51 protein-coding genes and 2 pseudogenes are annotated in these 56416 nt (G+C 73.4%); 28 read left to right on the top strand and 25 right to left on the bottom strand.

Annotation, left to right across the window (positions count from 1 at the left end; all coding sequences use genetic code 11):
• Positions 1-247: 247 nt before the first annotated feature.
• Together IE245_RS15200 and IE245_RS15195 are read left to right on the top strand one after the other, a co-directional pair.
• A complete protein-coding gene (locus tag IE245_RS15200) occupies positions 248-1870 on the top strand; it encodes a phytoene desaturase family protein (RefSeq protein ID WP_189947594.1) in 1623 nt (540 codons plus the stop codon).
• A gap of 58 nt (positions 1871-1928) precedes the next feature.
• A complete protein-coding gene (locus IE245_RS15195; RefSeq protein WP_229851298.1) occupies positions 1929-2372 on the top strand; it encodes a DUF6228 family protein in 444 nt (147 codons plus the stop codon).
• Positions 2373-2431: 59 nt separating this feature from the next.
• Here the strand turns inward: IE245_RS15195 and IE245_RS15190 are convergent, their stop codons facing one another.
• On the bottom strand, positions 2432-3010 hold the full coding sequence (locus IE245_RS15190; protein WP_189947592.1) for a TetR/AcrR family transcriptional regulator: 579 nt from the start codon (positions 3008-3010) through the stop codon (positions 2432-2434).
• Positions 3011-3101: 91 nt separating this feature from the next.
• Here IE245_RS15190 and IE245_RS15185 point away from each other — a divergent pair, with 91 nt between their 5' ends.
• Positions 3102-3548, top strand: a complete 447-nt coding sequence (locus IE245_RS15185) for an anthrone oxygenase family protein (protein ID WP_189947590.1) — start codon at positions 3102-3104, stop codon at positions 3546-3548.
• Between the two features lie 94 nt (positions 3549-3642).
• Here the strand turns inward: IE245_RS15185 and IE245_RS15180 are convergent, their stop codons facing one another.
• The 4 genes from IE245_RS15180 to IE245_RS15165 form a co-directional block, all read right to left on the bottom strand.
• Positions 3643-3987, bottom strand: a complete 345-nt coding sequence (locus IE245_RS15180) for a hypothetical protein (RefSeq protein ID WP_189947589.1) — start codon at positions 3985-3987, stop codon at positions 3643-3645.
• Between the two features lie 204 nt (positions 3988-4191).
• Positions 4192-5019 carry an alpha-ketoglutarate-dependent dioxygenase AlkB gene (locus tag IE245_RS15175; RefSeq protein ID WP_189947587.1) on the bottom strand — a complete coding sequence of 276 codons (828 nt, stop codon included), beginning with the start codon at positions 5017-5019 and terminating at the stop codon, positions 4192-4194.
• Positions 5003-6181 carry a hypothetical protein gene (locus IE245_RS15170; protein ID WP_229851297.1) on the bottom strand — a complete coding sequence of 393 codons (1179 nt, stop codon included), beginning with the start codon at positions 6179-6181 and terminating at the stop codon, positions 5003-5005. The genes IE245_RS15175 and IE245_RS15170 overlap by 17 nt, the downstream gene beginning before the upstream one ends.
• Before the next feature lie 131 nt (positions 6182-6312).
• Positions 6313-7023, bottom strand: coding sequence for an FG-GAP-like repeat-containing protein (locus IE245_RS15165; RefSeq protein WP_189947583.1), 711 nt, complete (start codon positions 7021-7023; stop codon positions 6313-6315).
• 219 nt (positions 7024-7242) lie between these two features.
• On the opposite strand from IE245_RS15165, the gene IE245_RS15160 reads away from it, so the two are divergent.
• The 7 genes from IE245_RS15160 to IE245_RS15130 all read left to right on the top strand — a co-directional run bounded on the left by IE245_RS15160 (position 7243) and on the right by IE245_RS15130 (position 17044).
• Positions 7243-7638 (top strand): FKBP-type peptidyl-prolyl cis-trans isomerase, encoded by a 396-nt coding sequence (locus IE245_RS15160; protein WP_189947581.1) that lies wholly within the window; start codon positions 7243-7245, stop codon positions 7636-7638.
• A gap of 711 nt (positions 7639-8349) precedes the next feature.
• The gene (locus IE245_RS15155) at positions 8350-9846 is read left to right on the top strand and encodes a xanthine dehydrogenase small subunit (RefSeq protein ID WP_189947579.1); all 1497 of its coding nucleotides are present in this window, start codon (positions 8350-8352) and stop codon (positions 9844-9846) included.
• Positions 9843-12317, top strand: coding sequence for a xanthine dehydrogenase molybdopterin binding subunit (gene xdhB / locus IE245_RS15150; protein ID WP_229851296.1), 2475 nt, complete (start codon positions 9843-9845; stop codon positions 12315-12317). The genes IE245_RS15155 and xdhB overlap by 4 nt, the downstream gene beginning before the upstream one ends.
• 1 nt (position 12318) lies before the next feature.
• Positions 12319-13134: a xanthine dehydrogenase accessory protein XdhC gene (gene xdhC / locus IE245_RS15145; RefSeq protein ID WP_189947882.1), complete on the top strand. Its 816-nt coding sequence runs from the start codon at positions 12319-12321 to the stop codon at positions 13132-13134.
• Positions 13135-13306: 172 nt separating this feature from the next.
• Positions 13307-13747, top strand: coding sequence for a VOC family protein (locus tag IE245_RS15140; protein ID WP_189947577.1), 441 nt, complete (start codon positions 13307-13309; stop codon positions 13745-13747).
• Positions 13748-14016: 269 nt separating this feature from the next.
• Entirely contained in the window at positions 14017-15366 is a 1350-nt protein-coding gene (locus IE245_RS15135; RefSeq protein WP_229851295.1) for a cytochrome P450, read from the top strand.
• Between the two features lie 160 nt (positions 15367-15526).
• On the top strand, positions 15527-17044 hold the full coding sequence (locus IE245_RS15130) for an extracellular catalytic domain type 2 short-chain-length polyhydroxyalkanoate depolymerase (protein ID WP_229851294.1): 1518 nt from the start codon (positions 15527-15529) through the stop codon (positions 17042-17044).
• An 81-nt stretch (positions 17045-17125) separates the two neighbouring features.
• Here IE245_RS15130 and IE245_RS15125 read toward each other — a convergent pair whose 3' ends face one another.
• Positions 17126-17434 (bottom strand): hypothetical protein, encoded by a 309-nt coding sequence (locus IE245_RS15125; protein WP_229851293.1) that lies wholly within the window; start codon positions 17432-17434, stop codon positions 17126-17128.
• A gap of 318 nt (positions 17435-17752) precedes the next feature.
• Here IE245_RS15125 and IE245_RS15120 point away from each other — a divergent pair, with 318 nt between their 5' ends.
• Together IE245_RS15120 and IE245_RS15115 are read left to right on the top strand one after the other, a co-directional pair.
• Positions 17753-18283, top strand: a complete 531-nt coding sequence (locus IE245_RS15120) for a GNAT family N-acetyltransferase (protein ID WP_189947571.1) — start codon at positions 17753-17755, stop codon at positions 18281-18283.
• Between the two features lie 387 nt (positions 18284-18670).
• Positions 18671-19243 (top strand): hypothetical protein, encoded by a 573-nt coding sequence (locus tag IE245_RS15115; RefSeq protein WP_189947569.1) that lies wholly within the window; start codon positions 18671-18673, stop codon positions 19241-19243.
• 344 nt (positions 19244-19587) lie between these two features.
• Here IE245_RS15115 and IE245_RS15110 read toward each other — a convergent pair whose 3' ends face one another.
• Entirely contained in the window at positions 19588-20508 is a 921-nt protein-coding gene (locus IE245_RS15110; RefSeq protein ID WP_189947567.1) for a LysR family transcriptional regulator, read from the bottom strand.
• 49 nt (positions 20509-20557) lie between these two features.
• Here IE245_RS15110 and IE245_RS15105 point away from each other — a divergent pair, with 49 nt between their 5' ends.
• Both IE245_RS15105 and IE245_RS15100 read left to right on the top strand, forming a co-directional pair.
• Positions 20558-21535, top strand: coding sequence for a nitrilase-related carbon-nitrogen hydrolase (locus IE245_RS15105; RefSeq protein WP_189947565.1), 978 nt, complete (start codon positions 20558-20560; stop codon positions 21533-21535).
• 168 nt (positions 21536-21703) lie between these two features.
• Positions 21704-23053 (top strand): bifunctional folylpolyglutamate synthase/dihydrofolate synthase, encoded by a 1350-nt coding sequence (locus tag IE245_RS15100; RefSeq protein ID WP_229851292.1) that lies wholly within the window; start codon positions 21704-21706, stop codon positions 23051-23053.
• A 24-nt stretch (positions 23054-23077) separates the two neighbouring features.
• On the opposite strand, the gene IE245_RS15095 is transcribed toward IE245_RS15100, so the two are convergent.
• The gene (locus IE245_RS15095; protein WP_229851291.1) at positions 23078-24367 is read right to left on the bottom strand and encodes an outer membrane protein assembly factor BamB family protein; all 1290 of its coding nucleotides are present in this window, start codon (positions 24365-24367) and stop codon (positions 23078-23080) included.
• Positions 24368-24548: 181 nt separating this feature from the next.
• Positions 24549-25166 carry a CGNR zinc finger domain-containing protein gene (locus IE245_RS15090; RefSeq protein WP_268256560.1) on the bottom strand — a complete coding sequence of 206 codons (618 nt, stop codon included), beginning with the start codon at positions 25164-25166 and terminating at the stop codon, positions 24549-24551.
• Between the two features lie 141 nt (positions 25167-25307).
• On the opposite strand from IE245_RS15090, the gene IE245_RS15085 reads away from it, so the two are divergent.
• Complete coding sequence (locus IE245_RS15085; RefSeq protein ID WP_189947559.1) at positions 25308-26561, top strand: MFS transporter; 1254 nt, start codon at positions 25308-25310, stop codon at positions 26559-26561.
• On the opposite strand, the gene IE245_RS15080 is transcribed toward IE245_RS15085, so the two are convergent.
• The 3 genes and pseudogenes from IE245_RS15080 to IE245_RS15070 form a co-directional block, all read right to left on the bottom strand.
• Positions 26550-27365, bottom strand: a complete 816-nt coding sequence (locus IE245_RS15080; RefSeq protein ID WP_189947557.1) for a hypothetical protein — start codon at positions 27363-27365, stop codon at positions 26550-26552. The two genes, IE245_RS15085 and IE245_RS15080, sit on opposite strands and share 12 nt — an antisense overlap.
• Positions 27366-27480: 115 nt before the next feature.
• Positions 27481-27954 (bottom strand): annotated as a pseudogene (locus IE245_RS15075) (hypothetical protein); the annotation flags it as partial.
• Positions 27955-28076: 122 nt separating this feature from the next.
• Positions 28077-29642, bottom strand: coding sequence for an alpha/beta hydrolase (locus tag IE245_RS15070; RefSeq protein WP_189947876.1), 1566 nt, complete (start codon positions 29640-29642; stop codon positions 28077-28079).
• Between the two features lie 691 nt (positions 29643-30333).
• Here IE245_RS15070 and IE245_RS15065 point away from each other — a divergent pair.
• The 3 genes from IE245_RS15065 to IE245_RS15055 all read left to right on the top strand — a co-directional run bounded on the left by IE245_RS15065 (position 30334) and on the right by IE245_RS15055 (position 33382).
• On the top strand, positions 30334-30708 hold the full coding sequence (locus IE245_RS15065; RefSeq protein WP_189947874.1) for an FKBP-type peptidyl-prolyl cis-trans isomerase: 375 nt from the start codon (positions 30334-30336) through the stop codon (positions 30706-30708).
• 1187 nt (positions 30709-31895) lie between these two features.
• On the top strand, positions 31896-32489 hold the full coding sequence (locus IE245_RS15060; RefSeq protein ID WP_189947553.1) for a TetR/AcrR family transcriptional regulator: 594 nt from the start codon (positions 31896-31898) through the stop codon (positions 32487-32489).
• The gene (locus IE245_RS15055) at positions 32486-33382 is read left to right on the top strand and encodes an alpha/beta fold hydrolase (RefSeq protein WP_189947551.1); all 897 of its coding nucleotides are present in this window, start codon (positions 32486-32488) and stop codon (positions 33380-33382) included. Before IE245_RS15060 ends, IE245_RS15055 begins: the two co-directional genes overlap by 4 nt.
• Positions 33383-33557: 175 nt before the next feature.
• On the opposite strand, the gene IE245_RS15050 is transcribed toward IE245_RS15055, so the two are convergent.
• Positions 33558-33992, bottom strand: a complete 435-nt coding sequence (locus tag IE245_RS15050) for a MarR family winged helix-turn-helix transcriptional regulator (RefSeq protein ID WP_229851290.1) — start codon at positions 33990-33992, stop codon at positions 33558-33560.
• Between the two features lie 118 nt (positions 33993-34110).
• On the opposite strand from IE245_RS15050, the gene IE245_RS15045 reads away from it, so the two are divergent.
• A complete protein-coding gene (locus tag IE245_RS15045) occupies positions 34111-35238 on the top strand; it encodes an NADH:flavin oxidoreductase (protein ID WP_189947549.1) in 1128 nt (375 codons plus the stop codon).
• 50 nt (positions 35239-35288) lie between these two features.
• Here IE245_RS15045 and IE245_RS15040 read toward each other — a convergent pair whose 3' ends face one another.
• Positions 35289-35909 (bottom strand): hypothetical protein, encoded by a 621-nt coding sequence (locus IE245_RS15040; protein ID WP_189947546.1) that lies wholly within the window; start codon positions 35907-35909, stop codon positions 35289-35291.
• A gap of 226 nt (positions 35910-36135) precedes the next feature.
• Between IE245_RS15040 and IE245_RS36925 the strand changes: the two genes are divergently transcribed.
• Positions 36136-37458, top strand: a complete 1323-nt coding sequence (locus IE245_RS36925; protein WP_229851289.1) for an RCC1 domain-containing protein — start codon at positions 36136-36138, stop codon at positions 37456-37458.
• An 898-nt stretch (positions 37459-38356) separates the two neighbouring features.
• Here IE245_RS36925 and IE245_RS15030 read toward each other — a convergent pair.
• A complete protein-coding gene (locus IE245_RS15030) occupies positions 38357-39286 on the bottom strand; it encodes a DUF2637 domain-containing protein (protein ID WP_189947544.1) in 930 nt (309 codons plus the stop codon).
• A 360-nt stretch (positions 39287-39646) separates the two neighbouring features.
• Between IE245_RS15030 and IE245_RS15025 the strand changes: the two genes are divergently transcribed.
• The 3 genes and pseudogenes from IE245_RS15025 to IE245_RS15015 all read left to right on the top strand — a co-directional run.
• On the top strand, positions 39647-39922 hold the full coding sequence (locus IE245_RS15025) for a hypothetical protein (RefSeq protein ID WP_189947542.1): 276 nt from the start codon (positions 39647-39649) through the stop codon (positions 39920-39922).
• Positions 39919-40389, top strand: coding sequence for an SsgA family sporulation/cell division regulator (locus tag IE245_RS15020; RefSeq protein ID WP_189947539.1), 471 nt, complete (start codon positions 39919-39921; stop codon positions 40387-40389). The genes IE245_RS15025 and IE245_RS15020 overlap by 4 nt, the downstream gene beginning before the upstream one ends.
• A gap of 34 nt (positions 40390-40423) precedes the next feature.
• Positions 40424-40660: pseudogene (locus IE245_RS15015) on the top strand (Tn3 family transposase); the annotation flags it as partial.
• A gap of 33 nt (positions 40661-40693) precedes the next feature.
• Here IE245_RS15015 and IE245_RS15010 read toward each other — a convergent pair.
• The 3 genes from IE245_RS15010 to IE245_RS15000 are packed head-to-tail and all read right to left on the bottom strand — an operon-like array spanning position 40694 to position 42955.
• On the bottom strand, positions 40694-41401 hold the full coding sequence (locus IE245_RS15010) for a B3/B4 domain-containing protein (RefSeq protein ID WP_189947537.1): 708 nt from the start codon (positions 41399-41401) through the stop codon (positions 40694-40696).
• A gap of 44 nt (positions 41402-41445) precedes the next feature.
• Positions 41446-42093: an FMN-binding negative transcriptional regulator gene (locus IE245_RS15005; RefSeq protein ID WP_189947535.1), complete on the bottom strand. Its 648-nt coding sequence runs from the start codon at positions 42091-42093 to the stop codon at positions 41446-41448.
• 25 nt (positions 42094-42118) lie between these two features.
• Positions 42119-42955: an EamA family transporter gene (locus IE245_RS15000; protein WP_189947533.1), complete on the bottom strand. Its 837-nt coding sequence runs from the start codon at positions 42953-42955 to the stop codon at positions 42119-42121.
• Between the two features lie 120 nt (positions 42956-43075).
• Here IE245_RS15000 and IE245_RS14995 point away from each other — a divergent pair, with 120 nt between their 5' ends.
• Positions 43076-43651 carry a helix-turn-helix domain-containing protein gene (locus tag IE245_RS14995; protein ID WP_189947531.1) on the top strand — a complete coding sequence of 192 codons (576 nt, stop codon included), beginning with the start codon at positions 43076-43078 and terminating at the stop codon, positions 43649-43651.
• A gap of 365 nt (positions 43652-44016) precedes the next feature.
• On the opposite strand, the gene IE245_RS14990 is transcribed toward IE245_RS14995, so the two are convergent.
• The 5 genes from IE245_RS14990 to IE245_RS14970 all read right to left on the bottom strand — a co-directional run bounded on the left by IE245_RS14990 (position 44017) and on the right by IE245_RS14970 (position 50830).
• Entirely contained in the window at positions 44017-44883 is an 867-nt protein-coding gene (locus IE245_RS14990) for a SigE family RNA polymerase sigma factor (RefSeq protein ID WP_189947529.1), read from the bottom strand.
• Positions 44884-45893: 1010 nt separating this feature from the next.
• Entirely contained in the window at positions 45894-47234 is a 1341-nt protein-coding gene (locus tag IE245_RS14985) for a phospholipase D-like domain-containing protein (RefSeq protein WP_189947527.1), read from the bottom strand.
• A 271-nt stretch (positions 47235-47505) separates the two neighbouring features.
• On the bottom strand, positions 47506-48465 hold the full coding sequence (locus tag IE245_RS14980) for a sigma-70 family RNA polymerase sigma factor (RefSeq protein ID WP_189947525.1): 960 nt from the start codon (positions 48463-48465) through the stop codon (positions 47506-47508).
• Between the two features lie 41 nt (positions 48466-48506).
• A complete protein-coding gene (locus IE245_RS14975; protein ID WP_189947523.1) occupies positions 48507-49493 on the bottom strand; it encodes a hypothetical protein in 987 nt (328 codons plus the stop codon).
• Between the two features lie 140 nt (positions 49494-49633).
• Positions 49634-50830 carry an NAD(P)/FAD-dependent oxidoreductase gene (locus IE245_RS14970; RefSeq protein ID WP_189947521.1) on the bottom strand — a complete coding sequence of 399 codons (1197 nt, stop codon included), beginning with the start codon at positions 50828-50830 and terminating at the stop codon, positions 49634-49636.
• Positions 50831-51213: 383 nt separating this feature from the next.
• Between IE245_RS14970 and IE245_RS14965 the strand changes: the two genes are divergently transcribed.
• Together IE245_RS14965 and IE245_RS14960 are read left to right on the top strand one after the other, a co-directional pair.
• The gene (locus IE245_RS14965; RefSeq protein ID WP_189947519.1) at positions 51214-51951 is read left to right on the top strand and encodes a dienelactone hydrolase family protein; all 738 of its coding nucleotides are present in this window, start codon (positions 51214-51216) and stop codon (positions 51949-51951) included.
• Positions 51952-52055: 104 nt separating this feature from the next.
• The gene (locus IE245_RS14960) at positions 52056-52487 is read left to right on the top strand and encodes a class I SAM-dependent methyltransferase (RefSeq protein WP_229851288.1); all 432 of its coding nucleotides are present in this window, start codon (positions 52056-52058) and stop codon (positions 52485-52487) included.
• Here IE245_RS14960 and IE245_RS14955 read toward each other — a convergent pair.
• Together IE245_RS14955 and IE245_RS14950 are read right to left on the bottom strand one after the other, a co-directional pair.
• Entirely contained in the window at positions 52419-53606 is a 1188-nt protein-coding gene (locus IE245_RS14955; protein WP_189947517.1) for a hypothetical protein, read from the bottom strand. The genes IE245_RS14960 and IE245_RS14955 overlap by 69 nt on opposite strands.
• Positions 53607-53823: 217 nt before the next feature.
• Positions 53824-54480, bottom strand: a complete 657-nt coding sequence (locus IE245_RS14950; protein WP_189947515.1) for a TetR/AcrR family transcriptional regulator — start codon at positions 54478-54480, stop codon at positions 53824-53826.
• Between the two features lie 184 nt (positions 54481-54664).
• On the opposite strand from IE245_RS14950, the gene IE245_RS14945 reads away from it, so the two are divergent.
• On the top strand, positions 54665-55783 hold the full coding sequence (locus tag IE245_RS14945; protein WP_189947513.1) for a serine hydrolase domain-containing protein: 1119 nt from the start codon (positions 54665-54667) through the stop codon (positions 55781-55783).
• A 173-nt stretch (positions 55784-55956) separates the two neighbouring features.
• Positions 55957-56346, top strand: coding sequence for a cupin domain-containing protein (locus IE245_RS14940; RefSeq protein WP_189947510.1), 390 nt, complete (start codon positions 55957-55959; stop codon positions 56344-56346).
• Positions 56347-56416: the final 70 nt, after the last annotated feature.

The following is a 56416-nucleotide window of genomic DNA, read 5'->3' as shown; positions in this document are numbered from 1 at the left end:
GTGCGCCGCGGCCTCCGCCGAGGCGTCCTGCCCCGCGTTCCGGCCCGCTCCGGCCACCTCCCGACTCCATCCGTCCAGGTGAGTTCACGGTCTCCACCGCAACCCCGCCCCCGCCGGAACGTTCCACCGGGTGTTCCCCGTTCCGCTCTCCTCACCCCCTGGAGCACCGCAGATGCGACCCCCGGTGTCGACTGGCGTCCCCCGCGACCGGAACCGGCGGCCCGGAGGGGCGGAGGGGGCGCGCGGCGTGCTGGTGGGGCGGGCACCCGCGCCGGGCGAGGTGGGGGACGCGTACGACGCGGTCGTCATCGGCTCCGGGGTCGGCGGGCTGACGGCGGCCGCCTGCCTCGCCCGGCAGGGGCGCAAGGTGGCGGTCTTCGAACAGCACTATACCGCCGGCGGCTACACCCACGCCTACCGGCGCCGCGGCTGGGAGTGGGACGTCGGCATCCACTACGTCGGGCAGCTCGCGCCGCGCGAGCCGGTCCGCGTCCTGTCCGACTACCTGACGGACGGCGCGCTGCGGTGGGCGCCGCTGGGGGACCCGTACGACGAGTACCGGCTGGCCGACGAGGTGCACCGGGCGCCCGTCGGGTTCGCCGCCTACCGGGCCGGCCTGATCGCCCGTTTCCCGGCCGAACGGTCGGGGATCGAGGCACTGTTCAAGCTCGTCGCCCGCTGCCGGGCGACGCTTCCCGTCCTCGCGCTCGGCCGCCTCTCGGGCCCGGTGGCGCGGCGCCTGACGGGCCTGCTGCGACCGGCGGCCGTCCCGCCCGAGGCGCTGCGGCCGGCCAGGGAGGTCGTCGCGGGCCTCGTCCGCGACGAACGGCTCCGGCAGGCGGTGCTGACCCCGGCCGTCCTGCTCCTCGCCGACTCCTCCTCCAAGCTGCCGTTCTTCCTGGTCGCGGTGCTGTTCGAGCACTTCAGGAACGGCGCCTGGTACCCCGTGGGCGGCAGCGCCGCCATCGGCCGGGCGATGGTCGCCCCCATCCGCGGCGCCGGGGGAGAGGTCTACGTCCGCACGCCGGTCGACCGGATCGAGCTGGACGGGACGCGGGCGGCGGGCGTGGTGCTGGCGGACGGCACCCGCGTACGCGCCCCGGTCGTGGTCAGCGCGGCGGGCGCCCACCACACGTACCGCACCCTGCTGCCGAGCCGGTCCGGCCCCGACGGGCGGGACGACCCGGTGCGGGGCATGCGCGAGGGCTTCCCCTTCGTGCTGCTCTTCCTCGGCCTCGACGGCGATCCGTCGGAACTGGGCCTGCCCCGGCACAACCTGATGGTCACCGACGGCGACTGCGACGCCTTCTTCGACGGTGCCGGCGGGCGCACCAGCGGCCTCTTCCTGTCCTTCTCCTCCGCCAAGGACCCGACCTGGACGGCCCGGCACCCCGGCCGGTCCACGGGAGAGATCCTCGCGTACGTCGATCCGGACCTCTTCGCCCCCTTCCGCGGCTCGCGCCGGCGCGACCGCGACCCCGCCTACCTCGCCCTGAAGTCCGAACTCACCGAACGCCTCCTCGACCGGCTGTACGTCCACCTGCCCCGCACCAGGGGCCGGGTGGCGTACCACGAACTCGGCACCCCGCTGACGGCCGAGCACTTCACCCGCTGGCCGGGCGGCAGCCTCTACGGCCTCGCCAAGGACGTCGCCGCCTTCGGCGACGGCACCCGCCCCGGTCTCGCGGACCGCCTGCGTCCGCGCACCGAGTTCGACGGGCTGTACCTCGCCGGCCAGGACGTCCTGGCCGGCGGCTTCCTCGGCGCGGCCACCGGCGGCCTCCTGGCCGCCCACGAAGCCCTCGACCGCCCCGGCCGCAGCCGCTTGTGGGGGGCGCTCCTGAGGAACGTCCTCCGCCCCACGGCGTAGCACCGCCGCGGACGAATCAGGATGACGGCCGGGGAGGGGGCGGGCTAGCGTTCCGTCCGTGACCGCGGCCGACGAGGACATCGACGACAGGCCCGGCGTGTCGATCCGCTGTCAGGAGAACGCGTCGGTGGGCGTGCGGCTCTGCGACCGGTTCGACTTCGACGCGGACTCGGTGCGCCACGCGGTCGAGCTGCGGGCCCCGGGGCTGACCGCCCGGGCCGACGGGGTCGTCGCCTGGAAGCGGGGCAGCGGTCTCGCGCCCTTCCTGGAGGCGCTCGCCGCCGACCACCGGGGATGGGACGGGGAGCGCACCTGGCAGACCGACGACCGGGATCTCGTCGTCTCGGCGGTGTTCCGGTCCGGCGGGCACGTCGGCTTGACCTGGACGCTCAGGCCGTGGCGGACGGCCGCCGGCGGATGGGGCGCGTCCGTGACCACGTGGGGGGAGGCCGGTGAGCAGATGGGCTCCCTGGCGGCGGACGTGCGCCATTTCCTCACGTGACGGCCGGCGTGCCCGAGTGCCCGCCCGGGCTGTTGCCGCTCCGCTCCGGCTCTCCGTCGTCAGAGCGAGGCGAGCCGGTCCACCAGGAGGTCCGTCCTCCGCTCGGCGTCCTCCGGCGGTAGCCGCCGCGCCTTGGTGAGGGTGGCGAGGCCGTGCAGGGACGCCCAGAACACCTCGGTGAACAGGCCCGGGTGGACACCGGCCCCGGCGACCTCTTCGAGGTTCTCCAGCAGGGCGGCGAAGGCGTCCTTCAAAGGCTGCGGGGTGGACTCCTGCGCGAAGGCCAGGCCGCCGTCGAGCTGGAACATGGCCTCGTAGACCGCCGGGTTGCGCAGGGCGAAGTCCAGATACGCGCGGGCCAGGGCGGCGGCCCGGCCGCGGGGCCCGTCGGCGGCGGAGGCCGCCGCCCGCATCGACACGGCCAGTTCGGCGGCGCCCTGGAGGGCGACGGCGCCGATGATCTCGCGCTTGCCACGGAAGTGGCTGTAGAGGACGGGCTGGCTGTACTCGATGCGCTCGGCGAGCCGGCGGGTGGTGACCGCGTCCCAGCCCTGCTGCTCGGCGAGTTCACGGGCCGTGGCCACGATGAGCCGCTCACGGTCCGCCCGCTCGCGCTGCTTGCGTTCCTGTACCGACATGCCCTGACCCTAGCACTGCTAGACAATCGAGCGACAGTAGGTCTAGTGTTGACCTGTCAGCTAGCAACGCTAGATGTCAGGAGGGGTGGTCATGCTCGACGCGCTGGAGGTCCTCACCACGGTGGTGGTCGGAGTGATGGTGGGGGTGGAGTTCTCCGTCGCCTTCGTCATGAACCCGATATTCAACGGACTCCCGGACGACAGCACCGTGCTCGCCCGGGCCCACGGAGGCCGGATGCTCGGCGCCGTGATGCCGGTCTGGTACCTCGGCTCGCTCGCCCTGGTGGCGGTCTGGGCCGTCGCCCGGCGGCACGACCCGGGCACCGGTCTCGTCGTCACCGCCGGCGCGCTGCTGCTCGTCAGCGTGATCATGTCGGTCGCGCTGCTCGTCCCGATCAACAACCGCGGCAAGACGTGGACGCCCGAGAACCGGCCCGCCGACTGGAAGCAGCAGGCAGGCCGCTGGGACCGGTACCACTACGTCCGCGTGGCGGTCATCATCGCCGCCTTCGCCCTGCTCGTCGCCGCCCTGAGCTGAGCCGGACACCGGGACCCGGCTCGTCGCCGCGCGGGGAGCGCGCGAGGACGGCGAGGGAGTCGGGTTCCGGGACCCAGGTCCCGGAACCCGTGGGTCAGGAGAAGACGACCGACCGCACCAGCAGCCGGTCCGAGGCGCCGCCGCCCGGGCGCAGGCTGTAGAAAGCGTCGCCCTCGCAGTTCGCCTCCAGGAAGACCACGGCCGTCGCGTCGGTGCGGTTCTTCGGCGCGTAGGCGGCCGAACCCGGCTCCGAGCCCGACCCCTGGATGTTGATGCAGGTGCCGCTCTCGGGGTTGTTCAAGAAGCCGACCGCCTCGTACCCCTCGGCCGTCCGGTACGTGTAGCGGAACTGTCCCTCGGCGGCGAAGGCCGAACCGGGGGCGGTGACGAGGAGGAGGGCGGCGCCGGCGGCCGAGGCCAGGGCGGAGCGAAGACGCATGGGGTTCCTTGTTCGCGATCGGACTCCGCCGAGAAGCGGAGAGGGCACTGCGAGCGCTGCCCCTCGCGACGGCGCGGCACTCCTGATGTCACCCGGACGGGTGCTGCGGAATCGTTTGCCCAGCTCAAGTGGCGGTGCGCGCCCCGAACCGGCGTGATCGCGTGCAGCCTCCGGCCCGCCGCCGAGGCCGCCTCGACCGGGCCGTCACGCCTGCCGGCGGAGGCGCGGCAGAACCCCGTCGCTCACGGGGCGGAGGCGTTCGGGCGGCAGCAGGTCGCTCTCGCTGACCGTGTACGCGAGGGCGGGGTAGGTGAAGTCGGTCTCTTCGTTCTCGCGGCGTCGCAGTCGGTAGAACGCGCGCCGCTGTTCTTCGTCGGCGGAGGTGAGGCGCGCGCCGTGGGGGAGGTACGGATGGCCGTCGCGGAAACGAAGGATCGTTTTGGACGTGCGGAACGTGACCCCCAGCCATACGTGGTCGTCGGTCCCCGTCGCCAGGGGCGCGTCGAGGACGATCCTGTGCCTGAAACGGCGATTCGACGCGACGGAGAACGCGACGACACTGTTGTGGGTGAGCGCGATCTCGTACGTCTCGCCGTCGTCCTCCTTCGACTCGAAGACCAGTTTTCTCGGTGGGCTCGCTTCGGGCGTTCGGTAGCAGGAGAAGACGGCGATGGAAGAGTCCTCGGCCAGGTCCAGGGCCTGGTCCGAATGGCTGCCCATTTTCCGGTAGGCGGCCGTGTAGCTCTCGATGAGCGCGTTGTCGAAGCGGGTCGGAATTCCGGCGCACGCCTGAATCCGCTGCGCCAGCCACTCGTGTACCGCGCGGAATCGTTGCGTCGGTCCGTCGTAGCGGGTGGTGGTGCGTACCAGAGGTACGCCGCCCGACTCGTCGACCTTGGTGAGCGTGGCGCCCCGCCGGCCCTTTCCCAGGTCTTCGAGGCGGGCCGAGGCGGACAGTTCCTCGAAGAGGTTCCCGTCGACCCGCAGGGTACGGAAGGTGATCTCGTCCGGGATCCTAGGGGCGGGGCGCAACGTAGTCTCCCGTGTTCATGCTGAACAGAAAATCGTGTCCGTAGTCGATGAAGGACGACGTCCTGTTCTCCTCGGCGTACAGCCGGCGGAGCTTGTCCATGCCCTCCTCCGTGGGGGGCTCCAACGGCACCAGGTCCCCGGCCGCTTTGAGGAACGTCCGACCGCCCTTGTGCACGGCTTCCGTGCCGGAGCAGCGCACCACGTATCCCAGGCGGGTCGGGAGCAGGGTCGCGTCCAGAGCCGACGGGCGGATCTCGTGGGTGTACAGGCGGTTGGTGGACAGCGGCATGAAGAACACCGAGCCCGGATGGAGGGTGAGGGTGAACCGCGACGGCAGCGCCGCCCCGTCGAGTCGGGCGTCCGGCTCCTTCAGGCGGAAGCGCAGTCTGGTCAGCCCGCTGATGCCCTTCACGCCCCGGTCGAAGGGGTCCTCGTCCAGGGGGCGCAGCTTGTCCAGGCCGTCGTAGAAGGTGCAGAAGGCCATGATGCCGTCGGCGGGCATGTCCTTGGTCTTGTCGGCATGCGCGGAGATCTTCGCCTTCGACTGCTTGCGCTCCGCCGTGGCAAGGGTGTTGTGGTAGATCTGGGCGAGGACGTGGTTGAGCGGCGCGTGGTTCCGGAAGACGGTGGCCGCCTCCCGGTTCAGGTCGTCGACGACGAGCGTGTCGGTCGGCCGGAACCCTTCCGTCGGTCCCGACAGATTGGTCGAGCAGCGGAGCAGCCGGAAGTGCAGGTCGTCACCGACCCGCGTGACGGGCGTCAGGTAGATCCCGCTGCGGTGAGCCGTTCCGGGCTTGGTGGACTCCGTCAGCGACTGGAACGCGTGCTCGGCCCGGATCCGCCCGAAGTGATCGGCGTCGGGGTCGAAGAAGCGGCGGTAGTGGACACCGACGCCGTGGACGCGGAGGGGGACCCGGCCGAGATCGATGGAGGTCCGGGGCGGGTGAGCGTCGTCGCGGTGGGCGTGCGACGGCTCCCGGACGACGAAGACGCGGGCAGCCGTACGCAGATGAGGGTCGTCGAGGCCGGAAGCGTCTCCCCAGAGATACACGGTCCTGCCGGTGAGGTCGTGCGTCCCGGAAGCCAACTCCTCCGGGGTGAGGACGGTCCCGAAGAAGTCCCTGACCACGTCGTGATCGCGGGACAGGGCGGAGGGCACCACGAGGACATGGCGCGCATCGTCGAGGCGCGCTTCCACCGACGCCGCCGAAGCCGGAGCCGAGGTCGATGCCGAGGTGGCAGCCGAAGTCGAAGCCGAAGGCGAGTTCATCGATCGTTCCCCGTCTTTCGTCGTCAGAAGGCGTAGGTGCTGGGGCGGAGTTCGGCGAACCGCACCGGCGCGCGCAGATTCCCGTCGCCGGTGCCCGGATAGACCTTCAGCCAGGGGTGACCCCAGTCGTTCGGGGCCGCGGTGTGGGCGACGACGTCGGGACGCCCGTCTCCCGTCACGTCGCCGAGGCCCAGCAGCTCCTTGTGGGCGTTCCAGCCGCCGGTGCCGATCAGCTTCCGGGGGTGGAAGGCGCCGCGACCGTTCCCCGGGTAGAGCCACAGCACGCCCGACCGGTCGCGGGCGTAGAGGTCCTCCCGGCCGCAGGAGGAGGACGCCGCTTCCTGCCCGACGTCGACGGAGCTCACGGCCAGGTCGAGGTTCCGGTACTCGCCCTCGTGGAAGGACGTCGAGCCGTAGAGGTTCCCCGTGCCTTCGGGTGCGAGACCGGGCTCCGGGTGCAGGCACACGCCCGGCAGCGGCTTCAGGTGATCCGGCTCGAAGACGAAGGGCCGGATGCGGTTGTCCCAGGAACCGAGCGACAGCATGGGCCCCGTGACGACGAGCATCTCGCCCCGGTGGCCCGGTTCGCTGAAGACGCACAGGCGCCCGTCCGGGCACCGGTCCGCACCGGTCGCCGCCGCGGCGGGAGCGGAGAGCGCGGTCGCGGACAGCCCGAGGGCGGCCGACAGCGCGAGCGCGCCGCGCAGCAGGCGCGCCGAGGGAGAAGGACGCACGGAACCCCCAAGTCGTGTGCGTACGACGGTGGGCGGATCGTACGTCACCGGCCGTCGCGCCGACGCGAGGGGTGCCGGCGGGGACGGCGCGACGAGGCGCGGCACGGCACGTACGGTGGCCCCGACGAGTACGACGACGATCGCCGCACCGCGCACGGCGGGGGACCGACCCGCCCGGCCCGTGCGGAGGTGTCCGGCAGCGAGAGTGATGAGGCCACGATGAGCGAACCGACGAAGCCCGGGGTCGAGGTTCCCGAGGGCGACGCCCCCACCGAGCTGACGGTGCGCGACCTCGTCGTCGGGGACGGCGCGGAGGCGAAGCCGGGCACGGTCGTCAGGGTCCACTACGTCGGGGTGACGTTCGAGACCGGGAAGGAGTTCGACGCCTCCTGGGACCGGGACGAGCCGTTCAAGTTCGCCGTGGGCGGCGGCAGGGTCATCAAGGGCTGGGACCGGGGCGTGCGGGGCATGAAGGTGGGCGGCCGGCGCGAGATCGTCGTCCCGCCCCGGCTCGGCTACGGCAAGCAGTCGCCCACCCCGCTGATCCCCCCGGGCTCGACCCTCGTCTTCGTCGTGGACCTCCTGTCGGTCGTGGCCCCCGGGGCCGGGCGGTAGGCGCGGGCGGCGGGGGTGCTGCGTCCCGGGCCCCGCGGTGGGCGGCTTCGGCCCCGGGGTGAGGGGGAGAAGCCCCTGGCCGAGGCGTCGTCTCCTTCGTGGTCGCGCGCGTGGGGCCGGACGGGGCGACGCTCGGCGTCGGCCACGACGCACGGCGCCCGCGCCTGACCGGACCGCCGACCGTGGCCCGCGCTCCGAACCCCGTCTGCGACGCCTCCGGCGGCTTGGCGCCTGCTCCTGCCCCGCTGATCGCCGGGGCCGCATGGCATGCGCCGGTCTCGGGGAGAGCGGCTCGGCGGACGTTTCTCCGGATGGTTCTTGACCGATGAAGCCGCGGGGCCCTAGTTTCGTGCGCACCGACTCGCGGGCACGGAAAGGGGGCGAGGGCGGATGTCGATCTTCTCCGACCTGAACCGCCTCGCTCACCGGGCTGCCTGGGTTCCGGGTCGCGTGGCGCACGGCTGCTGAAGCGGCCGCTTTTCCGGCGGGCCCGTCGTGGCGCCGCCGTTTTCCTTCTTTCCTCTCAGGTGCCGGCTCCTGCCGTGCGTCGTCGTGTGGGCATCCGACGCGCGCGCCCCGGGCCGGTTCTCTCCCCGCGCACCGATACAGAAGGCCTGACATGGTGAACCATTCCAGCCCCCGTTCCTCTTCCTGCCCCTGTCCCAGTCCTCGTCCCGTCCGTACGACCCTGCACCGAAGCGAGGAAACGTCGTGACCGAGGCGCGGATCACCGTGAACGGGCAGGAGGCGCCGATCGCTCCGGCCGCGGCCCACACCACGGTGCTGGACTTCCTGCGCGAGCGCGGCCTCACCGGGACCAAGGAAGGCTGCGCCGAGGGCGAGTGCGGTGCGTGCTCGGTGCTGGTGGCCCGGCCCGGCGTGCACAAGCCCACCGACTGGGTCGCGGTCAACGCCTGCCTGGTGCCGGTGGCGGCCCTCGACGGCCAGGAGGTCGTCACCGCCGAGGGGCTCGCCACCCCCGGTGCGCCCGGCACGCCCCCCACCCTGCACCCCGTGCAGGAGGAGCTGGCCGTGCGCGGCGGCTCCCAATGCGGCTACTGCACCCCGGGATTCGTCTGCAGCATGGCGTCGGAGTACTACCGGCCCGACCGCGTCGCCGGCCTCGATGCCGCCGACGACGCCGACGACGTCCTTGACGCCGATCACCGTCACGAGCACGGTCCCAACGGCTTCGACCTGCACGCCCTCAGCGGCAACCTCTGCCGCTGCACCGGCTACCGGCCGATCCGGGACGCCGCCTTCGCCGTCGGCGACCCCGCCGCGGACGACCCGCTGGCGCGGCGCCGCGACCAGGCGCCGCCCGAGCCGGTCGCGACCCGCTACACCCAGGACGGCGGTACGTTCCTGCGGCCGGGCAGCCTCGCCGAGGCGCTCCGCGTCCTGCGGGAACGCCCCGAGGCGGTGGTCCTCTCCGGCGGGACCGACTACGGCGTCGAGGTGAACATCCGCTCACGCCGAGAGAGTTGCGTCGTCGCCGTCGACCGCCTCCCCGAACTGCGCGGCCTGCGCCGCGAGTCCGACCACATCGAGATCGGCGCGGCCCTGACCCTCACCGAGATCGAGCGCCGACTCGACGGCGAAGTGCCGCTGCTCGGGGCGCTGTTCCCGCAGTTCGCCTCCCGCCTGATCCGCAACAGCGCCACCCTCGGCGGCAACCTCGGCACCGGTTCCCCCATCGGCGACAGCCCGCCGGTGCTGCTCGCCCTGGAGGCGTCACTGGTGCTCGCCGCCGCCGACGGGGAGCGGGTGGTCCCGCTCGCGGAGTACTTCACCGGCTACCGGCAGAGCGTGCGCCGCCCCGACGAGCTGATCCGCGCGGTGCGCATCCCGCTGCCGCAGGCGCCCGTCACCGCCTTCCACAAGATCGCCAAGCGCCGCTTCGACGACATCTCCAGCGTCGCCGTCGCCTTCGCGCTCGACATCGACGCCGAGGACGGCGCCGTCCGGAAGGCGCGGATCGGGCTCGGCGGCGTCGCCGCCACCCCGATCCGCGCCCTCGCCACCGAGGCGGCCCTGGAGGGCCGGCCGTGGACGGCGGAGACCGTCGAGGCCGCCGCGCGCGAGCTGCGCGGCGAGGGCACGCCGATGGACGACCACCGCGCCAGCGCCCTCTACCGCTCCGCGATGCTCGGCCAGAGCCTGCTGAAGCTGTACACCCGGACCACCACCGAGGCGGTGTCGTCATGAGTCATCTCTCCGAGCGTCCCGAGAAGGCCGTCGTCGGCGTCTCGATGCCGCACGAGAGCGCCCACCTGCACGTCACCGGCGCGGCGCTGTACACCGACGACCTGGTGCACCGCACCAAGGACGTGCTCCACGCCCACCCCGTGCAGGTCATGAAGGCCCACGGCCGGATCACCGCGCTGCGCACCGAGCCCGCGCTCGCCGTGCCCGGCGTCGTCCGGGTCCTGACCGGCGCCGACGTGCCCGGCGTCAACGACGCGGGCATGAAGCACGACGAGCCGCTCTTCCCCGACGAGGTCATGTTCCACGGCCACGCCGTGGCCTGGGTGCTCGGCGAGACCCTGGAGGCCGCCCGGCTCGGCGCCGCCGCCGTCGAGGTGGAGCTCGACGAGCGGCCCGCCCTGGTCACCCTGGAGGAGGCGATCGAGGCCGGGAGCTACCACGGAGCCCGGCCGCTGATGGAGACCGGCGACGTCGACGCCGGGTTCGCGGACTCCGCGCACGTGTTCAGCGGCGAGTTCCGCTTCTCCGGGCAGGAACACTTCTACCTGGAGACCCACGCGGCCCTGGCCCTGATCGACGAGAACGAGCAGGTGTTCGTCCAGAGCAGCACCCAGCACCCGTCGGAGACGCAGGAGATCGTCGCGCACGTGCTCGGCGTGCCCGCCCACGAGGTCACCGTGCAGTGCCTGCGCATGGGCGGCGGCTTCGGCGGCAAGGAGATGCAGCCGCACGGCTTCGCGGCCGTCGCCGCGCTCGGCGCCAAACTGACCGGACGGCCCGTCCGCTTCCGGCTCAACCGCACCCAGGACCTCACCATGTCCGGCAAGCGGCACGGCTTCCACGCCACCTGGCGGATCGGCTTCGACGCCGACGGCCGCATCCAGGCCCTCGACGCCACCCTGGTGGCGGACGGCGGCTGGAGCCTGGACCTGTCCGAGCCGGTGCTCGCCCGCGCCCTGTGCCACATCGACAACACCTACTGGATCCCGAACGCGCGCGTCGCCGGCCGCATCGCCCGGACCAACACCGTCTCGAACACCGCCTTCCGCGGCTTCGGCGGCCCCCAGGGCATGCTGGTGATCGAGGACATCCTGGGCCGCTGCGCCCCCCTGCTCGGCCTCGACCCGATGGAGCTGAGGGAACGCAACTTCTACCGGCCCGGCCAGGGGCAGACGACGCCGTACGGCCAGCCGGTCACCCAGGCCGAACGCATCGGCGCCGTCTGGCGGCAGGTCCAGGACGACGCCCACCTCGCCGACCGCAGGCGCGCGATCGACGCCTTCAACGCCACGCACCCGCACACCAAGCGGGCGCTCGCGGTCACCGGCATCAAGTTCGGCATCTCCTTCAACCTCACCGCCTTCAACCAGGGCGGCGCGCTGGTGCTGATCTACAAGGACGGCTCCGTCCTGATCAACCACGGCGGCACCGAGATGGGCCAGGGGCTGCACACCAAGATGATGCAGGTGGCCGCGACCACGCTCGGCATCCCGCTGCACCGGGTGCGGCTGGCCCCGACGCGTACCGACAAGGTGCCCAACACCTCCGCGACCGCGGCCAGCGCCGGCACCGACCTCAACGGCGGGGCCGTCAAGAACGCCTGCGAGCAGCTGCGCGAGCGCCTGCTCCAGGTGGCCGCCACCCAGCTGGGCGCCCCCGCCTCCGACGTACGCGTCGTCGACGGCGTCGCGCGCGCCCTCGGCAGCGACAAGGAGCTCGCCTGGGACGACCTGGTGCGCACCGCGTACTTCCAGCGCGTGCAGCTGTCGGCGGCCGGCTACTACCGGACCGAGGGCCTGCACTGGGACGCGAAGACCTTCCGGGGCTCCCCGTTCAAGTACTTCGCGCACGGTGCCGCCGCGACCGAGGTGGAGGTGGACGGCTTCACCGGCGCGTACCGGATCCGGCGCGTGGACATCGTCCACGACGTCGGCGACAGCCTCTCCCCGATGATCGACATCGGTCAGGTCGAGGGCGGCTTCGTGCAGGGCGCGGGCTGGCTGACCCTGGAGGACCTCCGCTGGGACACCGGCGACGGCCCGCACCGCGGCCGGCTGCTGACGCAGGCGGCGAGCACGTACAAGCTGCCCAGCTTCTCGGAGATGCCGGAGGAGTTCCACGTCAGGCTGATGGAGAACGCCACCGAGGAGGGCGCCGTGTACGGCTCCAAGGCCGTCGGCGAGCCCCCGCTCATGCTCGCCTTCTCCGTGCGCGAGGCGCTGCGGCAGGCCGCGGCGGCGTTCGGCCCGACCGGCGTCAGCGTCGAGCTCGCGAGCCCGGCGACCCCGGAAGCGGTGTACTGGGCCGTCGAAGCGGCCCGCGGCGGCGGGTCCGGTGCGGGCCGGAAGGACGCGGAGGGAACGAGAGGGAGGACCGGCACGACGGGCCCGACGGGAACCGCGGGAACAACGGGAACCACGGGCACGGGAATGGACGACGTGCCGGAAGCGAACGTCCCGAGCCATGCCTGACATGACCTGGATCGCCGCGGTCGCGCGGCTGCGGGGACGCCGGGAGGCCGGCGTCCTCGTGACCGTCGCGACCGTGCGCGGTCACGCTCCCCGCAAGGCCGGCGCGAAGCTCGTCGTGGGACGGACGGGGGTGTGGGGCTCGATCGGCGGCGGCAACATCGAGGCCGTCGCGATCGACCGGGCCCGGGAGCTGATCGACGTGCCCGGGGCGGAGGCCCAGCCGGAACTGATGGAGTTCGCCCTGAACGACAAGGTCACCGGCCGCCACGGCGTCCAGTGCTGCGGCGGCACGGTCTCGGTGTTCCTGGAACCCCTGCCCGTCCCGCCGGCGGTGGCGGTCTTCGGCGTCGGACACGTCGGCCTGGAACTGGCCCGCATCCTGGCCCGGCACGATCTCGACCTCCACCTGATCGACAGCCGCTCCGACATGCTCACCGCGGAACGCCTCGCCGTCCTCGACGACGCGGTGGCCCACCTCCACGTCCACCACGCCCCGCTCCTCCCCGAGGAGGTCCTCGAAGAACTCGCGCCCGGCACCCACGTCCTGATCGCCACGCACGACCACGCCGAGGACGCCGCGCTGTGCGACGCCGCGCTGCGCACGCCCGGCCTCGGCTCGATCGGACTGATCGGATCGGCCGCCAAATGGGCCCGTTTCCGGCAACGCCTGGCCAAGGAGGGCGGCCACGATCCCGCCACCATCGACCGGATCAAGACACCGATCGGCCTCCCCGGGATCACCGGCAAGGAACCCGCCACGATCGCGGTCAGCGTCGCGGCGGACCTCCTCCTGACGTTCCAGAAGACCGGCCCCTGAACGGGACGCCCTGCGCGGAGGTCCGCGAAACGCGGCCCGCTCGCGGGTGTCGGACGGAGCCCGCCGCCTCCGTCCCCGGTATACCGGTGGCTTCGAAGGCCTGAACGGCCGAGCGGCCCACGGCCCGGGGGCTGACGGTCCCGGGGCCTCGCGAGTCAGAGGGAGAAGCGCCATGACGCTCCACCGGATGGACAACGTCGGCATCGTCGTCGAGGACCTGGACGCCGCCGTCGCCTTCTTCACCGAACTGGGCATGACGCTCGACGGCAGGGCGCAGATCGAGGGCCTCTTCGCGGACCAGGCCGTAGGCCTCGACGGAGTCCGCAGCGAGATCGCGATGCTGCGGACCCCCGACGGCCACGGCAAACTGGAACTCGCGCAGTACCACACCCCGGAGGCGATCGCCGACGGCTCTCCCCACCCGCCGCCGAACACCCTGGGCCTGCACCGGGTCATGTTCGCCGTCGACGACATCGACGACACCCTCGCCCGCCTCCGTCGCCACGGCGCCGAACTCCTCGGCGAGGTGGCGCAGTACCGAGACGTCTACCGCCTCTGCTACCTCCGCGGCCCCTCGGGCATCATCCTCGCCCTGGCCCAACGGACGAACTGACGAACTGACGAACCGACGCCACGGCATCAAGGTCGGCTTTCCGATCTCCGCCACCCGCCGCACCCGCCGACGGACCGAGGATCCGTACACGCCGCGCCGCGTCATGACCGTGGTGCGCGTACGCGCGCGGCGGTGGCGAGGTGCCCGTGGCGCCGCCGTTCACGCCACGAGACACGTGGGGGGTGCGGTTTCGGCGACCGTCGGCTCACGGCGAGTGATGCCGCACACATGCGGCGGGGCCGCTGCCCGGGACGTGTTAGCTTCCGGCAGTGATATCCCCGGTCGCGGATGCCCGCGAAGTCGACGACGCAGTCAGGTCCGGTTCCTTCCCGTCGGACGGCCTGGCGGCCGGCGGCGCCGTGCACGCGGCCGAGTCCCTGGGGACGCTCGACCTGTTCGGCGACTCCTTCGTCCGTGATCCGTACCCGTGGCTCGACCGGCTGCGCGCCGAGGCGCCGGTGCACCGGGATCCCGGTACGGGACTGTGGCTGGTCAGCCGGCACGAGGACATCCGGCGCGTCCTGCTCGACACCGACCGGTTCCTGCCGGACAACGCCCAGAACGCGGTCACGCCACTGCCCGTCGCCGTCATGCGGGTCCTCGTCCGCGCCGGGTTCACGCTGCCGCCCGCGCTCGCCAACAACGGGACCCCGAGCCACGCGGGGCTGCGCCGGGTCGTCATGCGGTTCTTCGACGCGCGGAGCGTCGCCGCCACCGTCCCCATGATCGAGCGCGTCGCGGACGAACTGATCGACCGGCTGCCCGACGGGGCGACGGACACGGGCGACGACCTCGACCTGTTCGCCCCCTTCGCCCAGATCCTCCCGTGCCGGGTGCTGATGGAACTCCTCGGCATCCGCGGCATCGATCCCGCCACGCTGATCGCCTGGAGCGACGCCGCGCTGGAACTGTTCTGGGGGCGCCCCACGCTCGCCCGCCAGCTGGAGCTGGCGGAGCTCGCCGCGGAGTTCCACCGATGGCTCACCGCGACCGTCCGCGACGACGACGCGCCGCCCGGCTCCTTCCTCCGCGCCCTCGCCGACCACCGGCTGCCCGACGGTGCCCCTCTGGACACGGCCACCGCCGTCGCCGCCTGCTTCTTCGTCTTCGTCGCCGGCCAGTCCACCACCGGCCAGCTCATCGCCACCGTCCTCCGCAGGGCGCTCGCGGACCCGGGGGCGTGGCGGGGCGCCGCCGAGGAGGAGGGCCTCGCCGAGGCGTGGGTGGAGGAGGTCCTGCGCCGTGAGCCGCCCGTGACCACCTGGCGCAGGGTGACCGCCGAAGCCACCCGGCTGGGCGGCGTGGAGCTGCCGGCGGGCGCGCAGGTGCTGCTGATGCTCATGGGAAGCGGTTCCGATCCGGCCGTCTTCCCGGACCCCGGGCGCATGTGCCCGGGACGGTCGAACGCCCGCCGCCACCTGGCGTTCGGAGCCGGCCGCCACCTCTGCCCCGGCGCCACGCTCGCCCGCACGGAGGCGGCGGTGGCCCTGAGGGCGGCGGCCCGGCGCCTGCCCTCCCTCCGGCCGGCGGACCCCTCGGCCGAACCTCCCATGCTGGGCCTGCTGTCGTTCAGGGCCCCGCTGAGGGTCGCGGTGGAACGGCGGCCCCGGCGTCCGTGACGGGTGGGCGGGCCCCGGCCACGCAGGCCGGAAACCTGCGCTCCTATGGCACCGCGCGCCACATTCCGGCCCACGGAAGTGGCGGCACGACATGTGGGCCGGGTCCCCGCCGTTCACCAGGATGTCCGCATCTCGCCCCCACCCGCACCCGGAGATGCGCATGAGGATCACAAGGACCGGAAGCGACGGCAGGACCAGAAGGACCGGCAGGATCGGGAAGTTCCTCGTCGCCGCCCTGGCGGCCGTCGGCATCGCCGCCACGCCGGCCGGCGGGGCGACGGCCGCGGTTCCGACACCGACGCCCGGCACCCTCCAGCAGTACGACATCAGCGCGACGTACGTGAGCGGCCTCTCGTCCGGCGGCTTCATGGCCAACCAGCTGCACGTCGCCCACTCGGACGTCTTCGCGGGGGCCGGCATCTTCTCGGCCGGCCCGTACGACTGCGCGCAGAACAACCTCAACACGGCCCTGTACGCGTGCATGGACACGTTCATGGCCCGCAAGACGCCCGCCCAGCTGGAGCAGCTGACCCGCGACAGGGCCGCGGCGGGCAAGGTCGACCCGGTCGCCAACCTGTCGGGCGACAAGGTCTGGCTGTTCCACGGCACCAACGACGCCACCGTCAAGGCCCCCGTGAACGACGACCTCGCCACGTACTACCGCGACTTCGGCGCCGACACGGTCTACGACGACACGTCCGCGGCGGGCCACGCCTGGGTCAGTCCGATCGGACCCAACGCGTGTACGTCGACCAGTTCGCCGTACGTCAACAACTGCGGCGGCGACCCGGTGAAGGCCATGCTGACGCATCTGCTCGGGAGCGTGAAACCGGCGACCTCCTCCACGCTGACGGGCAAGCTGGTCCGGTTCGACCAGAGCGCCTACGCCCCCGGCGGCAACCCGGGCGCGATCAGCATGGGCGACGAGGGCTTCGCCTACGTGCCGCAGTCCTGCCAGAACGGCGCCTCCTGCCGGCTGATGGTCACGCTCCACGGCTGCTACCAGTACTACGGCCTGGTCGGCGACGCCCTCATGGACAAGGCCTACCTCAACGAGTACGCCGACACGAACAACATGATCGTCCTCTACCCGCAGGCCACCACCATGACCGGCAACCCGCGCGGCTGCTGGGACTGGTGGGGCTACAAGTCGGCCGACTACGCGCAGAAGAGCGGCCCCCAGATGACGGCCGTGACGAACATGGCCAAGGCCCTCGGCGCCGGCAGCACCGGCACCCCCGCCCCCGGCCTCCCCGCCCCCACCGGACTGGCGGTCACCGCCACCACCGCTTCGAGCGCCTCGCTCTCCTGGAACGCGGTCCCGGGCGCCGCCTCGTACGACGTCTACCGCGACGGCGCCAAGGTGAACGCCGCCCCGGTGACGTCCACCGGCTACACCGACTCCGGCCTGACCGCCGGCACGGCGTACGGCTACACGGTCGCGGCCGTCGACGCCTCCGGAGCGCCCGGCACCAGGACCGCACCCGTCAGGGCCACCACCACGGGCGCCGCGCTCTGCGTGACCGCCAGCAACTACGCCCACACGCAGGCGGGCCGCGCCCACCAGTCCGGCGGCTACGCCTACGCCAACGGCTCGAACCAGAACCTCGGTCTCTGGAACGTCCTGGCCTCCAGCACCATCAAGGAGACCTCGCCGGGCTACTGGGTCACGTGCTGAACGCCCCGAGCCGCTGAGCTCTGAGCCGCTGAGCGATCCCGGGCCGCACCGTCCGGATCCCCGGCCACGGCCCGGCCCCGGCTACGGCTTCGGCTTCCGCGGGTACTCGACCGGATCGGGTTCCCAGTACCAGTCCTCGCCCTGGTGGACCGCCCGTCCCGGCCGGGGGTTCGGTCCGCCGTCGCGGCCCGCGTGCCAGTGGATGAAGGCGACCACCGCGAAGAGGAACAGAACCATGCCGAGGACGGTCCACGCCGCCGGATCCCCCTCGGCGAGCCGTGGCCCGCCCGTGGTCCACAGGTACCGCCCGAGCCGCCAGGCCGGCACGTACACCAGCCCCAAGAGGAACGGCAGGAACACCAGGCCGACGCCGAGACAGTCCTTGTCCACGCCCCTACGACCCATTCCCGCCCCCATGCGACCCGTCAGGTGTGGCCGAAGCCGGGGATACCCCGCCGTAGGGACCCCGACACCGGGCACTCCACGGCGGCGAGACCGACCGACCGGCCGCGGCGCTGCCGCCCCCGGCCGGAGGAGAACGCCGATCCCCGCAGGACGTGGGACGTGCGGCGATCCGTCCACGGCGTCCCCCGCGGCATGAGCCGAAGCGATCCCGGCCCCCTCCCACCGTGAGCACGGCATGATCACCACCGTGGGGCGACCGGAGGGGTTCCCGACGGCCGACGACTGTGCGAAACGAGGGAGAAGATGCGCGAGGACTCCGCGGCCCGTGCGGACCTTTCGGCGGCCGGAGTCCGGCTGCGGCCGGCTGTGGCCGGCGACGCCGGGTTCCTGATGGAGATGCTGCTGGAGGCGTTCAACTGGGATGGTCCGCGGTTCAGCCGGGAGGAGATCCTGGCGACGCCGCACTTCGCCCACTACGTCACGGGGTGGCCCCGGGCGGGGGACTTCGGCGTGATCGCCGAGGACCCCTCGGGCGCCCCTGTCGGCGCGGCCTGGGCCAGGACGTTCCCCGCCGACGACCCGGGGTACGGGCATGTCGACCCCCAGGTGCCCGAGCTGACCGTCGGGGTGCTTCCCGGGCACCGGGGCCGGGGCGTCGGCGGTGCCCTGCTGGGCGCGGTGGTGGAGATGGCGGCGCGGTCGGGCGTCGACCGCCTGAGCCTCAGCGTCGAGGACGGCAACCGCGCCGCCTCGCTCTACGCCTCCCGCGGATTCGTCACGGTCGGGCGGGACGGCGGCTCGGACACCATGGTGCTCCACGTGGACGGGCACTGAACCGCCGCCGCCCGGACGCCGCGACGCGTCTCAGCCCCGACCCCGCGCCGACCACCGCTCCGCACGGCCCCGTTCGCCCGGGCCGGCGGAGCGCCGCGCGTGCGCCTGCCGCAGCACGCCGTCCAGCGCCGTGGCTCCGTCCACGCCCGCCCCCTTCCCCGCCCCGGCGCGCCCCCCGCCGCACGCAGCCCGATCCCGCGGCGCCTCCGGGCCTCCGCGCAAGCCGCCCCCCGGTTCAACCGCGCACAGTGTTGGGTCCTGCCCGCGGCACATGACGGCCATTCGCCTGCGGCCACCGCCCGGCATCCGTCACCGTGGAGGGAGGAGGCGGCGATCGCCGTACGTGCGGCGGTCGTCGTACCGACACCCAGAAGGGGAGGACGAACCATGTGGGAGCCGGACGGCGCGGAAGGACACGTGGGCAAGGTGGGCGTGCTGCTGGAGGACGGCACGGTGCCCGGCCCGGTCTCCATCGACATCGGCAGCGGGTCGTACGTCCCGAGCTTCACGGACTGGTGGTACTACGACGGCGGTCACCGCCGCCCGCTCGCGGACCGGATGCGCGCCGTGTGCGCCTGCGGGTGGCGGTGCGAGACGACGTACCCGATCGACTGGAAGCGCGTACCGCACCGCGAGCCGTACCTGTACGACACCTCCGCCCCCGAAAAGGACTGGGAGGACCACACCCGGCAGGTCAACGCCGCCGCGGTGCCCCTGCCGGAGGACGTCGCCCGCCTCATCTCCCGGATCCGCGAACGCCTCGACGACATCGAGGACACCGACCCCCTCACCGCCCTGCGCATCGTGGGCGCGCTCGACGCGGTCGTCGAGACCGACGGCCCGTACGCCACCCGCCTCGCCACCCGCAAACACACCGACGAGGAGATCGCCACCGCCCTCGGCAGCACCGAGAAGGCCCTCGCGGCCCGCCTCCGCCGGTACGACGACACCCGCTACTGACCCCCGCCCCACCCACCGCGCGCCCGGCCCCTCGCACGGAGGGGCCGGCCGCCGGGGCGCGGTGTCGATCGGAACGCCGGCCGACCGTGCCGCACGGGACGAGCCGACCGTGCCGACCGCGCCCGCGGCAACGGCCGTAGTCGCGCAGCTCGCCCCCGGCGAAGCGGTAGTCAAGCGTCCGCCGGGGGGCGAGGCGTGCGCGTACTCGGTGTCCGCGGACGGCCATGACGCCACCGCGATGTGCAGGAACCACGACAACCACCCCATCGAGTTCCGCGCCGTCATCGTCTGCGGCTGGACGGGGGACACGACCGGCCCGGTCGACCCGGTGGTGCCGTCGACGCTCAGGAGTCCTGTGCGGCGGATGTCCGGACGAGCCGGCGGAGCCACGCGTGGGCGGGGTCGTCGTCGATGCCGCGGTGCCAGATCGCGCTGACGTCGTACCGGGGCATGGGGAGCGGCGGCTCGGAGGCGCGGAGGTCCAGCAGTTCGGCGTAGACGGTGGCCGCGTGGGCGGGGAGGGTCGCCAGGGCGGGCAGCGTGGCGAGCTGGAGGGCGGCGCCGGCGAAATGGGTGGTGGAGGCGATCACCCGGCGGCCGAGGCCGCGCGCTTCCAGGACGTCGTCGACGATGCCGCGCCGGCCGTCGTAGGAGACGAGCAGGTGCGGGTGGGCCAGGTAGTCATCGAGGGCGAGCGGCGTCCGGAGCGGCAGGAGGCGGGGGTTGAACAGACAGGTGTAACCGGAGGAGAACAGCTTCTCGCCGCGGTGGTCGCTGCCGTGGGCGGGCGCGGCGGCCACGCCGAGGTCGATCTCGCCGCGGTCGGTCATGGCGGCGACGGTGTTGCGGTTGGCCTGTCGTACGGCCAGCCGGATGCCCGGCAGGTCCGCCGTGGCGTCCAGCAGCCGGGGCAGCAGCGCCGTCTCCAGGTCGTCGGACATGCCCAGGGTGAAGGCGCGCCGGGCGGTCGTGGGGTCGAAGCGGTCCCGGGAGGTCACGGCGCCGTGGATCAGTCCGAGGGCCGGCTCGATGCGACGGGCCAGTTCGACGGCGCGTGGCGTGGGCTCGACGCCGGTGCGGGTACGGGTGAACAGCTCGTCGTCGAAGAGGCCGCGCAGGCGGCCCAGGGCGGCGCTCGTGGCGCCCTGGCTCAGGTGCAGCGCGGCGGCGGCCCGCGTGACGCTCCGCTCGCGCATCAGGGCGGCGAAGACTACCAGGAGGTTGAGGTCCGCCTTCCTGAATTCGGTCTCATAGATGTCGATCATGGTGAGGATCAGTTTGCCGGATGTGCGGTGGGGTTCCTACCGTCGACGCATGACTTCGACTGCCGCAGAGCCCGGTCGTACCGTGACCGTCGCCGTCGTCCAGGCCGCCGCCCCGTTGTTCGACACCCCGGCCGCGGTCGCCCGGGCCGAGGAGCTCGTCCACGAGGCCGCGGGGCGCGGCGCCGAGGTCGTCGTGCTGCCCGAGGCGTTCATCGGCGGCTACCCCAAGGGGCTGGACTTCGGCATCACCGTGGGCAGCCGCACCCCGGCCGGCCGCGAGCTCTTCCGCCGCTACCACGCCGCCGCGATCGAGGTCCCCGGCCCGGAGACGGAGGCGATCGCCGCCGTCACCCGGGAGGCCGGTGTCCACGCCGTGATCGGCGCGGTCGAACGCCACGGCGGCACCCTGTACTGCGTCGCCCTCTTCTTCGGCCCCGACGGCTACCTGGGACTGCACCGCAAGCTCGTGCCCACCGCCGCCGAACGCTGTCTGTGGGGGCGGGGCGACGGCTCCACCCTCCCCGTCGTCGACACCGGCACCGCCCGTCTCGGCGCCGCCATCTGCTGGGAGAACTACATGCCCCTCCTGCGCACCGCGATGTACGCCAAGGGTGTCGACCTGTGGTGCGCGCCGACCGTCGACGACCGCGACGCCTGGCAGGCCACCATGCGCCACATCGCCCTGGAAGGCCGCTGCTTCGTCCTCGGCGCCAACCAGTACCTGCGCCGTGACGCGCTGCCGGACGACGTCCATCCCGTCCAGGGCGACGCGCCCGACACCGTACTGATCGGTGGCGGCTCCGTCATCGTCTCCCCGCTCGGCGAGGTCCTCGCCGGCCCGCTCCGCGACGGCGAGGGCATCCTGACCGCCGAACTCGACCTCGACGACCTGGTCCGCGCCCGTTTCGACCTCGACGCCACCGGCCACTACGCCCGCCCCGACGTCTTCACCCTCCACGTCGACGAGACCGCCCGCCACACCGTCACCCGTCCGGGGACGGTGGACGACGTCGCGTCGGAGGCGTGACCCACCCACTCGGCCGGGCGGGTCGCGGTCGTCTCGTCCCGTGGAGCCGGGCGCGGCCAGGTCGCCGGGCCGGCCCGCAGGGGGGAGGGGCGTCGTCAACCCGGCGCGCGGCCAGGGGCTTTCGCTCTCCGTCGCCGTCCGGTCACACTCGGTGGCATGATCCGGTGTGTGGACTACCGAATGTGCGTCGACACGCTGGCGAAGGTGCACGAGAACCCCGGCGGGGTTCCCCGGACGGTGCGACAGGCGAACGTCTCCCGCCTGTTGGAGGCGCTGGGCCGTCCTGAGCGGGGACTGCGCGGGATGCTGGTGGTCGGGACGAACGGCAAGGGGTCGACGTGCGCGTTCGCCGTGTCGGCGGTGGCCGCGACCGGGGCACGGGTCGGCAGCATGCCCAGCCCGCACCTGCAGGAGCTCAGGGAACGGATCCGGATCGACGGGGTTCCCGTGACGCGCGCCGCGTACGCGGCGGCGTTCTCCGAGGTCTGGCGGGCGGTCGAAGGGCACGACCTGCCCGTCCTGCCCCAGGGCGTCCACGCGGCCACCGCGGCCGTGCACTTCCGGCGGGCGGGCGTCGCGCTGGCCGTCGCCGAGGCGAGCATCGGCGGGAGCCGGGCGGCGGCCGCCGAACTCGGCCTGGACGTCAAGGTGGTGACCGGCATCGGCCTCGACCACACCCGTCTGCTCGGCACCTCCCTCGCCGAGATCGCCGAGGCGAAGGTCGCGGCCGCGCAGGACGGGGACCACGTCGTCCTCGGGCGCCTGGACCCGGAGGCGTCCACGGCCGCCGAGCGCGTCCTCGAGGAACGGGCGGGGCTCTCCGTCTGGCGCGTGGGCCACGAGATCCGATACACCGCCCGCCCGGCCGGTCACGACGGTCCCCGCGGCCCGGTGGCGCTCGTCGACGTCTCCACGCCCCGTGCCGTGCACCGCGATCTGCCCTGCCCGCTCCCCGGAGCGCACCAGCACCACAACCTCGCGGTCGCCATCGCCTCGATGGACGCCCTCGTCGGCCGCGGCCACATCCAGGAGCCGGACGGCGACCGGCTCCGCGCCCGGCTGGCGGGCACCCGCTGGCCCGGACGCCTCGAACTGGTCGAGACCCGCCTCGGCGGCTGGACGGGCCGCCTCTTGCTGGAAGGCGCCACCAATCCCCAGGGCGTCGCGACCGTGGCCCCGGAGATCTTGCGTCACGCCCGCGGCGACGGACACGGGGGACCGCCCGTGCTGCTCTTCGCCTCGATGGACGACAAGGACGTCTCCGGCATGCTCGCCCCGCTCCCCGCCGACTGGCCCCTCGTCCTCACCCGCACCGACGCGCCCCGGGCCGCGGACCCCGCCGCCCTGCGCGCCCGGCTCGCCCCGGACCGCCCGGGACCGTGCGTGACCGCCGAGGACACCCGTTCCGCGCTCCACCGCGCCGCCGAACTCGCCGGACCGGGCGGCCTGGTCGTCGTCATCGGCTCGCTGCGCCTGGTCGGCGAATCCCGTACGGCGCTGGGCCTGCCGCCCGCGTGACGAGTCACGGGGGCGGCAGGGGCGTCAGACGGGCAGCGCGTGCAGCTTCTTGCCGTGCAGGGCGAACACGTGCTTCCCGTCGGTGGCGACCAGCCAGGCGTGGTAGTCACCGGAGCCGTCGTTGAACGTCCAGCGCACGGCGCCGGTCCTCGCGTCGATGGCGATCACCCCGCCCCTCTGGTCCAGGTCCGTGGCCGCGTACAGGACACCGCCGGCCTTCACGTACTGCCGCGGCACCGTGAGGTTCGCGTCGGCGAGCGCCTGGGACGTCCAGATCTCCTTGCCGGTGCGGGGGTCGAGGGCGCGCAGGGTACGGCTGCTGTCCGCGAGGTAGAGGACGCCGTCCAGGACCGCCGGCTCCTTGAACGAGACGTAGCTCTCCGCCGTCTCCGCCGACCACTTCAGCGAACCGTCGGCGAGGGCGAAGGCCTGGAGTTTCGGTCCCTGCGGAACGATCACCAGGTTCTCGTGCACGGCGAAGAAGCCGTAGTTGGTCCTGGTGGTCTTGTGCGTCCACACCTGTCTGCCGGTGGTGGTGTCGCGCACCGTGAGGTTCTTCTTGAAGTCGGTGTAGACGAGGTGGCGGCCCTGCGCGTGGGCGTGGATGCCGTTGCCCTCGGTGCCGACGTCGCGCCGCTCCTTCCACGCCGGGCGGCCGGTACGGCTGTTCAGCGCGGCGATCACATTGGTCCTGGACGACCCGTCGGCCTCCAGGACCTCGGCGATGACGTACACCTGCTCGTCGTCCACCGCGATCGGCCTCGGCTGCCGGTAGCCCTTGCCCAGGTGGCTGCGCCAGGTCTCCTTGCCCGAAGCCGGGTCGTAACCGGCGACCGTGCCGTCGTACGTGGCGCTGGCCAGGTACAGCGTGCCGTTGCCGAGCAGCATCGGCGCACCGGGCACCGCGCCGTCCTCCAGCGACCACCGCTCCGCGCCCGACGCGGCGTCCAGCGCGGCCAGGGGCTCGCCGCTGGCGATCACCACGCCGCCGGTGGCGACGAGTTCGTCGTTGTCGCCGTAGGTCTGCGCGGACGTCGTCCTCGTCCAGAGCGGCTCGGGTGCCTGCCCGTCCTTGCCGGCACCGCCCCCGGCGGGCGCGTCGCCGCCGACCGGCTTGCCGTCGCCGGGGCCCTTGGAGGCCCCCGACCCGCCCGGCCCGCCCGAGCTCCCCGATCCGCCGAGGTCGGAGCCGTCCTCGCGGCAGCCGGTCGCGCCCACCGTCAGGGCGGCCAGGGTGAGTCCGCCGCCGGCCAGCCGCAGTGCGCGACGCCGGGAGAGTCCGCCGCCCGGCACGCCGTCGCCTCGCATGGTCATGTCGCTGTACCCCCGTGGAGCCGTCGGATCGGAAACGCGCCCGGGTCGACGTCGTACGGACGTGCGACCCCGCGGCCTGGAACGCTATCCGTCGTCGCAGGCCGGAGGAGGCGTCGGGGTCCGATCGGGACGTCCTCGTGAACCAATCGGGACACTGCGGGGGAGGGGCACGGCTCTTCGCCTACTGCGTCCGTGTCCGGGTCTGCGTCTGCGTCTGCGTCTGCTTCTGCTTCTGCCGGGCGTAGTAGGCGCGGGCGCGGTTGCGGTCGCCGCAGTCCTTCGTGTCGCACCAGCGGCGGTTCCGTCGCGGTGACGTGTCGAGGTAGACCCATCCGCACGTGGCGTCCTCGCACTGGTGCAGGCGGTCGAGGTCGTCGCGCCGGGTGAGGGCCACCAGCCCCCGGACGATGCGGTGGCGGGGGAGGCGGAGGTCGGTCTCCCGCTCCCGCCACTGCCAGCGGCCGTCCGCGGGGACCAGGTCCGCCGCGGCGATCGCCGCCCGGTACAGCCGAGCGAGGCCGGCGGCGGCTTCCGCGTCGTCGGCGAAGAGGACTCCGTAGACCTTCTCCCGCGCGGCGACGACCTGTTCGCGTTCCCGTTCGGCCGCGGCGCCGTCCCGCACGGCGAGGTCGCGCAGGGCGACGGCCTCGTCCTCGTCGATCAGCTCGGATTCGAGGCACCACTCGACGACGTCGGTGTAGGTCCTCAGGGACTCGGTGCGCCGGGGTCCGCCCAGCCGCCACGCGACGGTGTTCACCAGGTCGAGCATGCGGTCGCCCGCGATGTGGCCGAACCTCACCATCCGCTCCTCTCGTCGATGCCGACCCCTCATGGGTGAATTCATCATTGCATGTGAGGTTCCCTTCTGTGATCATGACGATTCTTCTGTTGTCATGCCTCAATGGCGCATCACCCATGAGATTTCACGAGGGGATCGATCGTGCCCGTCGCCGCCGTCAGACCGTTCACCGCCCTGTGGGCGTCCCAGGCGTCCTCGAACCTCGCCGACGGCCTCCTCCAGGCAGCGGCTCCCCTCCTCGTCGCCACCCTGACCCGCGACCCGCTCGTGGTGGCCGGCATGACGGTGGCGCAGTTCCTGCCCTGGCTGCTCGCGACCCTCCCCGCGGGCGCGCTCGCCGACCGCGTGGACCGACGACGGATCCTCGTCGCGGGCAACCTGCTGCGCGCGGCGGGATTCGCGCTGCTCGCCCTCGCCCTGGCCGGCGGATGGCGCCACGTCGGCCTTCTCTACGCCGCGGTGTTCCTCGCCGGCTGCGCCGAGACGATGGTCGACAACGCCGCCCTGGCCATCCCGCCCCGCCTGCTGCCCCGCGCGGAGCTGGAGCGCGCCAACGGCAGGCTGTTCGCCACGCAGTCGCTCGTCCACACGTTCGTCGGCCCACCCGCCGGCGCCGCACTGTTCGCGCTGGCTGCCTCGGCGGCCTTCTTCACCGGCGCGGCCGCGTTCGCCCTCGCCGGACTCGCGGCCCTGCTGCTGCCCGTCCTGCGCCCCGTCGGCGAGAAGGACGAGCCCGCCGGCCCCCGCTGGACCACCGTGACCCAGGACATCCGCACCGGATGGACCCATTTCTGGCGCCACGACCTGCTGCGCCGCGTCGCGTTCATCTCGGCGGCCATCAACTTCTTCGGCGCGGCCACCGGTGGGCTCCTCGTCCTGCTGATCACCGGCCCGTACGCCGTGGCCATGTCGCACTACGGCCTCTTCATCGCCGTTCCCGCGGCCGGCGCCATCGCCGGATCACTGCTCGCCGAGCGCGTCGTGCCCCGCATCGGCGGCGGCCCCACCACCTGGCTGGCCGCCCTCGTCCCCGCCGCCGGCTACGCGGTCCTCGGACTGGGGCACGGCACGCCGCTCGCCCTGGCCGCGATGTTCGGCGCCGCGTTCGCCGGCTCGCTCAACCAGATCGTCGTCAGCACCCTGCGCCAGGCCGCCGCGCCCGACGCGCTCCTCGGCCGCGTCACCGCCGCCTACCGCCTGATCGTCCTGGGCGTCGTCCCCCTCGGCGCGCTCGGCGGCGGCCTGCTCGGACGCCACCTGGGAGTCCGCGCCGTCTTCCTCGCCGCGGCCGCCGGACTCGCCCTCGCCGCGGTTCCCCTCGCCTCCCGGGTCACGACCCGACGCCTCCGCGACGCCGAGACGTTCCCCGTGGGCGCGTCCCGCTCAGACGAGTGACGACGTGTCGGCCTCGACGGCGCCGACGGGCACCCGCACCTTCACGGGCTCGCCCTGCGCGGTGAGGCTCAGCGTGGTCGTGGACTTCAGCAACCCCTCCAGGTCCATCCGCAGCCGCACCCGCACGAGCCGGCCCCGCTGGTCGATCCACACATCGGCGGTGGCGGGAATCGGGCCGCCGAGCATGTCGCGCATCTGGTCGGCCTTCTTCCGGGCCTCCGCGGACATGTCGAGGGTCAGTGCGGCGTGGGTGAGCGTGCCCTGGTAGCGGGTCGCGGAGACGCCGGTGACGTCCTCCACCGCGAGCCGTCGGTAGCGCTCGCCCAGGAGCACCTGGCGCATCAGGAACTCGGGGTCGTTGCCCGGCGCCTTGAGGATGCGTTCGGCCTTGATCCCGGCCCGGTCCACGTACGTCCAGTCGACCGATTCCTTCGTCGTCGTCCCCCGCAGGTAGAGCCGCTCCGGGGTGAAGACCTCCTCGAACCGCGCGACGTCCTCCAGCCCCACGGCGAACGTCCCCCGCCTGCGCGCGAAGTCGTGCCCGCCCTCGCCGGTGAGGGCGTACGTCCTGCCGCCCGTCTGCCCGACCTCCCAGCGGTACGCCGTACGAGCCGTGGTCAGCCCCTCGACGGCGGCGCGTACCGTCCGCAGGTGGTCGACGTCAGCGGTCGCGGTCGCGGTCGCGGCCGGAGCCGAGGACGCGGACGTCGTGGGCGCGGCGGCCGTGCTCGCCGGTCCCTTCGCCGCGCACCCGACGGTGAGCAGTGCGACGCAGAGAAGTGTCGAAGGCAGGGCGCGGCGCATGGCGGTGGAACTCCAGGGAAGGGCAGGAAACGGCGGGAACAGGCAGGAGCAGAAGGGCGTGACGACATCGCACGCACCCGGCTCCTGGCCTGTGCACGTCGAGCGTTTCCGCAGCCTATAGGGGACACGAACCGCCCTCGACCTGGGGTTCGCCGCCTCCGCGTCCTGGTCGGGAGAGGCCGTCCCCGTGGGTGAGGGCTCCCGGGCGACGAAGAGGTGTCGCCGCCGGCCGGCCGGCGGCGCTCCGTCAGCGCCTCGGTGCCGGTCATGGCGAAGCCGAGACGGTGGTGCGGGGCGTCGCAGCCGACCGCCGCGACGGGACCGGGCCCCAGGCACGGGTGCCGCCGCAGAGCGTGCTCGGCACGGTCTTCGACAGCGTGCCGTCGGAGGCGAGGTACGCGGAGGCGGCGGTGCGCGTGCGGAACTTCGCCTTGGTCTGGTCGTACGACGCCCTGTCCTCCGGGAGGACGGACATGCCGACGGCGGCCTCCGTCATCGACAGCTCCCCGTTCCCGTTGGACCACGAGGAGCCCGCCCGGCCGGCCCGCGGAGGGGCGTTGCCGCGGGCGTGATCCGTGATGCCGGCGGACGGGGCCGGGGCGTGGGCGGTCACGCCCGGGGCGCCCCGCCCCGTCGCCTCGGACGACCCGAGCCTCCTGGTCGTCCGAGGCGCAGCGGCCTGTGACGCCGTCCCCGCAGAGGTGAGCCGGCTCAGCACCGCACGTCGGTGTCGGGGCGCTCGCCGGTCAGCAGGAAGCGGGTGACCGTCCGGTCGCCGCAGGCGTTCCCGGTGCCGCCGGCGGCGATCAGGTACGCGCCGTGGCCGCCCCGGTCGACGGAGACCATCCGCGCCCGGTCGCCGAGGGCCCGGCGCATCTTCAGGCCGGAGGAGTAGGGGGTGGACGGGTCCCGCAGGTTCTGGATCATCAGGATGTTGGACGGCCCGTCGTCCGTGAGGCGGACCGGCTTCTCCGGCGCCCCGCCCTTCCAGAAGGCGCAGGGGGTGATGTTCACGGGCATGCCGCCGGTCAGCGGGTGACGCGCCCGGTCCGCCGCGACCGCCCTGGCGTACGCCGGCACGGAACGGGGCCAGCCGACGTCGTTGCAGACCACGCCCACCGTGACCGCGGCGGCCTCGTCGGGCATCGCCCCGGTCAGCTCCGGCGGCAGCACGGGCACGGCCTCCGGGTCGCGTGCCTGGCCGACGAGGCGCGCGAAGCCGGGGAAGGCGGCGTCCGCGTAGAGGGCGGACTGCAGCGCCTGCCGGAGGGCGGTGCCGGTGAGGAGGGCGCCGGGCACGCCGGTGGCACGGGGCTCCCGGTCGAGACGTGCGGCGAGGTCGAGGACGAGGGCGCGCACCTCCTCGGGGCGGTCGGCCAGCCGCAGGCCTTCCGCCTCCCGGTCCGGGTGCGAGGCCCAGGCCGCGAAGTCCGGGAACCGGTCCTCGGCGCCCTTCGCCATGTCGGCGAGCCAGCCGTGCGCGAGCCGGCGCGGGTTCGGGTCGGCGCTGCTGTCCAGGACCCAGCGGTCGGTCCGGCCCGGGTACTCCTGGGCGTACCGGGCGGCGACGTACGTCCCGTAGGAGTTGGCCCACGCCGAGACCTTCGACTCGCCGAGCGCCTGCCGCAGGACTTCCATGTCCCGCACCTGGTCGGCGGTGGTGAGGCTCCGCAGCAGGGCGCCGCCGTTCCGCTCGCACGCCCCGGCGATCCGGCGCGCCCGTTCGACGTTGGAGCCGATCGAGCCGTCCGCGGCGGGCCAGGACCGCAAGGTCACCACCCACCGGTCCTCGGCCGCGAGCCCGCACCGCGCCTTCGCCGAGCCGCCGACCCCGCGCGGGTCGAAGGCCACGAGGTCGTACGCGCCGCCGGTCTCCCGCGCGAGCGCGGCACCCTTCTGCGAGAGCCGCTGCACCCCGGAGCTCCCGGGCCCTCCCGCGATCACGAGCAGCGTCCCGCGGCGGGTCTCCGGCCGCGCGGAGACCAGGCGGGAGACGGCGATGTCGACGTGCGGCCCGGTGGGGTCGTCATGGTCGAGCGGCACGGCGAGCGTCGCGCACTGCTGTCCCTCGCCCGGCTGCGCGGAGGCGGGGCAGGCGCCCCAACGCAGGTTTCCGGCAGCCGCGTTCACGGTCCCGGTGGTGGATGCGGGGACGGTACGGGTCTGGCCACCGGTCGCGCTCGCGGGTCCTCCCGCAGTGGCGAGTCCCACGGAGGCGAGGGCCGCGACGGCCAGGGCCGAGGCGGCAAGTGACGTGATCGGACGGCGTGTTGTCATGCCTCGACCCTGCCGCCGGAAGGCCGGGCGCCCCATCCGGCCACCGGCCCCATCCGGGGTGAGGCCACCCCCCCCACCCACCCACCCACCCACAGAGACGGCCGTTCTGTCCTCGGCGGTGTCGTCCGCGCCGTCGATCGCGTGGATCCGCCGGCCAAGCCGCTCGGCGGCCCGGTCCAGGCCGACGTCCAGGTCGAACCGGTGCCGATTCCGGCGGACGCCCGGCGGCGCGAGGTCCACCGCCGCCCACGAGAAGACCCCGAGGAGGACGGCACGACCGTGCTGTGCGGTACGCACGGACAGCACGAAGGACGCGGCGAGTGCCGCGCGGGTCATCAGCAGGGTCCGCTCGTCCGCGGAGCGGGGCCGCCCGGCCGTGAGGAAGCGCGGCGTTTCGAGGACCTTGACCCACTCGACGACCGCGTCCGCCACCTGCGCGCGCAAGGGCTCCCCGATGCCCGCCGCCGGCTCCTCCGACCCCACGACCCGAAACGTCCCACGTGCGCCCCCCTTCGTGTTCCTGCCTGCCCGGTCGACCGCGATGGTGCCGCACGCGGTCGACGCCGCCGGGGGGCACATGGGGAGAGGGGCGCGCCCCCTGCCGCACGCCGCCCGGCGGTTGGGTGAGAATGATCGCCGTGTCATGTCGGCCGACGACGGGTCGGACGGCGACGAGAGCGAGGAGCGGGCGATGGCCCTTGAGCGACCGGAGATCGAGTCCCCCCGGGGCAGGCCGTCCCCCTATCTGCACATCGAGGACCTGGTGGTCGGGGACGGGGCCGAGGCCACCAAGGGATCCGTGGTCGGGGTCCACTACGTGGGCGTCGCCCACTCCACCGGCGAGGAGTTCGACGCCTCGTGGAACCGCGACCAGGCCTTCGAGTTCGAGCTGGGAGGACGACAGGTCATCAAGGGCTGGGACATGGGTGTGCGCGGCATGAAGGTCGGCGGCCGCCGGAAGCTGGTCATCCCGCCCCACCTGGCCTACGGCGACCGCTCGCCGTCGGCGGCCATCAAGCCGGGCGAGACGCTGGTCTTCGTCGTCGACCTCCTCTCCGTCGGCTGACGCCACGCGCGCGCCCTCCGGCGCGTGACGGTCGTGGGGGCGGGCCCTTCCGGAAGGCGGGGCCCTGCCGAGGGAACGGCGGAGGCGCTCGACCGAGAGGTCGACGGCGACGGCATTGCCCGCCCCCTGTGTCGTCGTTGCCGTCGCGGTCAGGCCGGGAGAGGGTGGCGCGGATCCGGGACGGGGCGGGGCAGGCCGGCACAGCGCGCGCGGTGGCGGGTGTTGTCCCGCCGGTCGTTCAGAAGGGTTGGCACGACGGCGTCGGTCTCGTCGTGCCCGGCTGTGCCCCAGGCGCCGCCGCATGGACGAGGTCCCGGCGTTGCCCGCGCTCCACACGGCCGCGTCGTTCCGCTCGTTCCGGGCGTTCAGCTCCGCCTGCTCGGCCACCGGGGTCCCTCGCGGACGCGCCGGCATCGGAGCGGCGGCGGACCCGATCCGGCCGGCGAGGTCGGTCGCGTCGACGTCCCGAGGGCGGTCGGGGAGACCGTCCGGCAGCGATACGACCTGCTCGGGGCGGCGTTCGAGTTCCCCCGGGGCACGCGACGCGGTCATGCGCGCCTCCGCGCGGCCCGTCGTGACGGTGAGGCCGTCCGCGTCGACCGGCGGCCACGACGGCGTCGGCAAGGGCAGGCACGGCGTCCACCGGGTCCCTCTCCGAGACCGGCGAGAACGGCCAGGGCGGGGGCCGGAGCCGCGGCGCTGACATCGGGCCGTACCCGGGAGTGATCGACCTCGGCGGGCGGGCAGGCGAACGGGCGGGGGAGTTCCGTGGCGGCTTGGAGGAGGACCTTTGCCGCGGGCACCGCGCGCCGGGCGTCGGTGCCGGTGGCCGGCGCGACCAGCAGGCGGGGCAGGGCGCGTTCGTCGCCGGTGCCACGACGGTCGATCGACGGAGACGGCGCAGAGCGCGGTGCGGGCTCGCCCACGCGTGCGGCCGGTGCGGGGAGCGGTGGGCGGTGACGCGGCCGGGGAGGGTTTTCCCGGCCGGTTCGGCGAGGGTGGCGAGCCCTCCGAGGACCCTTCGGTCGCAGCCGCGGAGGTGGCGAAGTCCTCCGCCCGCGTCATGCTCGGCGTGACGCGGGCGGGCGACGAGTGACGCCGCACCTCCTCCGAGGGCCGACCCCTGCGCGGATTGACAACCTAATGCCCCTAGTTTAAAGCTAGGGGTATGAGGAACGGAGGGGTGCATGGTGCGTGCGGGGCTGACGGCGGAGCGGGTGACCGCCGTGGCGGCTGAACTGGCGGACGAGGTCGGGTTCGACCGGGTGACCATGTCGCAGGTGGCACGGCGGCTCGGGGTGAAGGACGCGAGCCTCTACGCGCACGTACGGAACCTGAACGACCTGCGTGGCCGGATCGCGCTCCTGGCGGCGGACGAGAAGACCATCCGCATCGCGGAGGCGACCGCGGGACGGTCGGGCAAGGACGCGCTGGTGGCGTACGCGAACGCCTGGCGCGCGTACGCCCACGAGCACCCGGGCCGCTACGCCGCGACGCAGACCCCCATCGAGATCGCCCCGGAGCTGGCGGCGGACGCGCCCGGACCACGCCGCGCGGTCGGGCTGACCTACGGCGTGCTGCGCGGCTACGGACTGGCCGAACCCGATCTGACCGACGCGGTCCGGCTGCTGCGCAGCACGTTCCACGGATTCGTCGCCCTGGAGGCGGCGGGCGGCTTCGCGCACGCGCGCACCCCGCAGGAGACCTGGATCCGGGCCCTCGACGCCCTGCACTCCCTCCTGGAGAACTGGCCCTCCGCCCGAGAAGGAGCCCCCTCATGACCGAGCCCGTCATCGGCAGCCTGCGCGTGGACGGCGCGACCCTGTACTACGAAGTGCGCGGCCAGGGCCCGCTCCTGCTGCTGATCCCCGGCGGTACGGGCGGCGCGGCCGCCTTCGACGGCATCGTCGACGCGCTCGCCGCCGACCACACCGTCGCGGCCTACGATCCGCGCGGCATGGGGAGCAGCGCACTGGACGACGCCGAGGCCGAGCAGCGCGTGTCCGTCCACGCCGACGACGCCCTGCGGCTGCTCGACCGGCTGTCTCCCGGCGAGCCCGCCCGGGTGTTCGGCGCCAGCTCGGGGGCGATCACCGCACTGCACCTGCTCACCGCTCACCCCGATCGCGTCGAACGGGTCGTGGCGCACGAGCCGCCCGTGGTGGAGGTCCTGCCGGACGCGCCCGAACACCGCGCGCTCCTGGCGCGCGTGCAGGACACGCTCCGTACCCGGGGGCTCCTGCCGGCGATGGCCGTGTTCGCGGCAGGGCTGAAGGACGGCGGCGACACCACGGCGTCGAAGGCCGCGCCGCAGACCGGGGTGAAGGCCGGGCCGGAGGCGGGGTCGAAGGCCGAGCCGGAGGCCGTGCCGGAGCTGCCGCCGCAAGCGGCCGCGCGGGCCGAGCGGACGATGGCCGGCCTTCCGTACTTCCTCGGACGCATCGTCCCCGCCTTCATGGCCTACACTCCGGACGTCCCTCGCGTGGAAGCGCTGTCGGACCGACTCGTCCTCGCCGCCGGCCAGGAGTCGCGCGGCGAACTCCCTCACCGCGCGGCCGCGTTCCTCGCCGAACGCCTCGTCGTCGACCTCCGGCACTTCCCCGGCGGACACACCGGCTCGACCACGCACCCCGCCGAGTTCGGCGAACTCCTGCGGAAGACCCTGCGCGCCTGAGCCCGCGCTCCCCGGCCGTCCGGGCGCCTCGATCGCGGCCCGGTCGGGGGAAGTGCCCGGCCCGCGGCCCGGGCTCCGTGGAGGGCGCGAGGGCGGCGACGACGGTGTCGAGGGGAGACGCGCCCGCCTCCGGTGACGACACCCGGTGGTCGTACCCGTCGGGAGGGAGGGTGGCTCAGGCGGTGGGCTGGGAGAGGAAGACCCGCTCCAGCAGGCTCCGCAGGCGGTCCCGGTCCCGGTCGTCGAGCCGGTCGAGGCCCGCCTGGGTGGTGCGCATTTTCGCGCGGATCGCGTCGGCGACGCGCTCGCCCTCGGCGGTGAGGACGACGTTCTTCACGCGGCGGTCGGACGTGCCGGCCTCGCGGCGCACCAGGCCGCGCTTCTCCAGCCGGTCGACGATCCCCGTGATGTTCGAGGCGTCGCAGGTCATGGTCTCGGCCAGGGCCCGCATCGCCGCGGGTCCCCGGCGCAGCACCGTCAGGGCCTTGCCCTGGCTCGCCGTCAGGTTCTCGCTCGCCGCCGAGGCGATGAACTCGCCGTAGTAGACGCCGAGGGACAGGGAGAGCAGCTCCATGAGCTGGGCCGTGTCGGCGCGGGGAGCTTCGGTCATGGGGGCACTCTACCCGGAGATACTTGACTACCTCAAATATCGAGCTCTACCGTCTTCGTCATTGCATGAGGTTCTCAAGCATCGAAGTTGTCAAGCAGTAGTCCTGAGGAGCGTCCCCGTGACCGTCACCGCGTCCCCCGCCTCCCGCGCGGCCGAGATCCTGTCCCGGCCCGTCACGCTGAACGGCCTGACCGTCCCGAACCGCATCGCGATGGCGCCGATGACGCGCATGTTCTCCCCGGGCGGCGTCGCCGGCGAGGACGTGCGGTCCTACTACGCCCGCCGGGCCGCCGCCGGCGTGGGACTGATCGTCACCGAGGGGACCTACGTCGGCCACGACTCGGCCGGCCAGAGCGACCGGGTGCCGCGTTTCCACGGCGAGGAGCAGCTGGCGGGCTGGGCGAAGGTCGCCGAGGCCGTCCACGCGGAGGGCGGCACGATCGTGCCGCAGCTCTGGCACATCGGCATGGTCCGCAAGGAGGGCCAGGCGCCCTACCCCGAGGCCCCCGCCGTCGGCCCCTCCGGCATCCGCACCGACGGCACCGAGGGCGCGGGCAAGGCGATGACCCGGCGCGACCTGGACGACGTCATCGGCGCCTTCGCCGAGGCCGCGGCCGCCGCCGAGCGCATCGGCTTCGACGGCGTCGAACTGCACGGCGCCCACGGCTACCTCATCGACCAGTTCCTGTGGGCGGGGACGAACCGCCGCACCGACGCGTACGGCGGCGACCCCGTGGCCCGTACGAGGTTCGCGGCCGAGATCGTGGCGGCGGTGCGCGCGAACGTCTCGCCCGACTTCCCCGTGATCTTCCGCTACTCGCAGTGGAAGCAGGACGCCTACGAGGCCCGGCTCGCCGAGACGCCGCAGGAGCTGGAGGCGATCCTGTCCCCGCTCGCCGCGGCCGGCGTCGACGCCTTCCACGCCTCCACGCGCCGCTACTGGATCCCCGAGTTCGAAGGCTCGGACCTGAACCTCGCGGGCTGGACCAAGAAGCTCACCGGCAGGCCCACCATCACCGTCGGCTCGGTCGGCCTCGACGGCGACTTCATCGGCGCCTTCATGGGCGAGGGCTCCCCGGTCCAGGGCATCGACGACCTCCTGGACCGCCTGGAGCGGGAGGAGTTCGACATGGTCGCCGTCGGCCGCGCCCTGCTCCAGGACCCCGAGTGGGCGTCGAAGGTCCTGGCGGGCCGGTTCGACGAGCTGAAGCCGTACGACGCCGCCGCGCTGAAGACGCTGAGCTAGGGCCGGTCGATGACGGCAGTGGGCCGTCGGGCCTGATGCCCGGGCGAGCGTCATCGCGAGCTCTTCGTGGCGCCGGACGACACGTCAGCGGGTCTGGCCCTCAGGACCGGGCCGGGACGGGCGTGCGCGTCGCTCTCCTTCGGCGGCTTCGATCCCGAGGAGGCGCTGATCGAGTGGGAATGCCTCCTGGCCGGTGGCGGCTTCGAGGAATCGTCGATGCCGGTGAGCCTCGCCCCGTCGCCGGCCAGGACGACGACGGACGCGTCGTCCTCGCGATCTCGCCCCGCCTTTCCGCCGCACTCGCGGCCGTTCGGCCCTCCGGGCCGCGCGACGTCGCCGCCTCGTGGGCTCGGATGCGTGCGGAGGACGGCGAGGTCATCGACACCGGGATCGCCGAGACGATCGTGGGTGATCCGGCCGGTCTCGTCAGCAGCGCCCGGCGCCATGGCCAGGGCGTCTGCTGCCGGGTTGCACGGGAGTCCGCGCCCGGAGCCGGAGGGCGACCGCCGCCGCGGCGGCGGTGCCGGGAAGGCGCAGCCGCGTCCGTCGTGACGCGGGGCGACGGCCCGGGGCCGCTTCGGGCGGTGGACCGCCCGCTCGACGGTGTCGCGCTCCTTGCGGCGGCCCTCGCCGAAGCCGGGCGGCAGTCCGTCGCGTGAGCCCTCGCGCATCGGGCCGCCTGACCGATGACCCGATGGAGGCGACTGCGGGAGTGGAACGGAGCCGGGGCCCGGCAGCGCCTGCGCGAGATGCCGCCGGCCGAGCTGCGGGCGGCCGGCGTGCTGGATCTGTTCCGGGCGTCGGTCGGTTCGAGCCACCTGCGGGCGAGGAAAGGCGGTGCGGCCACCGGCCCGCCCCCCCCGGGGGGACCGGGACAGGACCGGCAGCAGGCACCACATGAGCGTCGAGGCCCACGGCATCCCGCCGGCCGCCACGCTGACCGGCGGCAACCGCAACGACGTGACCCGGCTGGTCCCACCGATCCGAGCCGTCCCGCCGATCCGAGGCAGACACGGCCGACCGCTGCGCCGCCCGAAGCACCTCTACGCCGACCGCGGCCACGACCATGGGCGCTACCGCGATCGGCTCCGACGGTTCCGCGTCGTTCCGCACACCGCCCGACGCGGCACCGAACACGGCTCCGGACCCGGCGTGCACCACTGGGTCGTGGACGGCGCCATCGCACTACCGCATTGGTTCCGCTGCCCACGCATCCGCTGGAAGACCCGCGACGACATCCACCAGGCCTTCAACACGCGCGGTCGCACTGTCATGTGCCGGCGACGGCTGAGGAAGCCGCTCCGACGGCAGGCCGACGTAAGGTGGTGCCCCCTGTCGCGGACCCACGCCAAGCGCAAGGAGGAGCACATGCCCGCCAACTCGTCGGCGCTGGCGGCCGGAAGGCGTCATTCGGTCGGACGGCGGCGGGACGGGACCGTTCTCGCCGTGGGCGACACCGCAGCCGCTGAATGTCACGTCGAGCGATGGGAAGACGTCGTCGCGGTGGCAGCCGGCAACGTCCACGTCGCGACGAACACGGGCAGGTCTCATACGGTAGGACTCAGGTCGGACGGCACGGTGCTGGCGACGGGGTGGAACGGCGATGGGCAGTGCGACGTCGCCGGATGGCGCGGCGTCACGGCCGTGGCCGCGGGCTGGCGCCGCACGCTCGGGCTGCTCGCGAACGGCAACGTGCTGGCAGCCGGCCGGAGTTCAGAAGGACAGTGCGACGTGCGGTCCTGGCGCGAGGTGGTGGCCCTCTCGTGCGGTGACTGGCACTCGGTCGGCGTCCGGTCGGACGGTTCCGCACTGGCCGTGGGGAACGACCGACGAGGGCAGTGTGCCGTTGAGGGGTGGCGTGACGTGGCCGCCGTTTCGGCCGGGTATCTCCATACCGCCGGCCTCAGAGTCGACGGGCGGGCAGTGGCGACCGGAGACCGGGGAACCGGGGCGTGCGCGGTCGAGGAGTGGGAAGACGTCGTGGCACTCGACGCGGGCAGCTACCACACCGTCGGGGTCACAGCGTCCGGTCGGGTCCTCGCAGCGGGAGACAACAGCCACGGACAGTGCGAAGTCGGTGATTGGCGTGACATCGTCGCCGTGGCGGCGGGCGCGATGCACACCCTCGGCCTGCGTGCCGACGGCACCGTGGTGACCGCGGGGAACAACGCCGACGGACAGTGCGAAGTCGATGCCTGGTCCGGAGTCCAGCTCCCCTGAACCGCGGGCGCGCCAAAGAAGACTGACATCCCGTCACGCAGAGCTCAGGCCTCCTTATGATTCCGGCCCCCAAGGCTCGTCGGCCGCGGGGCTGTCGGGCTCATGGCTTGCGGTGCGCAGGCCGGGGAACGCGGCGTGAGGGTTCGCGGCCTGGACCCCGCGCCCTCATGGACGGGGGCGGTTCGCGGGACCGACGGGGCCTGTCGGGCAGGTCCATCGCCGCTGTGCCCGAGGCCCGCCGGCCTTCGGCCGCGGCACCCGTGGCCGGGTCATGACCGCGGGAGACGCGGGTGCGCCACCGGCCCGGCCGGGCACGAGACCGCCATGGTGCCGCCCCGGAGGCAGGCGGGCGGCATCGGCCGCCGGCGACGAGGAGGGGCCTTGGTGGTCGGTCCGCCGCGGGACCGCCCGAGGGCGGCTCGTCCGCTCGCCGGCCGGAGCCGCTCTCGACGGGCCCCGGTGGTGTGCCGCTGAGCAGGGCGGTCGTGGCGTCGGCCGAGACGACCTGTCGATCGGGTGTTGCCGCGTGCCGCGTGTCGCGTGCCGCGTGCCGGCGGATCAAGCGGGCCGACGGTCCACCCTGACCTTGCGGCAGTCGGCTCCCCTCTTCGGGATCTCGAAGCCGGCCGTGGCCGTACCAGAGCCCGCGGGCGCCGTCCGCTCACCGCCCGCGTCCGTCACCGTGCGCTCCAGGACGGCCTCGGCCGGGCCGACGTTCCCGGCGAGCCCCGGGCCGCCGTCGCCCCCTCCCCGCTGCCCCTCCAGCCCGCATCGTTGCCTTCAGGCGGCCCTCGCCCCTCCGTTCCTTTGCCGGACGCCCCTGAGCCGCGTACGGACGAAACGGTTCGCCTGGGGATTCGACGAACCGTTTCTCCTCAGAAGTTCCCCAGGGAGTTCGTCACGCCTTGGAGGGCTGTTGGGCGCGAGCCCTCCGCCGGGTCCGGCGCTCGGAGGAGAACTGCCCGACGAGCTCCCAGAAGCACACCAGGGAGGTGATCGGCGGGATCCCGAGCGTCACGTACGCCAGCACCGAGTGGGACGAGTGGCTCACGCACAGGGCCACCGCCATGGCCGAGGTCACGAGGAGCACCCCCCAGGAGCGCCTCGCCGGCTGGCGCTGTACGGCCGCCCGGAGAATCGAGAGGGCCGCGACGGACCAGGGGCCGTACAGCGTGAGCGGCCACCAGTGCGCGAGGTTCACCGGGAGGACGGACGCCGCGGTCTCCGAGAGCTGTCCGTACGTGTAGGCGATGGACCACACGAGCAGACACGCCGCGCACACGGCGATGGCGGCGAAGAGCGCCGTCACCTGGGTGATGCGCCGGTAGAGACCGAGGAACTGCGGTCTGGGCCGGGTGCGCCGCCGGTCGACCCTGGGCGCCTGCCGGTCCACGGGGTCGGCGTCCTGCGGCGGCCCCGGCTCGGCGGCCAGCAGGTGGGCCAGCTCCTCCTCCAGATTCCTGTGGCTCATCGTGGTCTCGAGCCCGTTGTCGTCCCAGGGCTGCCGGGTGGGAAGGGGGCCACCGTCGTACGGGGCGTGTTCGTCGCGCCCGGAGCGCGGGGGATAGAGCGGAACCTCGCGCCCCGCCCCGGGGTGCTGCGGCATCTCCCGCACCGGCCCCGCGGCGTACAGCGGGACGTCGTCCCCCATACCCGGGTACTCCCGCGCGTGCCAGCCCGCTCCCGTGGGGTACGGCGGGACTTCACGACCCCCGCCGGGGTACGGCGGGACCTCACGCTCCATGCCGGGGTACTGGGGCGTCTCCCGCACCGGCTCCATGGGGTGCTGCGGGACGTAGAAGTTCGTCTTGTCTCTGTACCAGTCCATCTGACTTTCTTCGTGCCCTTGTTTCAGATCGTTCCGTCGAGAGCACGGAGTGCGGAGGCGCGCACGTGATCTTCTCCGGTTAACTCGTGTGTGTGTCCGCGTTCCATAGAAGAACCCTTTCTGCAAACACCCCTTCCGACGTCATGCCCACCTAACGACCGAGGTCGGGGGAAGGTCGCACCACCAATGGGTGGTCACGACGCCTGATGGAGGGATGCGGGATCCGATCTTCAAACGCCCGAGCGAAACGCGTGACAGGTCGCGGAGTGGGGGAGGAGTGCGTGGCTCGTCGGCCGCCCCGACGTCAAGAAGGATTGACCGGGAGAGTTACCGAGATCTTGCAGCATCGTTTCCTCGGGCATGACCTCCTCCCCTCGCGTCACCGTGCCGGCCCTGGGTGAAACGGTTCTGCGCGAGTCTCCGATCTTTGCCGCGCTCGCCTGTCCATGGCTCGAGAACGGCCGGTTCGTCCCGGGCACGGCGAGCCGGGACCGCCCGTCGGCGGTCGTCTCCGGCACCGCGATCCTGCCGACCCCCGTCCTGGCCTTCCCGGCGACGGTCACCCCTGTCGCGCCGGAGCTCGTCCCCGTTCCCCGCGGAGTACGGCACGTGGTGCCGGGGGTGGAGCGCCCATGACCGGACGCGACTCGAAGAAGGCGCCCGGCCGCGCACCGCGGACCCCCGACTGCGTCGTCGCCCTGACCCTGGCGGCGTACACCGCCCCGGACCGGACGACGCCCGTACCCGCCCGGCTGCGCTACCACCGACGGGATCCGTACGCGGTGCACCTGGACTGCCAGGTCGACCGGCCGACGCCGGTCACGTGGGTCTTCGCCCGCGAACTCCTCGCCGAGGGGCTCGACGGCTGGGCGGGACCGGGCGACGTCTCCGTCCATCCGTCGCTCGACCCCGCCCACGACGTCGTCTACTTCTGGTTGCACCCACCCGGCTGTCCGGTGACGTTCCACGCACCGAGACCCGTCATCGAGACGTTCCTGGCGGCCTCGTACGCGATCGTCCCGGCCGGGGGCGAGACCGCGTACGTCGACCTGGAAGAGCTGCTCGTCCGTCTCGGGAACCGCGACGCCCCGCCCGCCGGCTGACGCGCGTCCGCTCGCCGGCGCGGGCGGCGGACCCCACCGGATCGCCCGGGACGTGTGTCACGGCAAGCGCGGCACCATCCACCGGGCGTACCGCGACGGGACGGAGGACCGGCCCGGCGCGCTCGGCCTGGTCCTCGACGCCCTCGTGCCGTGGAGGGCGAAGTACATCGACGCCGCCGTCGCCCGGCTCCGCGCCGAAGGCCACGAGGTCCGAGGCGAGGACATCGCCCGGCTCTCCCCGCTCAGGCACCGCGACCTGAACCCGCTCGGCCTTCGCCCTCACCGGGACGCCAGGCGCGGGGTGTCAGAGGGAGGCCTGCGGGTGTGCGGGGCTGAGGCAGTGGACGGTGCTTCGGGTGGAGTGTTCGGAGAGGAGGTCCCGCAGTTCGTCGGCGGCGGTGGCCAGGAGGCGGCCGTCGCGGGGGGCGTTCAGGGTTTCGATGACGAAGGCGACGCGGGTGGAGTTCTCGGTGACGCGGGTGCGGTGGGCGTCGCGGTGGTTCCAGTGCCGGGTCAGCACGTCGGTGGTGTCGGTGTAGATGATCTCGCCGGTCTTGGGGTTCTCGACGGTGTCGGGTTCGCCGAGCGGGGTGAAGGTCTCGGTGCCTTCGGCGTAGCGGATCTCGACGTCGCCGGTGACGTGGTCGAGGTCGAAGGCGCCGGCGGGCAGGCCGTGGCGGACGGAGACGGTGTTGTAGGAGTCGACGGCCGGGTTGATCCGGGGCAGGGTGCCCTTCTTCACCAGGCGGCGGCCGAGGGCATCGACGCTGGGGCGGATGCGGCGGGGGTTGGTGCCGAAGGAGCGGTAGGCGGTGTGCCACGCCTCGACGCGCGGGTCGTTCTCGTCGGCGGGGGTCCAGGCGCCGGCGGCGAGGTCCTGTTCCAGGATCTCCACGGCGGCGGCTGTGCGGGGCCAGGGCCGGCGGCCGTTCAGGCCGGTGGCGACGACGACGGCGATCAGGGCGTCGGGAAAGGCGTCGGCTACGGCGGGGTTGATGCGGAAGGCGGTCATCGTGAGGGCTGTTCCGTTCCGGGAGCGGGCTGGGGCGGCAGGGGTCAGGGCTTCCAGGTGCCGACGCGGTCCAGGCGGCGCAGCTGCTGGGCCGCGGTGGGCGCGTCCAGTGCGGCGCCGCGTTCGGTGAGCCGGCGGGCGGTGTCGGAGCGCTGCTCGACGGGCTTGTGGTCGTCGTACGTGAACTTGGCGCGGACCTCGGTGACGTGAAGGCGCAGGCCGCGGATGCCGGACAGCATCCGCCCGTAGGGAGGCTGATCGACCTCGACGGGGGCGTGGTCGCCGTCGGGCTGGAAGTGGGCCATCTGGTGGCGCAGCAGTTCGGCCTTGGCTTCGGGTTCGTCGACGACGGTGGCCTGGCAGGTGAACTGGACGGCGGCGTAGTAGCTGGTGGGGACGCCGTCGGTGGGTTCGGTGCCGGCCTTGGCGCGCCAGGGTCCGGGGATGAAGGCGTAGTCGCCGGTGACGGTGAGGGTGACGTTCGGGTCGGCCTCGATCGTCTTCCAGACGGGGTTGGGGCGGGCAAGGTGTATCAGCAGGGCCGTGCCGTCGACGGTGAAGTGGGTGGGCACGGTGATCGGCGCGTTTCCGGGCAGGCCGTTGACGCTGAGGATGCCGAAGTCGTGGCCGTCGGCGATCCAGGTCCGCCATTCGGCGTCGTCCAGGGCGGCGTCCCAGGGCTGGATGAACATGCTGGGTTCCTTCCGTACAGGGGATTCAGGTGAGGGCGAGGAGACTGACGGCGACGGCCGCGGTGCCGAGGCCGATGAGCTGTCCGCGGTGGATGCGTTCGGCCAGGACGCTGCGGGCGAGCAGGACGGTGCCGGCCGGGTACAGGGCGGTGATCACGGCGACGACGGCCAGGTCGCCGCTGCGGGCGGCGAGCAGGAACAGCAGGTTGGCCACCGAGTCCAGCACGCCGGCCGCCGCCGAGATCGCGTAGGCGGGCTTTTCCGGGCCCAGGCGCCGGAACATCACGCCGGCGGCGACCAGGGTGACGGCGGAGGAGACGGCACGGCCGACGATCAGCGGGCCGACGCCGCTGTCGGAGGGCGCCTGGTGCAGGAAGACCAGCTGCAGGGCGATCGCGGCCCCGGCGCCGAAGGCCGACAGCAGCGCGGTACGCGACGGCCGTGCCGACTTCGCGCCGTGCCCCGCGCTGACCAGGACCACCGCCGCCAGTGCCAGCGGCAGACCCATCAGCCCGGCCCAGCCGAGGTGCTCGCCCTGAACCAGCCCGACACCGACCGGAAGCATGGCCGAGACCAGCGCGGTGATCGGCGACAGCACGTTCATCGGCCCGATCGCCAGGGTCCTGTAGAGCAGGGCGAACGCCGCGGCCGACGCGACACCGGAGGCGGCGCCCCAGGCGAGGGTGGCGGGAGCGAAGGAGGCGCCGAGGAAGGGCCACAGCAGCAGCTCGACGGTGAGCGAGGCCGGCGCGGCGACCATCACCGTCCGCAGGACGTGGGCCTTGCGGGCGCCCAGGCCGCCGAGGAAGTCGGCGCAACCGTAGGCCAGGGAGCTGCCCAGGGCCAGCAGCAGAGCGATCACGATACGTACATCCCTTACTATTAATGGAACGACCACACCGTACAACGCACCGACCGCAGGTCGTCAACCGAACGACCGCATGGTGCATCACACCGACCTGCTGCTGGAGGGACGAAACCGATGGCCGAGACCGAGGCGGCACTGCGGACGCTCGCGCACAACGTCCGAGCGGCCCGCACCCGCGCGGGACTGTCCCTGGACGAACTCGGCCGGCGGGCCAAGGTGAGCAAGGGCGCCCTCGTCGGCCTGGAGAAAGCCCAGGGCAACCCGAACTTCGCCACCCTGGTCCGCCTCGCCGACACCCTCGGCGTCTCCGTCTCCGCGCTGATGGAAGGCAGCCCCGAGCAGCGCGTGCGGGTGGTGGGCGCCGACACCGTCATGCCCCTGTGGAAGGGCGAGCGCGGCAGCGAGGCCCGGCTCATGCTGACCACCGGCGGCCCGGCACCCACCGAGGTCTGGCGCTGGACACTGGAACCCGGCGAGGAGTACCCCAGCCACCCCCACCAGGCCGGCGTGACCGAGACCGTCAGCGTCACCAGGGGCGAGATGGTGCTCGTCGTCGACGGCGCCGAGTACCCCGTCGCCGCCGGACAGACCGCCGCCTTCGACGCCGACATCACCCACACCTACCGCGGTTCAGGCGACGAGACCTGCCACCTGATCATGACCGTCCACCTGCCCCCGGGGCCCGCGTAGCGCCCGATGGCCCCGGCCGTCGGATCGCGTCCGCCCTGTCTGTCGTCAGACGATCGTTTGGCGACGGACAGGACCTCGTCCGGAGGCGGCCGGGATCGAGGGCCCGGTCGTCTTCGAGGAGGCCGTCCCGGCCCCGGGGCAGCCGGCCGCCCTCGACGTGCCGGGCAAGGTCGCGGACTTCCTCCGCACCACCGAGCCGGAGCCCGCCGGGCGGGCCGCGCTCGACCGAGGGATGACCGTGCGGCCCGGCCAGGGCGGCCCGGCGGTCCCGGCCCGACGCGAGGTTCGACGCGCGGCGGCGGCACGGCGGCGATGGCGACGTGGCGTCTCTCGGACGGCCTGAGGAGAACGGCTCCCGAAGGCCGTCACCGTGTCTCGGCCGACGGGTCGCCGGGCTGGGAACGGGCGTGAGGCGAGCGGCCGCCGTCGTCGTCGGACCCGTCGGTCGACGGGGCGAGGGCGAAGGCGCCGGTGAGGACGGCCAGGGCCGCGGTCGCCGCGAACACCACGAGGGTGAGGGCGCGTGCCCGACGCTCGCTCGCGGCGCGGACGCACCAGGGCTGGGCGAGGGTGGAGGACGACGCGTCCTTGACGCGCCTTCGGAGCGGGTGGTCCGGGGCGCCGGCGACACCGCCGGGCAGCCGCCCGCTGATGACGGCGCGGGCATGCCGCAGCCGGCCGGCGGTGGCGGCGGTGGTCGCGTGCGTCTCGGCGGCGGCTTCCGCCACGCTCAGGTCGAGGCCGTCGCACAGCAGCGCCGTCCGGCGCTGCCACGGCGGGAGTTCCAGGAGGACGCGCACGACGGGGTCGGCGGCGGGCTGGTCGGTCCGGGGCCTGCCGGGGCGCAGGCGGTGCCAGGGCGCGAGAGCGTACTCGTGGGCCCGGGCCCTGACCCATGCCTCGGGGGCGGGGTCGTGCGCGACCTCGGGCCACTGCTCCCAAGCGCGGTGGAACGCCTGCTCGGCCGACTCGAAGGCGAGGCGGCGACAACCGGTCAGCACGTACGCCTGCTGGGTGAGGCCCGCTGCCGTGGACAGGTAGAGCGCGTCGAAGGCCGCCTCGGCGGAATCGGCCGCTCGGCCCGGCGTGCGGTCCGGACCGGCGTCCCCGACCGCGAAGCCCGCCGCCGGCCGCTCCGGGGCCGGGGCCTCGCCCCCGCGAGGGTCCGTCGCCGTTGCCGAATACGTCCTTTCCGGAGTGTCGCCCGGCCGGTCGATCGGATCGCGATGCATGGGTGTCCTTTTCCCGCGTTGCAGAATGGTTTCGCTTGAAACCGGTCGGTGTGTGGCGGGAACGACAGGGTCGATCGACAGCCCGATGCGGTTGCGCCGACCCGAGGAAGAATCCTTTCTCCGTCCTCGTCTGTCCCTCTCACGTCCACATAACGACATGATCGCGGCATGAGATGTCCGTCGATCCGGTGGCTGATTCACACGAAGGAGTGATGGGACGCCGGTGCAGGTCCGCAACCACGGATACGCCCCCGGAAACGATGCGGCTCCGGTTCGCCGCACCCTTCCTGACCGCGGCGAGCCCGGCGGTCCAGCAGGCCGAACTCATGAAGCCCCGTCCCGGAGGCCGGGAGGAGAGAAGGGCGACGCGCACGACGGCATGGACCTCGTGCCGGCGCAGGGGGCCAACGGTCGACGGGTCGTCGGCCGGAGCCCCCGCAGTGCGAGCGGTCCATGCCGGGACCGCACCCCGGGCGCTGTCGGCCGTCCATGAAGCCCAGCCCCTCGCACGCGAAGCAGGCGCCCCGGCCGACGCACCAGGGGCACAGCGCGTAACCGGGCGCCGGCGTCTCGGAAGCGGCCGCGCGCGGCGGGCGTTTCCAGCGGGTGCGGAACCAGACGGTGGGCGCCTTCCCCACGTGCTCAGCCCGATCCTCGACACGCTGAAGGGGCCGACTTCGAAGCCGTCTTGCCGCGCGAGGAGTCGTGGCCCCCGGGCGTCCTCGCCGACCTCGGTGCGCCGGCCGGCCGTGGTCACCGCGTCGGCCGCCGCGGTCACCACGTCGGCGACGGCTGCCACCAGCCGCCGCAAGGCGCCCGGCAGGCGGTCCGCCGTGCGCGCGAACTCCTCCGCCGCGCCCCCGATCCCCCGCCCACGAGCCCTCCCGCTCACCTCTGATCGTCACGCGTCCCACTGATACGACGCCCGCGTCACCCGCGTTCTGCGCGCCCCCGCCGTGGCCGGGCGGGTGGATGCCCCGCGCGCCGGGCTCGGAGCGCGGGGCGAGTCCTCAGAACACGCCGCCGTACTGGGACTCCGCGAGGGCGGCGGCACGCTGGTCGCGGAAGTTCGTCACGTACGCGTCGTGCATCTCCGGGCCGACGTACTTCAGGAGCGCCTCGTCGTTGGCGGTGAGCGCCAGGCCGGTGTACGTGTGGCTGCCGGTGAAGACCAGCTTCTGGTCCTTCACGCCCTTGTACGAGCCTTCGATCAGCAGGTACTTGGTGTGGGTGGTGGTGCCGGGGACCTCGGGTGCGGCCGGGTTCGTCACCTCGTCGTTCGACAGGCGGTGGAGGGAGATCCTCCCCTTCGCCGTCGACCGCGTCAGCCAGTACGCCGTCTCCCGGTGCGTGCCGGCGGCCGCGTAGTCGGAGAGCTTGCCGTGCACGACGTCGACGTAGCAGCCCGCGTCGGCGAGCCTCCACAGCTTCTCCGCCACGGCCGGCCGTGAGACGTGCCCGTTGGCGATGCGGATCACGGTCCGGCCGTCCGTCGTGCCGTGCCCCGGGGTGTTCCCGTGGCAGACCGGGGCGGCGGTCCCGTCGGCGTTCGGCACACGGGTCTCGACCATGCTCAGGACGTTCTCGACGACGTCGGTCGAGGAGCGCGGGAAGAAGTAGCCCTTGGCCTGCCCCGCCTCCACGTCGATGGCCAGGTCGCTCACCGTCCCCGAACCGTCCGGCTGCGCCTGCGAAGCGGCCATCAGGTCGAAGTAGCGGACGTAGCCGGCGTGCAGGGCGGCGTTGCCGGTGACGGTCATCGCGTCGTTCCAGCCGGACGCGCGGTCCCAGGTGGTGAGGTTCCCGGAGGACTGCACCACGATGTCCTCGACCACCGCGCCCGTGGCCGGCGAGCCGCTTCCGGTGGAGCGGGAGAACAGGAAGAACTTGTTGTGGTTGACACCGCTCGTGCCCGCAGCCAGGCACGGCCGGCCCGCCGCGCACACGCGGAACCATGAGGTCTGACCGGGCGCGGACGGCGCCGCGAAGGCCGCCTGGAGCTTGTCCCGGACCGCCTTCCCCGACGTGCCCATCCACGCCGCCGAGACGGTGGTGTCGTCGACGAGGACCTGCACGTTCACGTTGCGCCGGTGCGCCTGTACGAGCTGGTCGGCGAGCCAGGACGACCCGAACGCGTACAGGGATATGCGGATGGTCGACCCGGCGGGCGCGCCGTTGACGAGGCGTCCGAGATGGCTGAGGATCGCGCCCTGCTCGGCGGTCGTGCCGTTCGGCCTGTTGAAGACGACGCCGGTCTGCACGTACGCCTCGTCCTGCGCGGTGGCGGCCGGCGCGCCGGCCACGAGCAGCCCCACGATGAGGAGGCCGGTAAGGAACCTGTTCTTGATCACGGCCGTCACCCTAGTGCGGGGTGAGGGCCCGGCCCGCCCCCCCACGGGCCGTGAGCGTGTGCCCGCGCTGATGCGTCGTTCGACTCCGTAGAGTCGCTCACGTGTGCGTCGAGCCGGTCCCGTGCGCCTGGAGTCGGTCTCGTTCGCCTGGAGTCGGTCTCGTTCGCGACCGTGGGGCAGGGCCTGGGCGGTCCCGACGGCTTCGCCCACGTAGATCAGCAGCTCGAAAGGCGGGTCTCCTCGAAGGCCGCCGCGGTGGATTCGCCTCGGGTCACCACTGGGCGATGAGCGGCGCACCCGCCGTTCCGCCCTGCCGCCGCCACGCCTCGGTGAGGCGGGTGAGGCGGGCGGGGGCGGCGATGCCGCGCACGGTGGCGATCTTTCCGTCCACGATGTCGAAGGTCACGGAGCCGACGACCCGGTCGCCGACCACGCTGATGACGGCGGGGGAGCCGTTGACGAGCGCGTAGTGGATGGCGGGGGTACCGCCGACCAGGCGCCGCTTCGCGGGGGTGGGCTTGAAGCCGGCCCGTGCGATGGCGGCGACGCGCTGTGGAGTGTCGTACCGCAGCAGCCTCTCGGCCAGACCGGCGCCGTCGGAGATCGCGGTCGCGTCGTCGGTGAGCAGGGCCACCAGCCGTTCGGTGCGGCCCGAGGAGGCGGCGGTGAGGAACTCCTCGACGATCCTGCGGGCCGCCGCCCGATCGACCTCGGCGCCGCGGCGTCGGGCGGCCGTGACGCGCTGCCGGGCCCTGTGGAGGTGCTGCTGGCTCGCGGATTCGGAGATGTCCAGGATCTCGGCGATCTCGGCGTGGCCGTACGAGAAGGCCTCGCGCAGGACGTAGACGGCCCGTTCCATCGGCGACAGGCGCTCCATGAGCATGAGCACGGCCAGGGAGACGGATTCGCGCTGCTCGAACGTGTCGGCGGGGCCGAGCATCGGGTCGCCGTCGAGGAGCGGTTCGGGCAGCCAGGCACCGGCGGTGCGTTCGCGACGCGCCTGGGCCGAACGGAGCCGGTCGAGGCACAGGTTGGTGACGACCTTGGTCAGCCACGCCTCCGGCACCCTGATGTGCTGCCGGTCCGCGGCCTGCCAGTGGAGGTACGCGTCCTGTACGGCGTCCTCGGCGTCGACCGCCGAGCCGAGCAGCCGGTACGCCAGCGAGGCCAGCCGGTTTCGGCCGGCCTCGAACCGAGCGGTGTCGAAGGGATCGGTGACGGTTCTGTCCACGGGGACCACCCTAGAAGATCTCGCGGAAGGGGAGGAAAGCATCAGGCCGCCGCAGGCGCTGCCGGGCCGTCGACGGCGGTCGTGCCCTCGTCGCCGGCTCGGGCTCGGGCGCGCAGGCTGCCGACCAGGGACAGCGCCACCCCGAGCGCGAGCCAGCCCGCCAGGACGGCTGCGGGGCGGGTGGCGCCGTGGCCGTCGAAGAAAGCGGTGGAGCGCAGCAGTTGGCCGCCGGCCCCCGGCGGCAGCAGCTGCCCGAGGGCGCCGGACCGGCCGGGCAGCATCTCGGGCGCGGTCGCGGCACCCGACAACGGGTTTCCGACGAGCATCATGACGGCGGCGCCGAGGCCGAAGCCGACGGACCCGAGGAGTGACTCGAGACCGAGGACGCACAGGGAAGTGGCGGCGAGCGTCAGGGCGATGGCGCCGCCGTTGGCCCACGCGGAGCCGTCGAGCGAACCGAGCCAGAACTGCAGGATCGTCGCCATGGCGAGTCCGCCGGTGACGGCGAAGGCGACCGCTCCGGCGACGCGGCGGGCGCTGCCGCGGACGAGCCTGGTCAGGACCAGGGCGGCCAGGAGGCCGCCCATGACCAGCGGCAGGGCTCCGGCGGCCAGGCCCGCGCCGCGCGGATCGCCGGCCGGCAGCGGTACGAGGTCGCGGACGGCGGGCCCCGCGCCGGCTCCCGGTGCCTGACCGAGGCCGACGGCGAGGCCGGCCAGGGTCTGGGCGACGGCGACGCTCGCGCCGGACGCCGTGATGACCCGGGGCGTGCCGGAGCCGAGGTCGATCGCCCCGTACACCTCCCGGTCACGGATCAGCCGTTCGGCGGCGGCGGTGTCGGCGACCTCGGTGATGTCGAAGCCGCCGGGGAGCCGTCGGCCGAGTGCGGCGGCGAACTGCTCGACGGCGGGCGCGGGCCCGGCGACCGCGATCGGCACCTCGTGCACCGACGAACGGACGGACGGCCAGGCGAAGGCGGTGAGCAGCAGGCTGATGCCCACCGTGAGCAGGGCGACGGCCCTGGCCACGGAGGGCCAGGGCGAGACGCCGGCAGCGGTCCCGGGCCGAGCGGGGGAGCCGCCGGGCCCGGCCTGAGCGGGGGAGCCCCCGGGCCCGGCCTGAAGGGAAGGACCGGTGGGCCCGGGCTGCGCGGAGAAGGGTCGCACGGCTACGCCACCATCGCCTCGGCGGGCGACGCGACCGGTGCGGCGGCCAGGCGGTGCTTGCGCCGGGGCAGGCCGAAGGTCGGGTGAGCGGTGGCCCACAGCGACATCCGGACGATGCCCGCCTTGACGCGCACGGCCTTCCCGCCACCCAGGTACTTCGGCTTCGCCCGGCCCTCGCCGTCGACCATCTGCAGGATCGCGTCCCGCCGGCCGAGGCTGATGTGGTTGCCGACGTACTCCAGCTTGCTCTCCGCCATCGGGCGGCCGGTCAGCCGGGCCACGATCGCGTGGACGGCCCGACGGCCGGTGTAGCCCGCCGAGGCGCAGGACATCGGCAGCGGCCGGCCGTTGTCGCCGAGGGCGAGGGCGCTGTCACCGACGGCGTACACGTTCGGGTGCGACACCGACCGCATGGCGCGGTCGACGACGATCCGGCCGCCGTCGGTGACCTCGAGCCCGCTCGCGGCGGCGAGCGGGCCGACGGCGAACCCCGCCGCCCAGACGGTCGTGTCCGACGCCAGAACGGTGCCGTCGGAGCACACCACCCGTCCCGCCTCGACGGACTCGACCTCGGTGTGCTCCCACACGGTGATGCCCAGCCGCTCGCACGCCCGGCGCAGATGGCCGCGCGCCCCGGCCGAGAGGCGGGCGCCCAGCTCCCCCCGGGCGACCAGCGCCACCGACAGGTCGGGCCGCGACTCGGCGACCTCGGTGGCGGTCTCCAGCCCGGTCAGCCCGTCACCGACCACCACCACCCGCCCGCCCTCGTCCAGGCCGGTCAGGCGCTCCCGCAGGCGCAGTGCCGCGGGTCGGACGGCGACGTCGAAGGCGTGCTCGGCGACGCCGGGGACGCCGTGGGCGTCGCCGTGACTGCCGAGCGCGTAGACGAGCGTGTCGTACCCGAACTCGTCGCCACCGCCGGCGTCGGCCACGGCGACGACCTGCCGCTCGGGGTCGACCGCGGTGACACGGGCGATACGGAGCCGGACCCCCGTGCCCGCGAAGACCTCGGTCAGCCGCGGCGCCGCGACCTCCTGGCCGGCCGCGAACTGGTGCAGCCGCAGCCGCTGCACGAACTCCGGCTCGGCGTTGACCACGGTGATCTCGACGTCCTTCGGCGACAGCCGCCGGGCCAGGGTCCCGGCCACGTACGCCCCGGCGTATCCGGCCCCGAGGACGACGATGCGGTGCTGCTTCATGTCTCGCTCCTGTCGTTGTCTGCGTGCTCTCGACGGCTTGAGCGGGACAGCGTGTCGATTCCTGACAGGAAGAAGATGTGATGTGGGTCACATTGGAGGTGCGTCGTGGACCGAGTCCGACCTCGTGCCGGCCGCCTCGTGCCGGCCGCCTCCGGCCATGACGGCCGAGATGCTCGGCAGCGCGGCAACCGGGGGACTATGTTGGGGGGATGACTACCGGGACGGCCTCGCGCCACACACGGATCGGTGGCCCGGTGTTCTCCTGAGCGCCGTACGGGCCGTCGGGGGCCCGTTGCCCGATCGAGGAGCGTGCGCGGCTGCGCGGGCTCCGCCTCCGTCGTGTTGACCACAGGCTCGACACATCGACCACGACCGGAGGATCCATGCCGCTCAAGACCTTGCAGATCACCACCGCGGACGGCCAGGCCGACGCGTTCGCCGCTTTCCCCGACGACGGCGCACAGCACCCGGGAGTGCTGATGTACGCGGACGGCTTCGGCATCCGGCCCGTACTGCGGGACATGGCCCGCGAACTGGCGGAGCACGGGTACTACGTGCTCGTCCCCAACTCCTTCCACCGGCACGGCCCGGCACCCGTCGTCGAGCTGCCCGCGCACATCGGAGAGGAGGACCGGCCCGCCGTCTTCGCCCGACTGATGCCCTTGATCGAGGCGCACACCCCCGAACGCGTCCTGAGCGACGCCGACGCCTACCTCGAATTCCTCACCACCCGGCCCGAGGTCGCCGCCGGACCGGTCGCCGTGACCGGCTACTGCATCGGCGGCCTCTACGCGATGCGCACCGCCGCCGCCCACCCCGCCCAGGTGGCCGCCGTCGCCGCCTTCCACGCCCCCGTGGGCGTCGACGGCCCGGACCTCTTCTCCCGACTCACCGCTCGGGTCCACCTCGGCCACGCCGAAGGCGACATGACACCCGAGGCGCTCGACGAGCTCCATCGGGCCCTCGACGCCGCGGGCGTCGGCCACACCTCCGAGATCTATCCGGGCACCACCCACGGCTTCACCATGTCCGACACCGACGCTTTCAGCGCCTCCGGCCTGAAGCGCCACTGGGACCGTCTGCTCTCCCTCCTGGACCGCACCCTGACCAAGAGGGGGTGAGCACCCTCCCGGGGCGCGGCTGACGCCCGCGGGCCCGGCCCGGCGCCGGCCGGGTGCCGTCGAGGGGCCGGGAAGCGGCGGGCGAGGCCGTAGGGTTCTGCTCCGTGCCCCAGTTCGAGATATCCGACCTGATCACGGCGGTGGAGCCACACAGCGGCCGCCGGCTCCCGGTCCGCCGCGCCGAGGTGGTCCGGCTGCTCCTGGAGAACGGGGACGAGCGCGCGTCCCGGATCGTCGCCGACCTGCCCGTGGACCGGGACGGCGTGCTCGACCCGGGCGCCGTGGACCGTCTGCTCATCAGCGTGCACACCGAGCTCCAGCGCCTGAGCGAGGAGCTGCGGATCGGCGAACGGCTGGTCCACGTGCTCCGTCCGCTGCTCGCCGCGATCCGGTCGACGACGGGCGCGCGGTCCGGCCCGTACCGCCTGGCCGACGTCGGCTGCGGCCTGGGCTACCTGGTCAGCCGGTCACCGTCCGGCGAGCTCGGCGACGGCCTCCACCCACAGCTTCGGCAGGTCGGCCGCTGCCACGAGTGACCGGTCGTGGACGACCGTGAGGCGAGCGGTCTCCGTCGTGCGGACGAGGGAGAAGTAGCCGAGCATGCCGGGACTGTTCAGGGCGAAGACGCCGCCGCCCACGAGGGGCGCGTCGAAGACGCGGTAGGCGCCGTTGAGGTTGATGTGGCTGACGGCCAGCCGGAAGCCGGCGCGCTCCGTCGCTCGGCAGAGCAAGCGGGGCGGGACGCGCAAAAGGGTCCTCCAGCCGCTCTCCCGCAGCCCGGACTCCTTGTGCGCGAGGGTCTGTCCGGCCAGGTCCTCCAGGCGCCGCCGCGGCGTCGCCGCGGTGCACGGCAGCCGTACGATCGCCGGCAGCGCCGCGTTCCCCGGCGCGAGCGAGGCCCCCCGGGGACGGACCGACATCGGCATCACCACCCGCAGGTCCCTCGCCCGGCCGGTCCGCTGGTTCTGGAGGGCCGCGAGCGCGCCGGCCACCGCGGCGAGGTGGACGTCGTTGACCGTCACCCCCCACCGCGACGCCACCGCCCGCAGTTCCGCCTCCGGGACGTCCGCGTACGCCACGGTCACCTGCCCGCTCCGCGTGGCGCCGGAGCCCGCCGGCACCGTTTCCCGGTCGGGGAGCTTCCCGAGCGGCCACGTGGCCGCCCACGACGCGGAGCCGCGCCGCCTCCGCACGGGCGGCCGGTAGGGGTGCGGCCCTTCACACGGCTCGTCGGCCAGCAGCGCGGCCAGCAGGTGGGCGGCGCCGACCCCGTCCGTGATCGCGTGTTCGACGCGGAAGCACACCCGCTGCACCTTCTCCGTGCGGCACGTCAGCAGCCGCAGGTCCCAGCGGGGCGCGGGGCGGGCGGGCAGCGGCCGGCGCTGAGCCGCGTCGGTCGCCTCCGCGAGCCGGCCGTCCACCCGCTCCGCGCTGACGTGCAGCCCGGCTCGGGGCGGCGCGGTCCGCGTCCACGACCGTGCTCCGGGCACCGCCGCGACATGGAGGGGTTCCAGCCGCGGCGCCCGCTCGGCCACGCGGGCGCGCAGGGCGTCGAGCGTGAACGATCCGGCGGGAAAGTCCAGGACATGGCCGACCATGAACGGCTCGGAACCGCGGTCGGAGAGGAACGCGAACGCCCGGTCCAGCGCGTTCATCCTCCCCGGCCGTACCGACCCGGCGCCGGCCCCCTCGCTCACGCTCTCCGACACCCTCCGGACCCGCACGCACCCACCTCGCATCCGACCGACGCACAACCCGCTGTGCGAACGAGGCGGGCCGGTGAAGGGACACGGCGTGCGGGTGACCGTGCCGCCCGTGGCGCGGGCGCCTCATGCCGGTGGGCACCGCGCGCCGTCCGGCGAGCGGTCCTCGTCACCCGCGGACGGCGGCCTCGATGTGGGCGAGGTGGGCGGCGAGGATCTCTTCGAACGCGGCTCGGCGGTCCACGCCGAGGGGGCGGACGTCCCGGGCGAAGTGGGCCAGGGCGGGGAAGCGTTCGGGGTCCGCGCCGAGTACCGCGACGCGGAACAGCTCCATGCCCTGTTCGTACTCCTCCTCCGTGATGCTGCCGACTCCGGCCTCGGAGGCGATCAGCGCGGCGACGAGGACCGCGAGCCGGTGGTAGTGGGCCGGAACCTCCTCGTCGGGCAGTCCCGCCGCGCGCAGGGACTGCAGCACCTCTTCCATGACCAGCCGGGAGCCGGCGCCGCCTGACGCGTACCGTCCCCAGACCGCCGCGAGCTGGGGCTGCCGGCCGAACGCCTCTCTCACGCGCAGGGCCAGGGCGGTGATGCGCTGCTTCCAGTCGCCCTCGGCGCGGTAGCCGTCCATGGAGGCCAGGAGGATCCGGTCGGCGACCGCGCGCAGCAGTTCGGTCTTGCTGCGGAAGTGCCGGTACAGGCTGGAGGAATCGGTCCCGAGGGCCGCGGCGAGCTTGCGCACGCTGAACGAATCGGCGTCGCTCGTGCGCAGCAACTCCGCTGCCGCATCCAGGATTTCCTCGGTCGTCCAGCGCCTTCGACCTGCCATTTCGCCCCTCTCGTCGGGCCGAGTCTAACCTATGCACTTGGTGTTGCACGCACCGCGTGCATAATGAGGACATGGGCAGGTCGAGGCATCGGCAGCAGGCGGGCCGACGTGCCTCGCGCGCCCCGTCGCCCGCGTCGGGCGACGTCTGTGGAGCTGATTCGAGCCATGCGAAAGGACGCATCGCGTGAAGAACTCACTGGATTCGGCGGCGCTGGACGCCGCCGCCGAGAACGTCCACCGCGCCGGGATCCCGGGCGTGTTCGCCGAGGTGCGCGCCGGTGACCGGGTCTGGCGAGGCGCCGCGGGGGTGGCGGACGTCGCCACCGGACGCCCCGTCACCCCCGGCACGCGGCACCGCGTCGGCAGCGTCTCCAAGACCTTCGCCGCCGCCGCGGTGTTGCAGTTGGCCGAGGCCGGCCTGGTCGGGCTCGACACGCCGATCGGCCGGTACCTCCCGGAGCTGGTTCCCGGGGAGCGCGGTGACGCGATCACGGTCCGGATGCTGATCGGCCACACCAGCGGCCTCGCCGAGTACCTCCCCCACGCCTACCCCTCCCTCAAGGCGCTCCCCGTCGTCGCGGACACGAGCCCCCAGAGCCTGGACGACCACCGCTTCACGCGCTTCGACCCCGTCGAGCTGATCGGAATGGGCGTCACCGCACCCGCCGTCGGCACCCCGGGCGGCGCTCCCGGGGTGTACTCCAACACCAACTACCTGCTCCTCGGCCGTCTCCTGGAACGGGTGACCGGCACGCCGGCCGAGCGGTACATCACCCGGAACGTCATCGAGCGCGCCGGGCTGCGGGACACCGGGTACCCCGCCGGACCGCACGTCGGCGAACCGCACTCGCAGCTCTACGAGGCGTGGTTCGGAATGATCGACCCGCCGCGCGACTACAGCGTCTACGACATGTCGTGGACGGGCCTGTCGGCCTCTCTGATATCGACCGTCTCGGACCTCAACCGCTTCTACCGGCTGCTGCTGGCCGGCGAGATCGTCCGCCCGTCGTCGCTGGCGCAGATGCAGCGCACCGGACCCGTCGTCACCCACGAGGGAGCCGTGATCGACTACGGCCTCGGCCTGTACCCGATGGCGGAGCCCGGCCAGGACACCTTCTGGGGCCACGGCGGCATGGTCTGGGGCGGCGGGACGCTGGCCATGATCAGGGCCGACGGCGAGCGGCAGCTGGCGGTCGCCGTGAACATGCAGCGCTGGAACAGGCTCGACGCCTCCGGCAGTCCGCTGCCCCACCCCATCGACGACGCGCTCGCGGCTCTGTACCGCGTGGCGATGTACGGCTGAACGGCCTGGCGCGGGCCCACCGCCGACCTGCCCGACCTCGGGCGCCACCGGGGAACACCACCGCGCCGGCGCAGCCGTGCCGCACCCTGCCCGAATGAGGCGGCCGCGGCAGGCGGGCCCGTACGCATGCTCCGCCACCCACCCGACGAACCTCGCAGAACGGACGTCCCGACATGACCGCTGCACCGATCGATCTCTTCTCCTCCTTCATCCACCTGGACCCGAGCGGCCGGATGAGCGCAGGACGACCCGTGTTCGACCGCGAGCGGGACGGCTGGCAGCTGATGACCTTCCACGTGGAGACCGACGCCGACGTCCACGGCGACCACTGGGAGATCCACGCCGAGGCGGACGAACTCGTGTCCTGCCTGACGGGCGGAATACGTCTCCGCTTCCGTCCGGAGCGGCCGGGCGAGAAGGAGGAAGAGGTCAGGCTGGCGGCCGGAACGGCGGTCGTCGTCCCGCGCGGGCGATGGCACCGCATCGCACTGGACGGTCCCAGCGACATCATGTCCGTCACCCTCCCGCGCGGCAGCCGCCTGGAGAAGCGCACCGAGGCCTAGGGTCTGTTGCGAAAGTGGATCTTGTTCGTTGATGATCACGTCCTGTGGGACGTGGGGATCTGACGAACGG

It is taken from the genome of Streptomyces roseolus (assembly GCF_014649855.1).
Lineage (GTDB): Bacteria > Actinomycetota > Actinomycetes > Streptomycetales > Streptomycetaceae > Streptomyces > Streptomyces roseolus.
Note: the sequence above shows the minus strand (reverse complement) of the source record. Positions and strands in the feature narration are given on the sequence as shown.

What these genes read in the sequence shown, in the direction of transcription:
- IE245_RS15190 (WP_189947592.1), bottom strand. Translation starts at nt 3,010, where the DNA reads ATGTCGGTACAGGAACGCAAGCAGCGCGAGCGGGCGGACCGTGAGCGG.
- IE245_RS15185 (WP_189947590.1), top strand. Translation starts at nt 3,102, where the DNA reads ATGCTCGACGCGCTGGAGGTCCTCACCACGGTGGTGGTCGGAGTGATG.
- IE245_RS15180 (WP_189947589.1), bottom strand. Translation starts at nt 3,987, where the DNA reads ATGCGTCTTCGCTCCGCCCTGGCCTCGGCCGCCGGCGCCGCCCTCCTC.
- IE245_RS15160 (WP_189947581.1), top strand. Translation starts at nt 7,243, where the DNA reads ATGAGCGAACCGACGAAGCCCGGGGTCGAGGTTCCCGAGGGCGACGCC.
- xdhB (WP_229851296.1), top strand. Translation starts at nt 9,843, where the DNA reads ATGAGTCATCTCTCCGAGCGTCCCGAGAAGGCCGTCGTCGGCGTCTCG.
- xdhC (WP_189947882.1), top strand. Translation starts at nt 12,319, where the DNA reads ATGACCTGGATCGCCGCGGTCGCGCGGCTGCGGGGACGCCGGGAGGCC.
- IE245_RS15140 (WP_189947577.1), top strand. Translation starts at nt 13,307, where the DNA reads ATGACGCTCCACCGGATGGACAACGTCGGCATCGTCGTCGAGGACCTG.
- IE245_RS15130 (WP_229851294.1), top strand. Translation starts at nt 15,527, where the DNA reads ATGAGGATCACAAGGACCGGAAGCGACGGCAGGACCAGAAGGACCGGC.
- IE245_RS15120 (WP_189947571.1), top strand. Translation starts at nt 17,753, where the DNA reads ATGCGCGAGGACTCCGCGGCCCGTGCGGACCTTTCGGCGGCCGGAGTC.
- IE245_RS15115 (WP_189947569.1), top strand. Translation starts at nt 18,671, where the DNA reads ATGTGGGAGCCGGACGGCGCGGAAGGACACGTGGGCAAGGTGGGCGTG.
- IE245_RS15110 (WP_189947567.1), bottom strand. Translation starts at nt 20,508, where the DNA reads ATGATCGACATCTATGAGACCGAATTCAGGAAGGCGGACCTCAACCTC.
- IE245_RS15105 (WP_189947565.1), top strand. Translation starts at nt 20,558, where the DNA reads ATGACTTCGACTGCCGCAGAGCCCGGTCGTACCGTGACCGTCGCCGTC.
- IE245_RS15095 (WP_229851291.1), bottom strand. Translation starts at nt 24,367, where the DNA reads ATGACCATGCGAGGCGACGGCGTGCCGGGCGGCGGACTCTCCCGGCGT.
- IE245_RS15080 (WP_189947557.1), bottom strand. Translation starts at nt 27,365, where the DNA reads ATGCGCCGCGCCCTGCCTTCGACACTTCTCTGCGTCGCACTGCTCACC.
- IE245_RS15070 (WP_189947876.1), bottom strand. Translation starts at nt 29,642, where the DNA reads ATGACAACACGCCGTCCGATCACGTCACTTGCCGCCTCGGCCCTGGCC.
- IE245_RS15065 (WP_189947874.1), top strand. Translation starts at nt 30,334, where the DNA reads ATGGCCCTTGAGCGACCGGAGATCGAGTCCCCCCGGGGCAGGCCGTCC.
- IE245_RS15060 (WP_189947553.1), top strand. Translation starts at nt 31,896, where the DNA reads ATGGTGCGTGCGGGGCTGACGGCGGAGCGGGTGACCGCCGTGGCGGCT.
- IE245_RS15055 (WP_189947551.1), top strand. Translation starts at nt 32,486, where the DNA reads ATGACCGAGCCCGTCATCGGCAGCCTGCGCGTGGACGGCGCGACCCTG.
- IE245_RS15050 (WP_229851290.1), bottom strand. Translation starts at nt 33,992, where the DNA reads ATGACCGAAGCTCCCCGCGCCGACACGGCCCAGCTCATGGAGCTGCTC.
- IE245_RS15040 (WP_189947546.1), bottom strand. Translation starts at nt 35,909, where the DNA reads ATGCGCGAGGGCTCACGCGACGGACTGCCGCCCGGCTTCGGCGAGGGC.
- IE245_RS36925 (WP_229851289.1), top strand. Translation starts at nt 36,136, where the DNA reads ATGAGCGTCGAGGCCCACGGCATCCCGCCGGCCGCCACGCTGACCGGC.
- IE245_RS15030 (WP_189947544.1), bottom strand. Translation starts at nt 39,286, where the DNA reads ATGGACTGGTACAGAGACAAGACGAACTTCTACGTCCCGCAGCACCCC.
- IE245_RS15025 (WP_189947542.1), top strand. Translation starts at nt 39,647, where the DNA reads ATGACCTCCTCCCCTCGCGTCACCGTGCCGGCCCTGGGTGAAACGGTT.
- IE245_RS15020 (WP_189947539.1), top strand. Translation starts at nt 39,919, where the DNA reads ATGACCGGACGCGACTCGAAGAAGGCGCCCGGCCGCGCACCGCGGACC.
- IE245_RS15010 (WP_189947537.1), bottom strand. Translation starts at nt 41,401, where the DNA reads ATGACCGCCTTCCGCATCAACCCCGCCGTAGCCGACGCCTTTCCCGAC.
- IE245_RS15005 (WP_189947535.1), bottom strand. Translation starts at nt 42,093, where the DNA reads ATGTTCATCCAGCCCTGGGACGCCGCCCTGGACGACGCCGAATGGCGG.
- IE245_RS14995 (WP_189947531.1), top strand. Translation starts at nt 43,076, where the DNA reads ATGGCCGAGACCGAGGCGGCACTGCGGACGCTCGCGCACAACGTCCGA.
- IE245_RS14990 (WP_189947529.1), bottom strand. Translation starts at nt 44,883, where the DNA reads ATGCATCGCGATCCGATCGACCGGCCGGGCGACACTCCGGAAAGGACG.
- IE245_RS14970 (WP_189947521.1), bottom strand. Translation starts at nt 50,830, where the DNA reads ATGAAGCAGCACCGCATCGTCGTCCTCGGGGCCGGATACGCCGGGGCG.
- IE245_RS14965 (WP_189947519.1), top strand. Translation starts at nt 51,214, where the DNA reads ATGCCGCTCAAGACCTTGCAGATCACCACCGCGGACGGCCAGGCCGAC.
- IE245_RS14955 (WP_189947517.1), bottom strand. Translation starts at nt 53,606, where the DNA reads ATGAACGCGCTGGACCGGGCGTTCGCGTTCCTCTCCGACCGCGGTTCC.
- IE245_RS14950 (WP_189947515.1), bottom strand. Translation starts at nt 54,480, where the DNA reads ATGGCAGGTCGAAGGCGCTGGACGACCGAGGAAATCCTGGATGCGGCA.
- IE245_RS14940 (WP_189947510.1), top strand. Translation starts at nt 55,957, where the DNA reads ATGACCGCTGCACCGATCGATCTCTTCTCCTCCTTCATCCACCTGGAC.